42 protein-coding genes, 1 pseudogene and 1 riboswitch (1 of these 44 running past the window's edge) are annotated in these 57,671 nt (G+C 72.0%); of the genes and pseudogenes, 26 read left to right on the plus strand and 17 right to left on the minus strand.

The window, feature by feature from the left end:
- Both ABZX85_RS21425 and ABZX85_RS21430 read right to left on the minus strand, forming a co-directional pair.
- Window positions 1–1,076: phosphatidylglycerol lysyltransferase domain-containing protein (locus ABZX85_RS21425; protein ID WP_355870749.1), on the minus strand; the 1,076-nt coding region annotated here is incomplete at its 3' end.
- 192 nt (window positions 1,077–1,268) lie between these two features.
- Window positions 1,269–1,919 carry a response regulator transcription factor gene (locus ABZX85_RS21430; protein WP_355870752.1) on the minus strand — a complete coding sequence of 217 codons (651 nt, stop codon included), beginning with the start codon at window positions 1,917–1,919 and terminating at the stop codon, window positions 1,269–1,271.
- Between the two features lie 179 nt (window positions 1,920–2,098).
- Between ABZX85_RS21430 and ABZX85_RS21435 the strand changes: the two genes are divergently transcribed.
- The 3 genes from ABZX85_RS21435 to ABZX85_RS21445 all read left to right on the plus strand — a co-directional run bounded on the left by ABZX85_RS21435 (window position 2,099) and on the right by ABZX85_RS21445 (window position 5,032).
- Window positions 2,099–2,815, plus strand: coding sequence for a methyltransferase (locus ABZX85_RS21435; protein WP_355870754.1), 717 nt, complete (start codon window positions 2,099–2,101; stop codon window positions 2,813–2,815).
- Window positions 2,812–3,438, plus strand: a complete 627-nt coding sequence (locus tag ABZX85_RS21440) for a DedA family protein (RefSeq protein ID WP_355870757.1) — start codon at window positions 2,812–2,814, stop codon at window positions 3,436–3,438. The genes ABZX85_RS21435 and ABZX85_RS21440 overlap by 4 nt, the downstream gene beginning before the upstream one ends.
- A gap of 94 nt (window positions 3,439–3,532) precedes the next feature.
- Entirely contained in the window at window positions 3,533–5,032 is a 1,500-nt protein-coding gene (locus ABZX85_RS21445) for a carotenoid oxygenase family protein (RefSeq protein WP_355870759.1), read from the plus strand.
- A gap of 2 nt (window positions 5,033–5,034) precedes the next feature.
- On the opposite strand, the gene ABZX85_RS21450 is transcribed toward ABZX85_RS21445, so the two are convergent.
- From ABZX85_RS21450 to metE, 6 genes are all read right to left on the minus strand, one after another.
- Window positions 5,035–6,495 carry an amidohydrolase family protein gene (locus tag ABZX85_RS21450; protein ID WP_355870761.1) on the minus strand — a complete coding sequence of 487 codons (1,461 nt, stop codon included), beginning with the start codon at window positions 6,493–6,495 and terminating at the stop codon, window positions 5,035–5,037.
- 117 nt (window positions 6,496–6,612) lie between these two features.
- Entirely contained in the window at window positions 6,613–8,061 is a 1,449-nt protein-coding gene (locus ABZX85_RS21455; protein WP_355870763.1) for a LuxR C-terminal-related transcriptional regulator, read from the minus strand.
- 10 nt (window positions 8,062–8,071) lie between these two features.
- On the minus strand, window positions 8,072–9,286 hold the full coding sequence (locus ABZX85_RS21460; RefSeq protein ID WP_355870765.1) for a cytochrome P450: 1,215 nt from the start codon (window positions 9,284–9,286) through the stop codon (window positions 8,072–8,074).
- A 597-nt stretch (window positions 9,287–9,883) separates the two neighbouring features.
- Window positions 9,884–10,090, minus strand: coding sequence for a hypothetical protein (locus tag ABZX85_RS21465; RefSeq protein WP_355870768.1), 207 nt, complete (start codon window positions 10,088–10,090; stop codon window positions 9,884–9,886).
- Window positions 10,091–10,132: 42 nt separating this feature from the next.
- The gene (locus ABZX85_RS21470) at window positions 10,133–11,776 is read right to left on the minus strand and encodes an allantoin permease (protein WP_355870771.1); all 1,644 of its coding nucleotides are present in this window, start codon (window positions 11,774–11,776) and stop codon (window positions 10,133–10,135) included.
- Between the two features lie 175 nt (window positions 11,777–11,951).
- Entirely contained in the window at window positions 11,952–14,243 is a 2,292-nt protein-coding gene (gene metE / locus ABZX85_RS21475; RefSeq protein WP_355870774.1) for a 5-methyltetrahydropteroyltriglutamate--homocysteine S-methyltransferase, read from the minus strand.
- A gap of 142 nt (window positions 14,244–14,385) precedes the next feature.
- A riboswitch (cobalamin riboswitch) is annotated at window positions 14,386–14,607 on the minus strand.
- Between the two features lie 189 nt (window positions 14,608–14,796).
- Between metE and ABZX85_RS21480 the strand changes: the two genes are divergently transcribed.
- The 3 genes from ABZX85_RS21480 (at window position 14,797) to ABZX85_RS21490 (ending at window position 19,740) form a co-directional block, all read left to right on the plus strand.
- Window positions 14,797–16,299 (plus strand): MFS transporter, encoded by a 1,503-nt coding sequence (locus ABZX85_RS21480; protein ID WP_355870777.1) that lies wholly within the window; start codon window positions 14,797–14,799, stop codon window positions 16,297–16,299.
- A 358-nt stretch (window positions 16,300–16,657) separates the two neighbouring features.
- On the plus strand, window positions 16,658–18,379 hold the full coding sequence (locus ABZX85_RS21485) for an ABC transporter permease subunit (RefSeq protein WP_355870780.1): 1,722 nt from the start codon (window positions 16,658–16,660) through the stop codon (window positions 18,377–18,379).
- Between the two features lie 53 nt (window positions 18,380–18,432).
- The gene (locus ABZX85_RS21490) at window positions 18,433–19,740 is read left to right on the plus strand and encodes a nitrate/sulfonate/bicarbonate ABC transporter ATP-binding protein (RefSeq protein WP_355870783.1); all 1,308 of its coding nucleotides are present in this window, start codon (window positions 18,433–18,435) and stop codon (window positions 19,738–19,740) included.
- A gap of 13 nt (window positions 19,741–19,753) precedes the next feature.
- On the opposite strand, the gene ABZX85_RS21495 is transcribed toward ABZX85_RS21490, so the two are convergent.
- Both ABZX85_RS21495 and ABZX85_RS21500 read right to left on the minus strand, forming a co-directional pair.
- Window positions 19,754–20,200, minus strand: coding sequence for a metalloregulator ArsR/SmtB family transcription factor (locus ABZX85_RS21495; protein WP_355870786.1), 447 nt, complete (start codon window positions 20,198–20,200; stop codon window positions 19,754–19,756).
- A gap of 24 nt (window positions 20,201–20,224) precedes the next feature.
- Window positions 20,225–21,592, minus strand: coding sequence for an FAD-dependent monooxygenase (locus ABZX85_RS21500; RefSeq protein ID WP_355871428.1), 1,368 nt, complete (start codon window positions 21,590–21,592; stop codon window positions 20,225–20,227).
- Between the two features lie 256 nt (window positions 21,593–21,848).
- Between ABZX85_RS21500 and ABZX85_RS21505 the strand changes: the two genes are divergently transcribed.
- The 3 genes from ABZX85_RS21505 to ABZX85_RS21515 are packed head-to-tail and all read left to right on the plus strand — an operon-like array spanning window position 21,849 to window position 26,821.
- Complete coding sequence (locus ABZX85_RS21505; protein WP_355870789.1) at window positions 21,849–23,156, plus strand: MFS transporter; 1,308 nt, start codon at window positions 21,849–21,851, stop codon at window positions 23,154–23,156.
- Between the two features lie 14 nt (window positions 23,157–23,170).
- Entirely contained in the window at window positions 23,171–23,830 is a 660-nt protein-coding gene (locus ABZX85_RS21510) for a response regulator transcription factor (RefSeq protein WP_355870792.1), read from the plus strand.
- Between the two features lie 3 nt (window positions 23,831–23,833).
- Window positions 23,834–26,821, plus strand: a complete 2,988-nt coding sequence (locus ABZX85_RS21515) for a TAXI family TRAP transporter solute-binding subunit (RefSeq protein WP_355870794.1) — start codon at window positions 23,834–23,836, stop codon at window positions 26,819–26,821.
- Between the two features lie 70 nt (window positions 26,822–26,891).
- Here ABZX85_RS21515 and ABZX85_RS21520 read toward each other — a convergent pair whose 3' ends face one another.
- Genes ABZX85_RS21520 through ABZX85_RS21540 form a run of 5 tightly spaced genes read right to left on the minus strand, consistent with a single transcriptional unit; the run spans window position 26,892 to window position 31,946 of the window.
- On the minus strand, window positions 26,892–27,542 hold the full coding sequence (locus ABZX85_RS21520; protein ID WP_355870797.1) for an ATP-binding cassette domain-containing protein: 651 nt from the start codon (window positions 27,540–27,542) through the stop codon (window positions 26,892–26,894).
- Window positions 27,535–28,506, minus strand: coding sequence for an ABC transporter ATP-binding protein (locus ABZX85_RS21525; RefSeq protein ID WP_355870800.1), 972 nt, complete (start codon window positions 28,504–28,506; stop codon window positions 27,535–27,537). The genes ABZX85_RS21520 and ABZX85_RS21525 overlap by 8 nt, the downstream gene beginning before the upstream one ends.
- A complete protein-coding gene (locus tag ABZX85_RS21530) occupies window positions 28,503–29,378 on the minus strand; it encodes an ABC transporter permease (protein WP_355870803.1) in 876 nt (291 codons plus the stop codon). Before ABZX85_RS21530 ends, ABZX85_RS21525 begins: the two co-directional genes overlap by 4 nt.
- Entirely contained in the window at window positions 29,368–30,336 is a 969-nt protein-coding gene (locus tag ABZX85_RS21535; protein WP_355871430.1) for an ABC transporter permease, read from the minus strand. Before ABZX85_RS21535 ends, ABZX85_RS21530 begins: the two co-directional genes overlap by 11 nt.
- A gap of 35 nt (window positions 30,337–30,371) precedes the next feature.
- A complete protein-coding gene (locus ABZX85_RS21540) occupies window positions 30,372–31,946 on the minus strand; it encodes an ABC transporter substrate-binding protein (RefSeq protein ID WP_355870806.1) in 1,575 nt (524 codons plus the stop codon).
- Between the two features lie 155 nt (window positions 31,947–32,101).
- On the opposite strand from ABZX85_RS21540, the gene ABZX85_RS21545 reads away from it, so the two are divergent.
- The 9 genes from ABZX85_RS21545 to ABZX85_RS21585 all read left to right on the plus strand — a co-directional run bounded on the left by ABZX85_RS21545 (window position 32,102) and on the right by ABZX85_RS21585 (window position 43,655).
- Window positions 32,102–32,791, plus strand: coding sequence for a M24 family metallopeptidase (locus ABZX85_RS21545; protein WP_355870809.1), 690 nt, complete (start codon window positions 32,102–32,104; stop codon window positions 32,789–32,791).
- Between the two features lie 107 nt (window positions 32,792–32,898).
- Window positions 32,899–33,939: an enoyl-CoA hydratase/isomerase family protein gene (locus ABZX85_RS21550; RefSeq protein WP_355870812.1), complete on the plus strand. Its 1,041-nt coding sequence runs from the start codon at window positions 32,899–32,901 to the stop codon at window positions 33,937–33,939.
- A 29-nt stretch (window positions 33,940–33,968) separates the two neighbouring features.
- Window positions 33,969–35,171: a CaiB/BaiF CoA-transferase family protein gene (locus ABZX85_RS21555; protein WP_355870815.1), complete on the plus strand. Its 1,203-nt coding sequence runs from the start codon at window positions 33,969–33,971 to the stop codon at window positions 35,169–35,171.
- Window positions 35,172–35,387: 216 nt separating this feature from the next.
- Window positions 35,388–36,428: a LacI family DNA-binding transcriptional regulator gene (locus ABZX85_RS21560; protein WP_355871432.1), complete on the plus strand. Its 1,041-nt coding sequence runs from the start codon at window positions 35,388–35,390 to the stop codon at window positions 36,426–36,428.
- A gap of 163 nt (window positions 36,429–36,591) precedes the next feature.
- Entirely contained in the window at window positions 36,592–37,971 is a 1,380-nt protein-coding gene (locus ABZX85_RS21565) for an extracellular solute-binding protein (protein ID WP_355870818.1), read from the plus strand.
- A 1-nt stretch (window position 37,972) separates the two neighbouring features.
- The gene (locus ABZX85_RS21570; RefSeq protein WP_355870820.1) at window positions 37,973–38,848 is read left to right on the plus strand and encodes a sugar ABC transporter permease; all 876 of its coding nucleotides are present in this window, start codon (window positions 37,973–37,975) and stop codon (window positions 38,846–38,848) included.
- Window positions 38,849–38,856: 8 nt separating this feature from the next.
- Window positions 38,857–39,756, plus strand: coding sequence for a carbohydrate ABC transporter permease (locus tag ABZX85_RS21575; protein WP_355871434.1), 900 nt, complete (start codon window positions 38,857–38,859; stop codon window positions 39,754–39,756).
- Between the two features lie 24 nt (window positions 39,757–39,780).
- Window positions 39,781–41,901 (plus strand): beta-galactosidase, encoded by a 2,121-nt coding sequence (locus tag ABZX85_RS21580; protein WP_355870822.1) that lies wholly within the window; start codon window positions 39,781–39,783, stop codon window positions 41,899–41,901.
- Window positions 41,895–43,655, plus strand: a complete 1,761-nt coding sequence (locus tag ABZX85_RS21585; RefSeq protein WP_355870825.1) for an RICIN domain-containing protein — start codon at window positions 41,895–41,897, stop codon at window positions 43,653–43,655. Before ABZX85_RS21580 ends, ABZX85_RS21585 begins: the two co-directional genes overlap by 7 nt.
- A gap of 89 nt (window positions 43,656–43,744) precedes the next feature.
- On the opposite strand, the gene ABZX85_RS21590 is transcribed toward ABZX85_RS21585, so the two are convergent.
- Window positions 43,745–44,377: a helix-turn-helix domain-containing protein gene (locus ABZX85_RS21590; protein WP_355870827.1), complete on the minus strand. Its 633-nt coding sequence runs from the start codon at window positions 44,375–44,377 to the stop codon at window positions 43,745–43,747.
- Between the two features lie 219 nt (window positions 44,378–44,596).
- On the opposite strand from ABZX85_RS21590, the gene ABZX85_RS21595 reads away from it, so the two are divergent.
- The 8 genes and pseudogenes from ABZX85_RS21595 to ABZX85_RS21630 all read left to right on the plus strand — a co-directional run.
- Window positions 44,597–46,144 (plus strand): ABC transporter substrate-binding protein, encoded by a 1,548-nt coding sequence (locus ABZX85_RS21595; RefSeq protein WP_355870830.1) that lies wholly within the window; start codon window positions 44,597–44,599, stop codon window positions 46,142–46,144.
- Between the two features lie 8 nt (window positions 46,145–46,152).
- Entirely contained in the window at window positions 46,153–47,097 is a 945-nt protein-coding gene (locus tag ABZX85_RS21600) for an ABC transporter permease (protein ID WP_355870832.1), read from the plus strand.
- Window positions 47,094–49,064, plus strand: coding sequence for a dipeptide/oligopeptide/nickel ABC transporter permease/ATP-binding protein (locus ABZX85_RS21605; protein ID WP_355870834.1), 1,971 nt, complete (start codon window positions 47,094–47,096; stop codon window positions 49,062–49,064). Before ABZX85_RS21600 ends, ABZX85_RS21605 begins: the two co-directional genes overlap by 4 nt.
- Entirely contained in the window at window positions 49,061–49,897 is an 837-nt protein-coding gene (locus tag ABZX85_RS21610) for an ATP-binding cassette domain-containing protein (RefSeq protein ID WP_355870837.1), read from the plus strand. The genes ABZX85_RS21605 and ABZX85_RS21610 overlap by 4 nt, the downstream gene beginning before the upstream one ends.
- Window positions 49,898–49,958: 61 nt before the next feature.
- On the plus strand, window positions 49,959–51,755 hold the full coding sequence (gene uidA, locus ABZX85_RS21615) for a beta-glucuronidase (protein WP_355870839.1): 1,797 nt from the start codon (window positions 49,959–49,961) through the stop codon (window positions 51,753–51,755).
- The gene (locus ABZX85_RS21620) at window positions 51,752–52,543 is read left to right on the plus strand and encodes an SDR family oxidoreductase (RefSeq protein WP_355870841.1); all 792 of its coding nucleotides are present in this window, start codon (window positions 51,752–51,754) and stop codon (window positions 52,541–52,543) included. Before uidA ends, ABZX85_RS21620 begins: the two co-directional genes overlap by 4 nt.
- A gap of 5 nt (window positions 52,544–52,548) precedes the next feature.
- A complete protein-coding gene (locus tag ABZX85_RS21625; RefSeq protein ID WP_355870844.1) occupies window positions 52,549–56,175 on the plus strand; it encodes a family 78 glycoside hydrolase catalytic domain in 3,627 nt (1,208 codons plus the stop codon).
- A gap of 107 nt (window positions 56,176–56,282) precedes the next feature.
- A pseudogene (locus ABZX85_RS21630) lies at window positions 56,283–56,514 on the plus strand (NUDIX domain-containing protein); the annotation flags it as partial.
- 200 nt (window positions 56,515–56,714) lie between these two features.
- Here the strand turns inward: ABZX85_RS21630 and ABZX85_RS21635 are convergent.
- On the minus strand, window positions 56,715–57,671 hold the 3' portion of the coding sequence (locus ABZX85_RS21635; protein ID WP_355870846.1) for a DUF3533 domain-containing protein. Its footprint extends 306 nt past the window's final position; the window shows 957 of its 1,263 coding nt (coding positions 307–1,263); its start codon lies off the right edge, out of view; it ends in the stop codon at window positions 56,715–56,717.

Genomic DNA, 57,671 nt, shown 5'->3' on the forward strand with positions numbered 1-57,671 from the left:
CGGCCGGCGAGGGAGAAATCCGCGACGTCGACGACCGCCTCGTCGCCGAGTTCGAGGGCGTCGAGGCCGGTTTCGCGGGTCCAGACCTCGCCGCCGGTTTCGGAGCAGCCCATGACGGCGGGGGTCCAGGAGTGGGCTTTGGCTTCGTCCATGAAGCGTTCGATGGCGCCGGGCCAGGCTTCGACGTCGCCGATGGGGTCGCCGCTGGCGAGCATCACGCCGGACACGACCCGGTAGGTCACCGCCGCCTTGCCGCTGGGGGAGAACACGACGGCCTTGTCGCGGCGCAGGGCGAAGTGGCCCAGGGAGTCGCGGCGGCCGTGTTTGTCGAGGAGGGCGCGTAGCTGGAGTTCGTCGTTCTCGGTGAGCTGGGCGGCGGGGTGCTCGGGACGGAAGGCCAGATAGATCGTCGTGACGGCCGTCAGCAGGCCCAGCGCGCCCAGCGAGAACGCCACCGTCGACGACGCCGTACCCGTGTAGTCGACCGGACCCTCGACGCCGAACAGCCCGTACACGACATGCGCGAGCCGCGCCCAGGCGTCCGGGTCGCCGACCGTCTGCCGCTCGTGCGCGTTGACGACGACGAGGCCGAGGCCGAGGGAAGCGGCCCCCATGAGGAGGAAGTTGGCCAGCGCCCGCCAGCGGCTGCGCGGGTCCGGGAGGGCGGCGAACTCGTGCCGGTGCCGGATCAGCAGGGCCAGCAGCGCCAGCGAGACAGCCGTGCCGACCACCGAGTGCCGGAAGGTGAACTGGGCCGCCGCACCCACCGGGAGCAGCGCCACCGCCGCCCGCCAGGCCCGCCGCTTACGGCGCCGCAGCCCGTGCGCGAGCAGCAGCAGGAGCAGCCCGGCACTCAGCGAGAGCGCCGCCGCGAACGGCCCGAACGCGCCCGGCAGCGACTCCGCGAGCGCGTGCATCCGGCTGAACCGGAACCGGGTGAACACACCCGCGAGGACGTCGAGAAGCCCCACGAAGACGCAGGCCCGCGCGATCAGGGCGGGTACGGCGTCGGGCCTCGGGCCCCGTATCGCCCGGCGCAGCGGGGAGAGCGGTGGCTCGGTCCGGGTCTCGGTCATGCCGCTTCGGCACCCCACAGCCCGTGGTCACGGCGGCGCACGTCCGTCCAGTCGGTCATGACTTCGATGCTAGGGACGAAGTCCCCTCGGCGAATCGGCCGTTGTGCGAGAGCCGTGTCCTACGAAAGTAGGGGGTCGGAGCGGGCGGGGTCATCCTTCTGGCCGCCCTCCCGGTGCTTTCGGCGGACGGCGTCAGCCGCCCAGCCCCGCGTCCCGCGCGAGCAGGGCCGCCTGGACGCGGTTGGTGACCTCCAGGGCCGTCAGGATGCGGCTGACATGAGCCTTCACCGTGCTCTCCCGCATGGCGAGGCGGGCCGCGATGTCCGCGTTGGTGTCACCCCGGGCGAGCAGCAGGAGGACGTCGTGCTCCCGGGGGGTGAGCCGCTCCAGGCGGGACCGTGCCGTGACCGCCTGCGCGTGGCCGGTGGCGTGATAGCGGTCGATGAGCCGGCGGGCCGCCGCGGGGTGCAGCATCGCCGAACCGCCGGCGACGAGATGCACGGCCCGCAGGATCTCCGCCGGGTCGGTGTCCTTGAGCAGGAACCCGTCGGCGCCCGCCGAGAGCGCGTCGTACACGTACGCGTCGAGGTCGAACGTCGTCAGGATGATCACGCGCGGCGGGTCCGGCAGCGCCCGCAGCCGGACCGTCGCGGCGATGCCGTCCAGGCGTGGCATACGGACGTCGACGAGCGCGACGTCCACCCGGTGGGCGGCGGCCCGCTCGACCGCCTGGAGGCCGTCCGCCGCCTGGGCGACGACCTCGATGCCGGGGTCCGTGTCGAGGAGGTCGGTGAGACCGAGGCGGACCAGGGCGTCGTCGTCGACGATCATCGTGCGGATCATGGGGGGCGCCGTTCTGTGCGGTGGGGGTCCGGGTACCTCCTCGTCGCTGCGCTCATCGTACGGAGAGCGGGACGGACTGGCCCTCGACGATCTGGCATCGGCGACCCCGACTTTCGTAGGGGTCCGCCGTCGCACAACAGCCGATCCGGCGGGCCCCGGCGATTCCTAGCGTCGAGGTCATGAATCACCGGACCCCTGTTCCCGACCGTGCGAGCGGGCCCCGCCGAGGCGAGGGCCGGATGTTCCTGGCCGAGGCGGTGCGCGATCTGCGGACCACGGGCGCGGTCGCGCCCAGCGGCCGGGCCCTCGCCCGCGCCCTGACCGAACCCGTCCACGCCCAGGGGCCCCGGCCGCTCTCGGTCCTCGAAGTCGGCGCCGGCACCGGCCCCTTCACCCGCGCCCTCGCCGACCGCCTCCCGCGCGGCAGCCGCTTCGACGTCGTCGAGGCCAACCCCCGCTTCGCCACCCGCCTGCGCACCCTGACCGCCACCCACCCCCGGCTGACGGCCCACTCCGTACGGGCCGAGGTGCACGAGACGTACCTGGAGGACTTCAAGACCGACGAGCGGTACGACGTCGTCGTCTCCGGGCTGCCGCTGACGAACTTCGCCCCCGCCCAGGTCGACCTGATCATGTCCCGGCTGATCGAACTCCTGCACCCCGGCGGCACGTTGACGTACTTCGCCTACCTGGGGACCCGCCGGGCCCGCGCGCTCACCGCCTCCCGCGCGGAGGCCCGCCGGCACGCGGCGGTGGACGAGGTGATGGCCGGCTACCAGCGCCGGTACGCCGTCGGCCGCTGGACCGTCTGGGCCAACCTGCCCCCGGCGTACGCCTGGCACCTCCAGTCCCCGCCGGCCCCCGCGCCCGACGGCGGCACCGGGAACCCGCTGTGAACGCCCTCTCCGACCTCCTCGGACACCTCTCCCCGGCGCTTACCTGCACCGTCCTGGGCCTGGCGGTGCTCGCCGAGTCCGTCCTCCTCGTGGGCGCCTTCGTCCCGACGCTCACCCTGATGCTGACGGCCGGGGCGCTGGCCCGCACCGGGCACGTCAGCCTGCTCCTCGTGATCGGCGTGGCCGTCACCGCCGTCGTGCTGGGTGACTTCCTCGCCCAGCGCACCGGACGGTTCCTCGGCACCCGGCTGCGCGCCGGTCACCTCGGCCGCCGGGTCCCCGGGGCCGCCTGGCGGCGGGCCGAGTCGCTGATGACCCGGCACGGCGGCCGGGCCGTCTTCTTCGCCCGCTTCCTCCCGGTGGTCCGCACCCTCGCCCCCCACTTCGCCGGCGCCACGAGCCTGCCCTACCGGTGCCTCGCCCCCTACAGCGTCGTCGCCGCCGTGCTGTGGGCCGGGGCCGAGGCGGGCGTCGGATTCGCCGCCGCGCCCTCCCTCCAGCGGCTGCTGACCCTCGGCGGCCCCTTCGTCGCCGTGGTCGTCCTCACCGCCGTCGGCGGCAGCCTCCTGTGGCGGCGCCTGCGCCGGGGTGGTGTCAGCACCACCTCCGGACCGGGTGTCTGAGCCGACTGTGCTCCCGGCCGCCGGGGAGGAGTGTTGACCCCGTTCAGGCGACCGGCCGACAGGGGGCGGCGCCGACGAGCGGACGGGGAAGACGATGGCGGGACAGACTCGGCGGAGGGTCCTTCGGGGCGCGGCCGTGGTGGGGGCGGGGAGCGTGATCGGGGCTCTCACGGGCGCCGCGAGGGCGAAAGGCGAGGGAAGTGCGACCATGCGAACGACGGCTGATGCGACCCCCTTCCTCGAAGGCGCCTTCGCGCCGGTCACCGAGGAGCTGACCGCCTTCGACCTCCCCGTCACCGGCCGCGTCCCGTGCGATCTGGACGGCCGCTACCTGCGCAACGGCCCCAACGCGCTGGGCCTCGAAGACGTCCGCGCCCACCACTGGATGCTCGGCGACGGCATGGTCCACGGCGTCCGGCTGCGCGGCGGGCGCGCGGAGTGGTACCGCAACCGCTGGGTACGGTCCTCGCAGGTGACGGCCAAGCTGGGCGAGACCTACCCCGGCCGGGTACCGCCGGACGACTTCGCCTGCAACACCCACGTCATCCCGTACAAGGGCCGCATCCTCGCGATGCAGGAGAGCGGACCCCTGCCCTACGAACTCGACGGCGAGCTGAACACCGTCCGCCCCCACGACTTCCGCTCCACCCTCACCGGCGCGTTCACCGCGCACACCAAGTACGACGCGGCGGCCGACGAACTCCACGCGATCGCCTACTACCCGACCTGGGACCACGTCCGCCACCTCATGATCGACCGCACCGGACGGGTCGCCCGCACCACCCGCGTCCCCGTCGCCGACGCGCCGATGATGCACGACTTCGCGCTCACCCGGAAGTACGTCGTGATCGTGGACGTCCCCGTCACCTTCGACCCGGCCGCGGCCGAGGCCGGCGCGACCGTCCCGTACGTGTGGAACGAGCAACACCCCATGCGCATCGGCCTGTTGCCCCGCACGGGCGGCACCACCCGCTGGTTCGAGACCGCCCCCGTGTACTACTCGCACACCCTGAACGCCTACGACCAGGGCGACACCGTCGTCATCGACCACACCGCCTTCCCGGCCCCCTTCCACGTCGCCGGACGCGGCACCGGCGGCCCCTCCGCCACCGGCTCCCCGACGCTCGACCGCTGGACGGTCGACCTGCGCACGGGCCGCGTCCGCAGCACCCGCCTCGACGACCGGCCGCAGGAATTCCCCCGCGTCAACGAGTCGCTGGTGTCCCGCAGGCACCGGTACGCCTACACGGCGAGCACGGCGGAGATGTGGCGTGCCTACGAGACCGTCGACGGGGTCCCGCCGGACGAGAAGTTCACCAACCACCTGGTGAAACACGACCTGTCGCGCGGCAGCAGCCAACTGCACCGCTTCCCCGAGGGGGCGGCCGTCAGCGAGCCGGTGTTCGTGCCGCGCCCCGGCTCCCGCGACGAGGACGACGGCTACGTCCTCGCCTACGTCCACGACCCCGGCCGGGGCGCCACCGACCTGGTGATCCTCGCGGCCCAGGACTTCGGCGGACACCCCCTGGCCCGGATCGAGCTGCCGGGGCGGGTACCCCTGGGTTTCCACGGGAGCTGGGTGCCGGACGCCTGACGTCAGCGCGGCGGGTTCAGCGCCGCCTCCCACTCAGCGTCCGGAATCCGCGACCGCAGATACGCGAACGACTCCCGCACGAGCCGCCGCGCCCGGCCCAGGTCCACGCCGGTCAGCTCGCCCCGGTGCTTGAGGACCCGGCCGTTCACCAGCACCGTGTCGACATCGCCCCGGCCCGCCTGGAAGACGAGATGGCCGGCCGGGTTGTGGGTCGGCGTCATCGCGACGGTGTCGGTGCGCAGGAGGACCAGATCGGCGCGCTTGCCGACCGTGACGGAGCCGATCAGGGAGTCGAGCCCGAGGGCTCTCGCGCCGCCCAGCGTCGCGTACTCCAGGACGTCGGAGGCGCGCAGCGCGTTGTCCGCGACGGCGTGGCCCGCCTCGTGGGCGCGCAGATGGGCGAGTCCCCGGTCCGCGCCGAGCGTCGCCCGCATCGCGGAGAACATGTCGCCGCTCCACCACACCACCGTGTCCATGGAGAGGGAGACCGGGATGCCGAACTCGCGGGCCTTCGCGGTGGGCGGATAGCCCTGGCCCGCGCTGAGTTCGCTCTCCGCCGCGACGGACAGGTACGCGCCGCCCGCCGCGATCCGCCGGTACGAGTCGTCGCTCAGCGAACCCCCGTGGACGAGTGTCAGCGACGGGGTGAGGGCGCCGAACTCGTCGAGGAACCGGATCTGTTGATCGCCGGAGAACCCGAACACGCCCGCGTGGCTGGTCACCGGGAGGTTCCGGTCCCGGGCGAACCGCAGCGCCGCGCGGCCGTCCTCGGTGTCGCTCGCCTCCAACGCGAGCTGCATCGTGACGAGTTGGTCGGGCCGCCCGTCGAACCGGCCGCGCAGGATCTGGTCCACGCGGCCGTCCGTCACCCAGCTCTGGTCCGGCGCGAAGGCGTTGCCGTACGCGAACCGCGCCCGGCCCGGCACCGAGAACAGGGCGTCCACGGCCGCCTCCGCGTGCTCCGGGGTGCGCAGGCCGTGCGACCAGTCCGTCACCGTCGTCACCCCGTCGTTCACCGCCTCGGCCATCCCGAGGTGGTTCGCGGCGTACACGTCCTCCGGGCGGAACAGGGGACCCCACTTCTCCAGCATCCACCGCGCGTAGTTCCCGAGCGTCCAGTCCGCGCCGACGCCCCGCAGCGAGGTCTGCCACATGTGCCGGTGCGTGTCGACGAACCCGGGCACGAGCAGCCCCCCGTCCGCCTCGATCACCGTCGCGGGGGCGGTCAGCCGCCGCCCGACGGCCTTGATGCGCTCACCCTCGACCAGGACGTCCGTGTCGGTCAGGACACCCCGGTCCATCGTGACGACGGTGGCGTGCCGGATGAGGATCGGGCGCCCGGCGGGGAAGGCGACGCGGCCGGCCGCCTCGGCCCGGGGCGCGGCGAACGCCGTGGCGCCCAGCGCGGCGGCGCCCGCTCCCGTGAGCGCCTGACGGCGGGTGGTCCCGCTCCAACTGGCCATGGGGTGCTCCTCGTCCTCGATGTGCGGTGCTCCCGTTCTACGGGGGGCGCGCGGGGCCCGGCATCGGGAGAACCGTGCACGCCGTCCCGGGCCGCGTGGGTCGTTTCACCCATGCCGTCACCCCTTTCGCACCGCCAGCCCGTGCTCGAACGCGTACGCCGCCGCGGCCGTCCGCGAGCCCAGCCCCAACTTCCCGAAGATGTTGGACAGATGACGTGCCACGGTCTTCTCGCTCACCACCAGCGCCCCCGCCACCTCCCGGTTGGTCCGCCCCTCGGCGACCAGCGCGAGCACCTCCGCCTCCCGCGCCGTCAGCGCGCCCCGCGCGGAGTCCGGCGCCACCCCGAGCCTGCCCAACTCCTCCTCCAGGGCGCCCTGTTCGAGCGCGGCGGCGTCCGTGTCGCCGAGCGCCCGGTACGCCCGGACCAGCAACACCCGTATCCGCGCCGCGTCGTACGGCACGTCGAGCGTCGCCCACCGGCAGCAGGCGTCCCGCAGCATCGGCAGCGCCTCCCGCACCCGCCCCTCGGCGAGGGCGAGCCGGCCCCGGGCGTGCAGCGCGGCGGCCTCCGGCGCCGAGGTGCCGCAGCGGGCGGCGACCTCGTCCAGCTCGGCGGAGGCGGCGCGGGCGGCGGCCGGGTCCCCGGCGGCCAGGGCGATCTCCACGTGCGCCTCGCCCAGCCGGGCCAGGGTGAGACGGTCGCGGGTGGCGGGCGCCGTACGGATCGAGGCGAGCGCGGTGGCGGCCCGGCCCTGCGCGAGCCGCAGCAGCGCCAGACCCGGCTGGGGCTGACGGCCGTAGCGGTGCGCGTGGCGGTACGCGGACTCCGCGCCCGGGAGGTCGCCGCGCAGCCGCCGCACCTCGCCGACGACGTAGTGCGCCTCCCCGACGTTGCGCACGCGCAGGCCGGCCAGCTCCTCGCAGACCCGGGTGGCCTCCTTCTCGGCGTCGTCCCAGTCGCCGCGCAGCAGCAGGAGCTGGGCCCGGTGGACCCGGGACAGCTCCGCGAGCAGCGCCGGCGCGGGCAGGCTCTCGGACCAGCGGGTCAGCGCCCGCGTCCACTCCATCAGGCGGCGCACGTCGCCCGACTCGGCGCAGGCGGCGACGAGATGCGCGTGGACGGTGCCGGCCGCGTCCGGGTCGACCTCGCCGCAGACCGTGGCGAGCAGCGCCTCGTCCAGCAGCCGGGTGCCCGCCTCGATGTGGCCCTGCCGCAGCAGCGCCCGGCCCTCGCCGAGGACGCCCAGCGCGGTGAGGGTGGGGGAGGTGTGCCGTCGTCCCAGCTCCTGCACGCGGCGCGCGCTCGCGATCACGCCGTCCAGGTCGGGGCCGTCCAACTCGCCCTCCACGTCCAGGAGATAGACGATCCTGCCGTGCGTCTCGCTCTCCGGGCGGCCGTGCAGGAGGCGGCGGGCGCGGCCCAGCCAGCCCGAGCCGAGGGTGTCCTCGCTGCGCTGGAACAGGGCGGTCGCGACGTCCAGGGCCGCGCGCGCCGCGTCGTCCGGGCGGCCGGCCTCGGTGTGCAGCCGGTACGTCTCGATCCGGGCGAGCAGGTCCTCCTTCACGGCGCCTCCCTCACGCCGCCTCCCGTACGCGCAGCGGCAGTTCGTCCGGGCCGCGCATCAGCAGGCTTCTGCGGTAGGGGAGTTCGGAGAGGGGGACGGCGGGTTCGAGGTGGGTGTAGCGGTGCAGGAGGTCGCGGAAGGCGATGTGGGCCTCCTGGCGGGCCAGCGGGGCGCCGAGGCAGTAGTGGATGCCGGCGCCGAAGGAGAGGTGGCGGTTCGGGGTACGGGTGAGGTCGAGGCGGTCGGGGGCGGGGAAGCGGGCCGGGTCGCGGTTGGCGGAGGCGACGCCGGCGAGGACGAGTTCGCCGGCCGGGATCTCGACGCCGGCGATCGTGACCGGGGCGGTCGTGCGGCGGTACGTCGCGAGGTTCACGGGGCCGTCGTAGCGCAGGAACTCCTCGACGGCGGCCGGCAGCAGGGCCGGGTCCGCGCGGAGTCTCGTCAGTTCGGCCGGGTGGACGAGGAGGGTGCGCACGCCGTTCGCCAGGAGGTTGACGGTCGTCTCGTGGCCCGCGCTGAGCAGGAGGAACACCATCGCGACGAGTTCCTCGCCGGAGAGCCGGTCGTCGACGTCCCGGGCCTCGATCAGGGCGGAGAGGAGGTCGTCGCCGAGGTGGGCGCGTTTCGTGCCGATCAGGTCCGTGAGGTACGTGGTGATGTGGCCGGCCGCCGCGCTCGCCAGTTCCGGTGTGCCCGTCGCGTTGTAGTCCCGGGTCCAGAGCCCGAACGCCTTCTGGTCGCCCTCGGGGAGGCCCAGCAGGTCGCACATCACCGTGATGGAGAGGGGGAACGCGTAGTCGGCGACCAGGTCGATCTCCTCGCGGCCGGCCAGGCCGTCCAGGAGTGCGGCGGAGAGGGCCTCGACACGGGGGAGGAGAGCGGTGACCCGGCCCGGCGTGAACGCCTTCGACACCAGGTTCCGCAGGCGGGTGTGGGCGGGCGGGTCGCTGTTCAGCATGTGCCCGGCGGTCTTCCGGCCCACCGTACGCGGCGCCCGCCCCGCCTCGGTGTTCCGCCGGAACAGCTCCCCGACCGCCTCCGCGTCCTTCGAGAGCCGGGGGTCCGTCAGCACCTCCCGCACATCGTCGTACCGGCTGACCACCCACACCCGCAGCCCGTCCGGCGTGACCACCCTCCGCACAGGCGCCTCCCGGCGCATCTCCGCGTACGTCGCATACGGGTCGTCCCAGAACTCCGGCCCGAACTGCTCACCTAACATGATCATGCGATCACATTACGTAAGACCTCGTGACGGAGAAAGACACCACTCAGCGCCACCGCTGCCGAAATCCGCACCCGGTCCGTGCCGGGGCGTCGCCGGAGCCGGCCGCTCGGCTCGGGAAGGTGCTTCCGCCGGACCGGTGAGCGCGGCCTCGTCCCGCTGGGGTCCGGCGACGACCGGCTGACGTTCGCCGGTGGCGCCGTGTTCGAGCCAGGGTTTCGACCACCCCGGGTGGTTCAACGGGTTCGGTCATGGCCCGGAGCGCTCGCCCCCGCGAGGTCCGTACGCCGACGGAGGTGTGCGACTGGTCGAGTCGGGGGTGATGAACTGCCGGACCGGTGGGCAGGCTCCGGGGCGCGGCGTCGTCCGGCCGGAGTCCGGGGCGACCGGCTGACGTTCGTCGGTGATGCTGTGTTCCGGCCGGGAGGGGGCCGGCCATGGCCCTGGGGATCGGCCCGCGACAGGCTTCGTCCGTCGGCGGCACGCGGCGAGCAACTCGGCGCCACGCGGCTGCCGTTCCCGTCCGCCTGCCGCCTGCCGCCTGCCAGGTGGTGGCGGCGCATCCCGCTTCGTCCCGGCGGTCCGGGATCACCAGCCGGTTCAGGCGACCCCCCGCCGCGTCAGCTCCTCCTCCACCGCCCGCAGCCGTTCCCGCCAGTCCCGGGCGGCCTTGGGGTTGCGGCCCGGGCCTCGGGCGAGTGAGGAGCGTAAGCGGGAGGCGGCCAGTTCGCGGCGTTCGTGGAGTTGGGGCGGGGAGAGGGTCGGGAGGTCGGCGTACCAGTGGTCGTACAGCTTCCAGCGGCTCATGGCCGTCAGGATGGCGTCACTGGTATGCCGACCGCGAGGGGGTTATGCCGTGGCTGGCAGGACGTGGTCGCCGACCGTGTCCGTGCTGAGGCAGAGGGAGCAGACGACCGCGTCGTGGGTGGCGCAGGCGGTGAGGTCGGGGCGCTCGTAGGGCTGGCGGCAGACGTGGCAGTCGTAGGTGGTGGCGCTGGGGTTGCCGTCGGTGTCGAGGAGCGGCTCGGCGATGCCGTCGTCGGTGCGGCGGAGGTAGTACTTGCCCTTCGTGACGACCGCCATCAGCGGGGTGAGGACGAAGGCCAGGAGCGCCGCCGCGACGGGGGAGTACGGCTGGAGGGTGTCACCGAGGGCGTGGAAGTACATGGCGATGGAGAGCCCGGAGGCGGCGACGAACGCGACGACCCCCACGGGGTTGACCGCGTAGAGCATGCCCCGGCGGAACTCCGGCTGGAGCGGCGAGAGCTTGAGGAGGTACTTGTTGACGCCGATGTCCGTCGCGACCGTCACGACCCACGCGATCGCGCAGTTGGAGTAGAAGCCGAGGATCGAGTTGAGGAAGCTGAACATGTCGGCCTCCATCAGGATCAGCGCGAAGGAGAGGTTGACGAGGACGAACACCATGCGCCCGGGGTAGCGCTTGGTCACCCGCGTGAACGAGTTCGTCCAGGCCAGCGACCCGGAGTACGCGTTCGTCACGTTGATCTTGATCTGGCTGATCACGACGAGGACGACGGCCAGCGGAACCACCAGCCAGGACGGCATCATCGCGTCGAAGGCCCCCCGGAACTGCTGGATCGGCTCGGGCGCCGCGTCCGCCCCCACCTTGGCGATGATGTACACCGCGAGGAACACCCCGATGGCCTGCTTCAGCGCGCCGAGCACCACCCACCCGGGACCGGCCATGATCACGGCCGTCCACCAGCTCCGCTTGTTCGCCTCGGTCTTGGGCGGCATGAACCGCAGGTAGTCGATCTGCTCACCGATCTGCGCGATGAGGGAGAGGCAGACACCGGCGCCGAGCAGCACGGACGCCGTGTTGACGCCGCCCTCGCCGTCCGTCCCCGCGTAGTTCAGGAACGTGTCGACCGTGCCGGGGTCGGTGGCGACCAGGTAGACCAGCGGCCCCACCATCAGCAGCAGCCAGATCGGCGTCGTCCACACCTGGAGCTTGCTCAGCGCCTTCATGCCGTAGATCACGAGCGGTATGACCATCAGCGTGGAGACCAGATAGCCGAGCCACAGGGGGAGTCCGAGGCCCAGCTTCAGCCCCTGGGCCATGATCGACCCTTCGAGCGCGAAGAAGATGAACGTGAAGCTCGCGAAGATGACGCTGGTCAGCACCGAGCCGTAGTACCCGAACCCGGAACCCCGGGTGATCAGGTCCAGGTCGATGTTGTAGCGGGCGCCGTAGTACGCGAGCGGGAACCCGGTGACGAAGATGACGACGGCGGCGACGGCGATCGCCACGAGCGCGTTGCCGGTGCCGTGCGCGAGCCCGATGCCCGCGCCGATCGAGAAGTCCGCCATGTAGGCGATGCCGCCCAGCGCGGTCGTCGCCACGACCATCGGGGTCCAGCGGCGGTAGCTCCGGGGCGCGAAGCGGAGGGTGTAGTCCTCCAGCGTCTCCTTCGTCGCCTGATCGGTACTCGCCGGCTCTTCTCGTACGTCCAGTTGCGGCTCGACGCTCATACGACGTCTCCTTGCGGGTCGGGGACCGATGTCCCGCGTGACGGCGTCGGCAGAGCGGGAGCACGGAGGGACCGTAGGCAGCCGGTGTTACCCCTAAATACTTCCTGTATGAAGGAGATGTTTCGCTGAACGGGAGGGAGGGCCCCCGGTGCGCCCGGGGACCCTCGGCGGTCCGTCAGTACAGCTCGGCCCGCACCGTGCGCGCCGCCGTCACCAGGTTCTCCAGCGACTCCCGCGTCTCCGGCCAGCCCCGGGTCTTGAGCCCGCAGTCGGGGTTCACCCACAGCCGTTCGGCGGGGATCGCCGCCAGCCCGGTCCGCAGCAGTTCGGCCGCCTCCTCCGCGCTCGGGACGCGCGGCGAGTGGATGTCGTAGACACCCGGCCCGGCCTCACGCGGGTAGCCGTGCGCCGCGAGTTCCCGCGCCACCTGCATGTGGGAGCGGGCCGCCTCCAGGCTGATGACGTCCGCGTCGAGGTCGTCGATCGCCTGCACGACGTCCCCGAACTCGGCATAGCACATGTGGGTGTGGATCTGCGTCCGCGCCCGCACCCCCGAGGTCGCGAGGCGGAACGCCTCCGTCGCCCACGCGAGGTAACCGGCCCGGTCGGCGGCCCGCAGCGGCAGCGTCTCGCGCAGCGCGGGCTCGTCGACCTGGATCACCGAACTCCCGGCCGCCTCAAGGTCGTTCACCTCGTCCCGCAGGGCCAGCGCGACCTGCCGGGCGGTCTCGGCGAGCGGCTGGTCGTCCCGGACGAACGACCAGGCGAGCATCGTCACCGGCCCGGTCAGCATGCCCTTGACCGGCCGGTCGGTGAGCGACTGCGCGTACGACGTCCAGCGGACCGTCATCGGCTCCGGGCGGGAGATGTCCCCGGCCAGGATCGGCGGGCGCACGTACCGGGTGCCGTACGACTGGACCCAGCCGTGCTGCGTCGCCAGGTAGCCGGTGAGCTGCTCGGCGAAGTACTGGACCATGTCGTTGCGTTCGGCCTCGCCGTGCACCAGCACGTCCAGCCCCGCCTTCTCCTGGAAGGCGATCACCTCCCGGATCTCGGCCGCGACCCGGTCCTCGTACCGGGCGGCCCCGATCCGCCCCGCCCGCAGGTCCGCGCGGGCGGACCGCAGTTCGGCGGTCTGCGGGAACGACCCGATCGTGGTCGTCGGCAGCGTGGGCAGCCCGAGATGCGCGCGCTGCGCCGACGCCCGCTCGGCGTACGGCTGTTCACGGCGTGCGTCGGCGGCGGTGACCGCGGCGGCGCGGGCCCGCACCGCGGGGTCACGGGTGATCGGCGACCCCGCGCGGGAGGCCAGGTCGGCGTGGTTCGCGGCGAGTTCGGCGGCGATCGCGCCGGTGCCGCGGGTCAGTCCGCGTGCCAGCGTGACGACCTCGGCGGTCTTCTGCCGGGCGAAGGCGAGCCAGCGCAGGATCTGCGGGTCGACGTCGCGTTCGGCGGCCGTGTCGAGCGGGACGTGGAGCAGGGAGCAGGACGCGGAGACGTCGACCCGGTCGGCGAGCCCGAGGAGGGTGCCGAGGACGGTGAGGGACCCGGCGAGGTCGTTCACCCAGATGTTGCGCCCGTCGACGACGCCCGCGACCAGCCGCTTGCCGGGCAGCCCGCCGGCGGAGGCGAGGTCCTCCAGGGTGCCGGGCCGGGTGAAGTCGAGCGCGATCCCCTCGACGGGCGCCTTGGCGAGGACCGGGAGGGCCGCGCCCGGGCGGTCGAAGTAGGTCGCGACCAGCAGTTTCGGCCGGTCGGTGAGCGCGCCGAGGTCCCGGTAGGCGCGGGCGGCGGCGTTCAGCTCGGCCGGGGTGCGGTCCTGGACGAGGGCGGGCTCGTCGAGCTGGACCCATCCGCCGCCGGCCGCCCGCAGCTCGGCGAGGATCTCGGCGTACACCGGCAGGAGCCGGTCGAGGAGGGTGAGCGGCTCGAAACCGGCGGCCACTCCCGGGGCGGGCTTGGCCAGCAGGAGGTAGGTGACCGGGCCGAGGAGGACCGGGCGGGCGGTCAGGCCGAGGGCGAGGGCTTCCCGCAACTCGGCGAGCTGCTTGGCGGGTTCGGCGCGGAAGACGGTGTCCGGGCCCAACTCGGGGACCAGATAGTGGTAGTTGGTGTCGAACCACTTCGTCATCTCCAGCGGCGGGGCGTCCTGCGTGCCGCGCGCCATGGCGAAGTAGCGGTCCAGCGGGTCGTCGACTCCCGCGTGGCGCACGGGGATCGCGCCGAGCATGACGCTGGTGTCGAGGACGTGGTCGTAGAGCGAGAAGTCGCCGGTGGGGACCTCGTCGATACCGGCGTCGGCGAGGCGCCGCCAGGTGGCGGCGCGCAGGTCGGCGGCGGTGGAGTGGAGTTCGGCCGCGGTGACGCGGCCCTTCCAGTACCCCTCGACGGCCTTCTTCAGCTCCCGGCCCTGACCCTGCCGGGGGTAGCCGTACAGGGTTGCCGCGGCTGCGGACTTCGTGGTCACGGAGATCTCCTTCACGAGACGATTCCCTGAGGTCCCGGCGACGGGACGAGGGCGTGAAGGAGCCACCGGCCGGACGGCGACGCCGTACGGCCTGCTGTGCGCCGACCCACCCGCGAGGTCACCGGAACTCCGTACGCGAACAGCTCGCGCACGGGCAGTCGGCAGGTCTTCGGACTCACGGGCACACCTCGTACGAGGACGAGGCACCTACTGGCCGTCGCTTCCCAGGTCCTCACGGACCCAGTGCGTATGACGGCGGTCGTTCCCGCTCACCGCTGCGGGGCAGTCCCGGATTCCCACCGGGTTCCCTCTTGCGACGCGGCCCGTCTGGCTGACGGGGCGAACCGGCTGCGGTGATCAGCGTACGGGGCGAACGCGGCGTACGGGGAAGCGTTTTCACGACAAGGGCTCATCTGATAGTTGCCTATCGCCTGTGTGATCCTGGTCTCACTATCGAAACGGTTGAGTTTCGCTAGCGGGGTGTGTAGCGTCTGTCGAGTACGAAACCGTTTCGTTCGCGAGACGCCCGATCATCTCATCGGAGCACGCCCTCATGTCACAGACCACCGAGACGCCGGACACGACGTCACTCACGAAGCAGGCCGAGGAACCCGCGTCCCGTCATCGCTGGTGGGTCCTCGCGATGATCGGCATGGCCCAGCTGATGGTCACGCTGGACGCGACGATCGTGAACATCGCGATGCCGTCCGCCCAGGCCGACCTCGGCTTCTCCGACGGCGACCGGACCTGGATCGTCACCGCCTACTCCCTCGCCTTCGGCAGCCTCCTGCTCCTCGGCGGCCGGATCGCCGACCTCTTCGGCCGCAAGCTCGCCTTCCTGGTCGGCGTCGGCGGATTCGCCGCCGCCTCCGCGCTGGCCGGTGCCGCGACCAACTTCGAGGTCCTCGTCGTCGGCCGCACCCTCCAGGGCCTCTTCGGCGCCCTCCTCGCGCCCGCCGCGCTCTCCCTGCTGACCACCACGTTCACCGACGCGCGCGAGAGGGCCCGCGCCTTCGGCATCTACGGCGCCATCGCCGGCTCCGGCGCGGCCGTCGGCCTCCTCCTCGGCGGCGTCCTCACCGAGTACCTGAACTGGCGCTGGACCCTCTACGTCAACCTCGTCCTCGCCGTGATCCCGCTGGTCGGCGGCTGGATACTGCTCAAGCGCACCCAGCGCGAACCCGGTGCCAAGCTCGACATCCCCGGCACGATCCTGGTCACCGCCGGACTCTTCTCCGTCGTCTACGGCTTCTCCATGGCCGAGTCCCACGACTGGTCCTCCCCGCGCTCCTGGGGCTTCCTGACCGCCGGTGGCATCCTGCTCGCCGCGTTCACCTGGTGGCAGACCCGGGCGTCCCACCCGCTGCTCCCGCTGCGCGTCCTGCTCGACCGCGACCGCGGCGCCTCCTTCGCCGTCATGCTGATCTCCAGCGCGGGCATGTTCGGTGTCTTCCTCTTCCTGACCTACTACCTCCAGCTCAGCCTCGGGTTCAGCGCGGTCAAGACCGGGCTCGCGTTCCTGCCGATGGTCGGCGCGCTGATGGTCGCGGCCACCCTGGCGACCAGCTTCCTCGTCCCCCGGATCGGCCCGAAGACGATCGTCCCGCTCGGCATGGCCCTCGGCGCGCTCGGCCTGGTCTGGATGACGGGCCTGGACCTGAACAGCACGTACGTCACCCACGTCATGCCGCCGCTGATCGTCACCGGCCTCGGTATCGGCCTGGTCATGGCGCCCGCGATGTCCCTCGCCACCAGCGGGGTCGCCGCGCACGACGCCGGGGTCGCCTCGGCCTCCGTCAACACCATGCAGCAGATCGGCGGCTCCATCGGCACCGCCCTGCTCAACACCCTCGCGGCCAGCGCCGCCACGAACTACCTGCACGGCAGGAACGCGGGCGACAAGCTCGTCCAGGCGCACGCCGCGCTGGAGTCGTACTCCACCGCCTACTGGTGGTCGGCCGGCTTCTTCGCGGTCGGCGCCGTCATCGCGCTGCTGCTCTACCGCAGCGGCGTCCCGAAGGCCGACGAGAACGCGGCCCCCACAGTCCACATGTGAGCGGCATGTGGTGACCGCACCTTGAGCGGAGGGTGCGGACGACGGGCCCGGTGTCTGGGGAGACACCGGGCCCTTTCGCATGCCGGGTGAGAGGCGGGCAAGAGTCCCCGCCTTTATTTGCGTCTGGACGCAAGAAGGTGCAGACTCGTCGCGTCGGGCCCGTCATGGGCGCACTCGCATCGCGGAACGGAGGCGGCCATGGGCGCAGAACCTCCCAGTCCGAGCCGCCCCCAGGGCACTCGCTGACCCCCTTCTCTTCTCACTCCCCACACTCCCCGGGTGACTGAACCCCGCCGTCGGCGTGCCGCCGCAGGCCGGGGCGCCTCGCCGTGCGCAGAGTGTGGGCGGAGGCCCCGTGATGCTGATCCGTGCTGTCAAACGACCCCTGCTCGCCCGCTTCTCCTGGGTGGACGCGGCCGTCGCCGCCGCCGTCCTCGTCCTGCTCTACACCGTCCTGCGTGTCGGCCAGGGCACCACCGTCGCCTTCAACACGCACGCCGACATCCACGTCGACACCGACCCCGCCCGCCTCCCGTACGACGCGGCGCGCTCCCTGCTCAGGATGTTCGCCGCGCTGGCCGCGTCGGTCGCCTTCACGTTCGTCTACGCCTACGCGGCGGCCAAGAGCCGCAGGCTGGAACGCGTCCTCATCCCCGCGCTCGACATCCTCCAGTCGGTCCCCGTGCTCGGGTTCCTGACCGTTGCCGTAACCGGTTTCATCGCGTTGTTCCCCGGCTCGATGCTGGGCCTGGAGTTCGCGTCGATCTTCGCGATCTTCACCTCGCAGGCGTGGAACATGACGTTCGGCTTCTACTCCTCCCTGACCTCCCTCCCGCGCGAACTCGACGAGCTGTCACGGTCGTTCGGGTTCACCCGCTGGATGCGGTTCTGGAAGGTCGAACTGCCCTCCGGGATGATCGGCCTGGTCTGGAACGGCATGATGAGCTTCGGCGGCGGCTGGTTCTTCCTCGTCGCCTCCGAGGCGATCAGCGTGAACAACAAGCAGTACGCGCTCCCCGGCGTCGGCTCCTACGCGGGCGCCGCCATCGCCGCGGGCGACCTCGGCAAGGTCGGCTGGGCGATCCTCGCCATGGCCGTCATGGTCATCGGCGTCAACTTCCTCTTCTGGCGCCCCCTCACCGCCTGGGCGGAACGCTTCAAGAACGAGCAGTCCGAGGCGGGCGAGGTCCAGAAGTCCGTCGTCCTCGACCTCCTGCGCCGCTCCCACTGGCCCCGCCTCCTCGCCAAGGCCCTGCGCCCGGCCTGGCACGCGCTGAGCGACGCGGCCCGGATCTTCGGCCGCGACGACCGTCCGCTCGCCGTCGACCCGGCCCGCCGGCGCACCGGGGACGTCGTCTTCACCGCCGTCGCCGGCGGGCTGATCCTGTGGGGCCTCGCCGACCTCGGCCGCTATCTGTACGACCGCACCGGCCTCGGCGTGTTCGGCGAACCCCTCCTCCTCGGGCTCGCGACCTTCGTCCGGGTGATCGTCCTCGTCGCGCTCGCCACCGTCGTCTGGGTGCCGATCGGCGTGAAGATCGGGTTCTCGCCGAGGCTGACACGGATCGCCCAGCCGATAGTTCAGGTGCTGGCCTCCTTCCCGGCCAACTTCCTGTTCCCGCTCGCCGTCTGGTTCTTCCTCAAGACCGGGCTCTCCATCAACATCGGCGGCACGCTGCTGATGGCGCTCGGCGCGCAGTGGTACATCCTCTTCAACACCATCGCCGGCGCCATGGCCATCCCGACCGACCTGCGCGAGGCCATGGACGACCTCGGCGTCACCGGCCTCCAGCGCTGGAAACGGCTCATCCTGCCGGGCATCTTCCCCGCGTACGTCACCGGCGGCATCACCGCGTCCGGCGGCGCCTGGAACGCGTCCATCGTCTCCGAGGTCGTCACCTTCGGCGGGACGACCCTGACGGCGACCGGCCTCGGCGCGTACATCGCGCAGGCCACCGCGAAGGGCGACAACCCGCACCTGCTGGCCGGGGTCGCGGTGATGAGCGTGTACGTCGTGCTGCTGAACCGTGTGCTGTGGCGGCGCCTGTACCGGCTGGCGGAGAAGCGCTACTCGCTGTGAACGCCCGCTGCCCTCCGAACTTCCTTGATTCTCACGTGCTTTGGAGTACGACCATGACCAACGACCTCCTCCTCGAAACCGTCGGCCTCACCAAGTCCTACGCCGGCGCCGACGGCGAACTCCCCGTCCTGTCCGGCATCGACCTCCAGGTCCGCGCGGGGGAGGTCGTCGCCCTCCTCGGCAAGTCGGGCTCCGGCAAGTCGACGCTGCTGCGCTGCCTCGCCGGGCTCGTCCCCGCCAGCTCCGGCACCGTCACCTACAAGGGCGACCCGCTGACCGGCGCCAACCCCGGTACCGCGATGGTGTTCCAGACGTTCGCGCTGCTGCCCTGGCTCACCGTCCAGCAGAACGTCGAACTCGGCCTGGAGGCCAAGGGGATCGGCCCCGCCGACCGCGCCCAGGCCGCCCGGCACGCCATCGAGCTGATCGGCCTCGACGGCTTCGAGTCCGCGTACCCCAAGGAGTTGTCCGGCGGGATGCGCCAACGCGTGGGGTTCGCGCGGGCGTTGGTCGTAGAGCCGGACGTCCTGATGATGGACGAGCCGTTCTCCGCGCTGGACGTCCTCACCGCCGAGAACCTGCGCGGGGAGCTGATGGAGCTGTGGGAGTCGGGGCGCTTCCCGACCCGGGCGATCGTCCTCGTCACCCACAACATCGAGGAGGCCGTCCTGATGGCCGACCGGATCGTCGTCCTCGGCGCACGGCCGTACGGCACGATCCGCGAGGTCTTCGAGGTCGGCCTCGAACGGCCCCGGGACCGGGACTCGGCCGCGTTCGAGGACCTCATCGACCGGGTGTACCGGACGATGACCGGCCGCCAGAAGGAGGGGCGCGTACCCGGTCGGCACGAGACCCCCGAACTCGACAAGCGCACCCCCGCGAACACGCCGCTGCCGCCGGCCAGCGTCGACGGGCTCTCCGGGCTCGCGGAACTCGTCCTCAGCCGGGGCGGCGCCTGCGATCTCGCCGACCTCGCCGACGACCTCGGGCTGGAGATCGACGATCTGCTTCCCCAGGTCGACGCCCTCGAACTGCTCGGCTTCGGCACCGTCACCGGGGACGACCTGCTGCTCACGGAGACGGGGACGGCGTTCGCGGGGGCTGACGTCCAGGAGTCCAAGCGGATCTTCGCCGAGGCCGCCGTCCACGCCCCGCTCGTCAAGCTCATCACCACCAGCCTCCACCAGAACCCCCGGGGGATTCTGCGCGCCGGGTTCTTCCGGGATCTGCTGGCCCACCACTTCACGAGCGAGCAGGTGACCCGGCAACTGGAGACGGCTACCGACTGGGGGCGGTATGCGGAGCTGTACGCGTACGACGTGGAGCCGCAGGAGTACCGGGCGGAGGGGGTGGGGGAGTAGGAGCGTGGTGCTGTCAGTGTGCCGTCGCGGGGCGTGGCTTCTCGCCGGTGCGGGTCTTCCCCGCGGCTCGTGCCCGATCGACCGCGCCCGCTCGCGCCTTCTCGACCGCCGGACCGACGGCGGCGCCGGCCCCCTCCGCGTCCTCCTGCGACGCCGTCGCCTCGCCGGCCGTCAGCACCGCGCCCTCCAGCAGGGCCCGCACCCTCGGCCCCGAGGCCCGGTAGAAGATCCGCGTCCCCTCGCGCCGGGAGTCGACCAGGCCGGCGGCGCGCAGGCGGGCGAGGTGCTGGGAGGTCGCGGCGACATGCGCGCCGATGAGCTCCGCGAGCTTGCTGACCGGGAGTTCGCGTTCGGTGAGCGCCCACAGCAGCCGGTAGCGGGAGGGGTCGGCGACCGCCTTCAGCACCGTGACGACCTGCTCGGCCCGCTCCTCGTCCCAGGACCCTACTTGCGATTCCATGCAAGTAGGGTACCCGGCGAGCCGTCAGGGAGCCGTGCCGAGTTCCTCCCGGGACGACGGCGGCTCGGCCGGTGTCGGGGCCGGGGGACGCAGCAGCACCGACCGGAGCACGGGGGGAGCGAACAGGGCCGAGACCGGTGCGGAGAGGGTCAGGACGGAGCGGAAGGCGCGGCCCACGACCGGGTCACCCGGGGAGCGTTCCGTGACGCGGCGCAGGTACCAGCCGGCGACCCGGTCGGCGGGCCGGATCTCGACGGCTGACCCGGTCGCCCCCGGCATCTGCCGGTCCGCCCCGGCGGAGATGTCCCACGCCTGCCGGGACGCCGCGATCAGCACCGACTGGACGCGTCGCGTCGTCGGCGTACGGCGCCGGCCCGTTCCGGCGAGGGCGTCGCGCAGGGCGACCGCGCTCATCGCGGCGATGGCCATGCCCTGACCGTAGATCGGGTTGAACGTGCACAGCGCGTCACCGGTCGCGAGGAACCCGGCCGGCAGCCCCGGCAGGTCGTAGCGGCGCCGGACGTTCGAGGTCCGCCGGAAGCCGAACGCGGACGTCAGCGGCTCGGCCTCCGCCAGCCACCGGTCGAGCAGCGGATGCGCGAGCCGCTTGACGTACGCCTCGAACGCCTCGTCGTCCGTGGGCGGTTCGTCCCCGCGCAGCCCCGACACGATCACCAGATGACTGCCGTCCTCCAGTGGCAGCGCACCCCCGCCGTGCACCTGCTCCGGGTTCGGGTAGACGTAGTAGCCGAGGGTGTCGTCGTCGAGGTGGATTCCCCCCTTGCCCCGGTAGATCCGGGAGGCGTAGGCGAGCCCGGTGTCGATGGTCTCCTCGTGGACGGTGCCGGCGCCGATCTCCGTCAGCCACTGCGGGGCCTTCGTGCCGGCGCCCGACGCGTCGACCACCAAGTCGGCCTCCAGATCCCGGAGTTCGGCCCCCGCCCCGGCGGAACGGTCCCGCACCCGCACGCCCCGCACCCGTGCCCCGTCCCCGAGCAGCCCGACGACATCGGTCCCCTCCAGGACACTGATCGCCGGATCGGCCAGCACCCGCCGCCGCACCAGATCCTCCAACTGCCCCCGGGACCCGGTGTAGATGTGCGTCGTCGCCGGGAACCGGCGGAACCAGCGGCCGTTCTGCCACAGCGTCATGTCCGACGGCATCCCCACCCACGGCGCCCCCGCCGCCCTCAACTCCCCCAGGATTCCCGGCAGCAGCGACTCCAGCGCCGTCTGCCCGCCCTGCAACAGGACGTGCGGATGCCGCCCCTGCGGCACCCCGGCCCGCGCCCCGCCTCCCTCCGGGAACCGGTCGCGCTCCACGACCGTCACCCGGCCGGCATGCCCGGCCAGCGCGTGCGCGGCGAGCAGCCCCGCGAGGCTCCCGCCCACCACGACCGCGTGCCGCCGGCCCGTTCCCACCGCAGAGTCCACTGATCAGCTCCCAAATCGCCGCGTCGAGTCGTGAGAAGCCCCAAGTATCCCGTCCGCACGGCGCAGAGGTGCCGCGTTTGGCCGATTTACGGCCCATAGCTCCCGCACTTCGGCCGAAGTCCTAAGGGAGTGTTAGGACTTCGCGCACGATCTTGTCCCGGCCCTCCGCCGCCCGGACTCTGGCTGCTCCGAGCCGCTGACGAGGGAGTTTCCGATGGCCACACAGGACACCGCCGTCCACGACAAGGACGCGCGGCACGACGAGCGGAGGGTCGCGAAGAACATCGTGCGCGGCTCGGTCGGCAACCTGATCGAGTGGTACGACTGGTACGCGTACACCGCGTTCAGCGTCTACTTCGCCGCCGCGTTCTTCCCCTCCGGCGACCAGACCGCCCAACTCCTCAACACCGCCGCCGTGTTCGCCGTCGGCTTCCTGATGCGGCCGATCGGCGGCTGGGTCCTCGGCCGGTACGCGGACCGGCGCGGCCGGCGTTCGGCGCTCACGCTGTCCGTGACGCTGATGGCGGCCGGCTCGCTGATCGTCGCGCTGACCCCGTCGTACGACACGATCGGTGTCGTCGCGCCCGTCATGCTCGTCACCGCCCGGCTGCTGCAAGGGATCTCGGTCGGCGGGGAGTACTCGACGTCCGCGACGTACATGTCGGAGATGGCGACGCCCGGGAAGCGCGGGTACTACTCCAGTTTCCAGTATGTGACGCTGATCGCGGGGCAGTTGACGGCGCTGGGGCTCCAGATCGTCCTCCAGTCGGTGCTGTCCGACGGGCAGATGGAGTCGTGGGGCTGGCGGATCGCGTTCGTCGTGGGGGCCGCCGGGGCCGTCGTCGTGCTGTGGCTGCGGCGCGGCATGGACGAGTCGGAGAGCTTCGAACAGGCCCGGTCCGACGGGGACCGGGGTAGCCTGAGGACGCTGCTCTCCTACCCCCGGCAGTGCCTGGTCGTCGTCGGCCTGACCATGGGCGGCACGCTGTTCTTCTACACCTACACGACCTACCTCCAGAAGTTCATGGTCAACACCAGCGGCATCGCCAAACCCACCGCCGCGTGGATCAACTTCTGCGCCCTGCTGGTGTTCGTCTGCCTGCAACCGCTGATGGGCCGCCTCTCCGACCGGGTGGGCCGCCGCCCGCTGCTCATCGGCTTCGGGGTGCTCGGCGCACTCGTCGTCGTCCCCTCCCTGACCCTCCTCTCCCACACCGACAACCCGTACTACGCCTTCGCGTTGATGGTCGTCCCGCTGGCGATCAGTTCCCTGTACACGTCGATCAGCGCGGTCGTGAAGGCGGAACTCTTCCCAACGGCCATCCGCGCCCTGGGAGTCGGCCTCCCCTACGCGCTGACCGTCGCGCTCTTCGGCGGGACCGCCGAGTACATCGCCCTGTGGTTCAAGGACATCGGCCACGAGACCTGGTACTTCTACTACGTCACCGCCTGCGTCCTCGTCTCCCTGCTCGTCTACATTCGGATGCGCGAGACGTCCGACGGCTCGCCGCTGGACGACTAGGAAAGGCGCGACCCGTGCGGGTACTGCTGGCCGAGGACGACGACGGTGTCGCGGGCGCCCTCACCGAGGCCCTCTACGACGCCGGACACCTCCCCGACCGGGTCCGCCGGGGCGAGGAGGTCCTCACCCGGCACCGCGGCACCGACCTGCTCCTCCTCGACCTCGGCCTGCCCGACCTCGACGGACTCGACGTGCTGCGCAAACTCCGCGCGGTCAGCGCCCTGCCGGTGCTGATCCTCACCGCGCGCGGCGACGAACGCTCCGTCGTCCGGGGCCTTCGGCTCGGCGCCGACGACTACCTCGTCAAACCGGTCCGGCTCGCCGAACTCCTCGCCCGTATCGAGGCGGTGGCCCGGCGCGCCGCCGCCCTCGCCGCACCCGCGCAGCGCAGTGTGCGCGCCGGGGACGTCGAAGTCGACCTGGACGCCCGGCGCGTCCAGGTCGGCGGCGTCGAAGTCCGGCTCACCACCAAGGAGTTCGAGATCCTCGCCGCGCTCGCCTCCCGCGCCGGGGCCGCCGTCAGCCGCCAGCAGCTCCTCGACGAGGTGTGGGGGGACGCCTATCTCGCCGTCTCCCGCTCCCTCGACGTCCACATCACACAGCTCCGCGCGAAACTCGGCCGGCCCGAACTCCTCACCACCATCCGCGGGTTCGGATACCGCTTCGGGGGCTGAGGCGTGCGCGCCCGGGTCCTCACGGTCGTCCTCGCCTTCGCCCTGCTCGCCGTCGCCGGATTCGCCGGACCCCTCCTCACGCTGACGGCCGTCCAGCGCACCCAGCAGCTCGTCGCCGCCCGCGCGGGCGACCTCGACCGGTTCGCCACCCTCGCCGAACAGGCCGCCGAGAGCGGCGACATCGGGACGCTCACCGCCGAGGTCCGGCGGTACGCATCGCTGTACGGGGAGGCCGTCGTGGTCGTCGACGCCCGCCGCGCGCCCGTCGTCCAGACCGGCGGCATGCGCGCCGCCGACCCCGCCGTCGCCCGCCTCGTGGACGCCGCCCTGCGCAGCCAACTCCGCTATCCCGAGGGCACGTTGCGCCCTTGGTCGCGGGGGGACGTACTGCTCGCCCGGCCCGTCGGGACGGGTACGCGGGTCTCCGGGGCGGTCGTCCTGCGGGCCTCCGTCCGGTCCGCCGCCGACGACGTCGCCCTGCGCTGGGCCCTCGTCCTCGCCGGGGCCGGGGTGTTCGCGGCGGCCTGCGTGCTGCTCGCCCGCAGGGCGACCCAGTGGGTCGTCCGTCCCCTGCACCGGCTGGACCGGGCCGTCGGGGCGTTGGCCGCCGGGTTGCCGCCCGAGCGGGTCGTCCGGGCCGGGGGGCCGCCCGAACTGCGGCAAGTCGTCGAAGGGTTCAACCGGATGGCCGACACGGTGACGACCGCGCTGGAGCAGCAGCGGCGGCTCGTCGCCGACACCTCGCACCAACTCCGCAATCCCCTGGCCGCGTTGCGGCTGCGGATCGACTCGCTCCAGCCTCGGTTGCCGGAGTCGGCGGCTCGTACGTACATGGGGGTGACGGGTGAGCTGGAGCGGATGGAGCGGTTGTTGGACGACCTGATGACGCTCGCCGATGCCGAACACCGGGCTGGGGAGCTGGCGGTGACGGAGCGTCAGGGGGTGGGGTGTGAGGCGGGGGCGGTGGTCGGGGCGCAGGTGGAGGTGTGGCGGCCGGTTGCGGAGGGGGCGGGGGTTGTCGTGGTGAGTGTGGTGGGAGGGGCGGGGGAGGCGGGGGAGGCGGGGCGCGCCGGCTCCAGCGCTGGTTCCGGTTCCAGGGCCGGTTCCGGCTCCAGCTCCGACTCCGGTTCCAGCGCTGGTTCCGGCTCCGGCTTCGGGTCCGGCTTCGGGTCCTGTCCCTGCTCCGCCTCCGCCGATGAGCTGGCGCAGGTGGTGGACATCCTCGTCGACAACGCGATCAAGTACGGGGGAGGGCGGGTCGAGGTGTCGTGCGCGGTGGTGGGGGACGAGGTGGTGATCGAGGTGCGCGACGACGGGCGGGGGCTCTCGGCGGGCGAACTCGCCTGTGCGGGCACGCGGTTCTGGCGGGCGGAGCGGCATCGGGAGGTGCGGGGGAGCGGGCTCGGGCTGGCGATCGCCGAGCGGCTGGTGGCGGGGCGTGGGGGACGGATCGCGTTCGGGGCGGGGGAGGGGGGAGGGCTGGCCGTGCGGGTGATGCTGCCGGTGGCTTCGGTGGCTTCGGTGGCTTCGGTGGCTTCGGTGGTCCCGGCGACTCGGGTGACCCGGGCGATTCGGGTGACCCCGGCGGCTCCGGCGGGCCTGGCACTCCCGAGGCACCCCGGCGCTTCGGATGCTTCCGGTACTCACGGCGCTTCCGGTGCCTTCGGCTCACCCCGCTCATTCCACCCACTCGGTCAACCCGGCTCACTCGGTCAACCCGGCTCACTCGGTCAACCCGGCTCACTCGGTCAACCCGGCTCGCCCAACTCGCCCGGCCAACTCGACCCTCTCGGCCAACCCGGCTCGCCTGGCTCGTCCAATCCGCCCGGCCAACCCGGCCCACCCGGCACGCCTGGCTCGTCCAGCCCGCCCGCCCAACCCAACTCGCCTGGCCCGCTCGGCTCACCCAGCCCGCCCGGCCGACCCGGCCCACTCCCCCCACCCGGCTCACCCGGCGGTGCGCCCCGTGCTCCCGGCTCACCTCACGCGTCCGGTACGGGCGAGCAGCCCGCGATGAGGCCGCCACTACGCCGTACGCTCCTGCGTGCCGCTCTCGCGACGGCCGGTGCCGGGGTGCTCGGGGCCGGGGCGCTTGCCGGGGACGCGCGGCAGGCCGACCGGGGTCCCACCGGGCTGCTGCGTATCGCCACCGGTGAGAGCGACGGGTTCTACACGGCGTTCGGGAGGCTGCTCGCCGCCCAGGTCACCGCCGTGTACCCCCGTCTGACCTGCGAGGTCGTCGCCAGTGAGGGCAGTGTGGCGAACGTCCGCCTCCTCGCCGCGCACCGCGCGGACGTGGCGCTCGCCCTGGCCGGCATCGCCTGGTCCGCGTACGACGGACGCGGACCGTTCGCCCGGCCGGTGCCGTTGCGTGCGGTGGGCCGGGTGTACGAGAACTACGCCCAGTTGGCCGTGCGCGCGGACTCGCCCGCGCGCGGCGTCGCTGACCTCGCCGGGCTGACCGTCTCCGTGGGCGCCCCGGCGTCCGGCGGGGCCGTCCTCGGGGAACGGCTCCTGCGGGCGGCCGGCCTGACCCCCGGGACCGACGTCCACGTCCGGCACCTGCTGATGCCGGACGCGGCGCGGGCGATGCGTGCCGGGGAGGTGGACGCCCTGCTCGTCGCGGGCGGCGTCCCGGCGCCGGTCCTCGCGGGACTGGCCCGCACCCCCGGCATCCGCCTCCTTCCGCTGGCCGGACTCCTCCCCCAGGTCCGGGGGACCGGCGCCGAAGCGGTGACCGTGCCGGCCGGGGCGTACGAGGGCGCCGCCGAGGTCACCACGATCGGCGTCGCCAACCTCCTGCTCTGCCGCCCCGACCTGCCGTCACCGCTCGCCGCCGCCCTCACCCACGTCCTGGTGCGCCGGGCGGCCCGGCTGGTCCCGTCGTCCGCGCTGGGGACGCAGTTCCTCGACGTACGGAGCCTGATCTCGACGGGGGAGGTGCCGTTGCACGCGGGCGCGGTGGCGGCGTACCGGGAGCTGCACGGGTGAGGCTCCGGGGCCGGGGCACCCCACCCCGTCAGCCCCGCCCTGTCAGCCCCGCCCAGTCAGCCCCACCCCGTCAGCCCTCCCCCGTCACCTCGTCCCAATGCACCGTCCGATCGCACCACCGCCCCAACAGCACCCGGTCGTGCCCCACCGCCAGCAGCCCCGCCCCCGTAGCCGCCCGGTACTCCTCAACTGCCCCCACCAGCGAGGCCGTTGTGGACGCGTCCAGCATCGCCGTCATCTCGTCGCAGATCAGCCAGCGCGGGCGCAGGGACAACGCGCGGGCCAGGCAGGCGCGTTGGAGCTGGCCGTCGCTGACCTCGTGGGGGCGGCGGGTGAGGAGGTCGGGGGTGAGGCCGACGGACGCGGCGAGGTCGGCCACGGCGGGCTCGCGGCCGTTCGCCCGGAGGGGCTCGGCGATGAGGTCGACGAGGGGGAGCCGGGGGTCCGCCGAGAGGCGGGGCTGCTGGAAGACGACGCCGACCGCCGTGCGCTGCGCCTTCGGAGCGCGGTGGCGCCAGCGGTGTACGCGGGTGCCGTCGAGGGTGAGGGTTCCGGCGTCGGGGCGGTGGAGGAGGGCCGCGACCTTCGCCAGCGTGGACTTGCCGCAGCCGCTCGGGCCGAGGAGGCCGACGGACTCGCCGGGGGCGATCGTGAGGGACGCGTCGCGGACCGACGGGGACTTTCTGTCGTACCCGGCGGTGATGGCGCGCAGTTCAAGCACGGAGGTCCTCCAGGAGGTGCGGGTGGTGGCAGGCGGTGCCGTCGGTGGCCGGCGGGAGGGTGGCGCAGGAGGAGGTGGCTCGGGAGCAGCGGGGGGCGAACGCGCAGCCGTCGGGCAGGGCGCTCAGTTCCGGGGGCATGCCGGGGATGGGGCGGAACGCGCGATCGGGGAGGGCGTCCAGGAGGCCCCGGCTGTAGGGGTGGCGGGGGCCGGGCTCGCCGAAGAAGCTGGCCGCGTCGGTGAGTTCGACGATCCGGCCCGCGTACATCACGGCCACCCGGTCCGCGATACGGCGGGCCGCCGCCAGATCGTGCGTGATCATCAGCAGCGCCCGGCCCGCCCCGGCGTCCACGTGCCGGCGCAGCTCGTCGACCGTGTGGTCCACCAGGTCCCGGTCCAGCCCGGTCGTCGGCTCGTCGGCCAGCAGGAGCGGCGCGTCCCCGACCAACGCGAGTGCTGTCGCGGCGCGTTGGGCGAGCCCGCCGGAGAGTTCGTGCGGATAGCGGTCGAGGTGGTCGAGAGGGAACGCGGCACGTTCGGCGGCCCCCTCGACGGTGACGACCCCGCCGTCCGCCAACGCCCGTATCGTCTCCGCCAGTTGCGAGCGGACGGTCCGTACGGGCGTCAGATGCGCCGCCGGACTCTGCGGCACCAGCCCCACGAGCCGCCCCCGCACCCGCCGCGCGAGCGTCCCCTCGTCCGCCGCCACCAGATCGAGCCCCCGCACCCAAGCCTCCCCCGCAGCCTGCGCATTGCCCGGCAGCAGCCCCAGCAGCGCGGACGCCAGCACCGACTTCCCGCACCCGCTCTCCCCGATCAGCGCCAGACACTCCCCGGCCGCCACCTCGAACCCGACATCGGTGACGGCGGGCACCTGACGCCCCCCGGACAGCAGGAACCGGACGGACAGCCCGCGCACGGACAGGACGGGCCCCTCGTCACCCTCTTCACCGGCCGCATTCAAAGCATCAGCTCCGATCTCCTGCGCGGATTGATCCGTTCCCGCCAGGCCCCCGCCGCCCCGGCGATCGCCAGGGTCGGCACGATGATGAACAGTCCCGGGAAGAGGGTCGGCCACCACTGGCCGGCTAGCAGGGAACCCCGGGCGCTCTGGACGAGACCGCCGAGGCTGGCCAGATGGGACGGGAGGCCGAGGCCGAGGAAGGAGAGGGCGGACTCGTGCCACATGGCGTGCGGGACCATGAGGACGGCGGCCAGACCGGCCTGCGGGAGGACCCCCGGGAGCAGATGCCGGACGGTCACCCGCCACCGCGACGACCCGCCGGAGACCGCCGCGTCGACGAACGGCCGCGACCGCAGCGAGAGCACCTCCGCGCGGACGATGCGTGCCGTGGACAGCCAGTGCGTGACCCCGACCGACACGATCACCGGCCACACCCCCGGCCGGAACATGGCGACGACGAAGATGCCGAGCAGGAGATGCGGGACGGACGACACGGTGTCCACGACCCGCATGACGACCCGGTCCACCCACCCCCCGAGCGCCCCCGCGACGGCACCGACGGCCGTGCCGATGACGGTCGCGGTCAGCGCGGCGGCGAGCCCGACGAGGAGGGACACCCGCAGCCCGTAGACGCAGCGCAGCAGGAGGTCCCGGCCGAGGTCGTCGGTGCCGAAGGGGTGCGCGAGGCTCGGCGGGAGCAGCTTCGACGACAGGTCCACGGCCTGCTGGTCGAGTTGGACGAGCGGCGGGACGAGCAGCACCGCGAGCGCCGTCACCGCCAGCACGGTCGCCGAGACCCTGACCCGGACCGTCCGCGTGGAGCGGCGGTCCGAGCCGTACGACCGCCAGCGGGGCGGTGTCTCACATGTCACGGAAACCCACCCTCGGGTCGAAGAGGCCGTACAGCAGGTCGGCGAGGAGGTTCCCGGCGAGGACGGCGGCCGTGGCGAGCGTGGCCAGCGCCGCGAGGAGCGGGAAGTCGACGGAGGTGGCCGCCTCGACGGTCGCCGCCGCGATCCCCGGCCAGCTGAACACGGTCTCCACCAGCAGGGCCCCGGTGATGAGTTCGGGCACCCGGGAGCCGACGAGCGTCAGCACCGGCAGCAGACCCGAGCGCAGGGCGTGCCCGAGCAGCACCGTCCGCTCGCTCAGCCCCCGGGCCCGCGCGCCCCGTACCGGGTCCTCGACGAGCGCGTCCGCGACACCCTGGCGAACGTACAAGGTGAACCAGGGCAGTTGGGAGACGGCGAGCACCCCGGCGGGCAGGACGAGATGCCGGATCACCTGGTCCGCCGTCACGACCTCGCTCGCCGTGTCCGTGAGACCCCCGGCGGGCAGGACCCCCCACTGGAGGGCGAACAGCCAGACGGCGAGCAGCGCGATCCAGAAGACGGGCGCGGCCTCCAGGGCGTACGCGAGGGAGGTGACCGTCCGGTCGAGGAAGGACCCCGGGCGGCGGGCCGCCAGAACTCCCAGCACGGTCCCGGCGGTTACGGCGATCACGAACGCGGTCGCGCACAACAGGCTGGACCACAGCAGCCGTTCACCGATGACCTGCGCGACCGGCTGCCGCAGCACGCTCGACTGCCCGAGGTCCCCGCCGAGCGCGGACGTCAGCCACTCCCACCAGCGCGCCGCGAACGACCGGTCCACGCCCAGGTTCTCCCGCAGCCTCTCCAGCGTCTGCGCGTCCGCGCCGAGCGCGGCGGTCCCCGCGTACGCCCGCACCGGGTCGAAGGGGGAGGCGGCGGCGATCGCGAACACACCGAACGTGACGACGAGGAGGACGGGGACGGCGAACAGGAGCCGGCGGGCGGCGAGCCGGCCCATCTCCGCCCAGGGCGGGCGTCGCCGTGCCGGACCGCTCACTTCTTCGGCCGCCACGTCTCGATGTTCCACCACGGCCCGCTCGCGAACCCGTGCTCGTGCGGCTCGACCTGCGTGGTCAGCCCGTCCCAGCGGTCGGCGAGGACGTACACGTGGTCGATGTGGGTGAGGAACGTGTACCCGGGGTTCGCGACGAGCGCCCGCTGGACCGTGTCGTACGACGCCTTGCGGGCCGCCTGGTCCTGGCCGCGCCGGCCGGCGTCGAGGGCCTGGTCGACGACGGGGTTGGTGTAGCGGCCCATGTTGTTCCAGCCGTCCCCGGCGAGGGTGGAGTGCAGCATCGTGTAGAGGCCGAAGTCGGGGTCGCCGGTGGAGCCGAAGCCGGCGAGGACGGCGTCGTCCGCGATGCGCGGTTCGATGACCTCCCAGGTCGCGCTCTGCGCCTTGACCTCGATGCCGGCCTTCTTCGCGTCGGAGGCGTAGGCGAGGGCGTGGTCCTGGCGGACCTTGTCGCCGACGGGGTACAGGAGGGTGAACGAGGCCCGGCGGCCGTCCTTCGCGCGGATTCCGCCGTCCCCGGCACGCCAGCCCGCCCGGTCGAGGACACGGCCCGCCTCGGCGAGGTCCTGCTCGCGCTCGATGCCCTTCGTGAACCAGGGGTCGTCGGTGGGCAGCGGCCCGTACGCCGGGCGGCCCGCGCCGTCCAGGACCTTCGCGACGATCGCCTCGCGGTCCACGGACAGGTCGAGCGCCCGCCGGATCGCGACGTCCCCGGTGACCGGATTGCCCGTCGGCAGGCTCACCAGCCGGACGTCGTACGTCGTCGCGTCGTACCGCTTGCGGCTGCCGTCCTTCGCGAACGCCGCCGCGAGGTTCGGGGGCAGGGTCGCGCCGTCGAGGTCGCCGGAGCGCAGGCGGGTGGCGCGGACGTCGTCGTCCTGGACGATCGCCATCGTCACCTTCTCCACCTGCGGGGCGCCGCCCCAGTAGTCGGGGTTCGCCTTGAACGTGAGCTTCTCGCCCTTGCGCCAGTCGGTGAGGACGTAGGGGCCGGTGCCGACCGGATTCGTGTTGAAGGAGCCGGTGTTGGGGTCCTGGCCGCCCGCCGCGTGTTCCGGGACGATCGGCAGGACCGTGCGCGCGGGGAACGGGGCGTAGGGGTACTTGAGGGTGAAGACGACCCGGTCGCCGTCGGCCTTCACGCCCTTGATCGCGTCGAGTTGGCTGCGGGAGGCGTTGTTGGTCTTCGGGTCGAGGACCGTCTCGTAGGTGAACACCACGTCGGCGGCGGTGAGTTGCTCGCCGTCGCTGAACTTCACGCCGTCGCGCAGGGTGTACGTGTAGGTGAGGCCGTCGGCGCTGATCTCGGGGAGGGCCTTCGCGAGGGCCGGCTTGAGTTCGAGGCCAGCGTCGTGGGCGAGGAGGCCGTCGAAGATCTTGGAGTTGCCGTCCTTGCCGTAGCCGAGCAGGGGGCTGAGGGTGTCCGGTTCGGAGGGTACGCCGATGACGACCGAGTCGGCCTCGCCCGCCCCGCTCTCACTGGGGGCCGAGCAGGCGGCCACGGCGGTGAGCAGCGCCGCCGTCAGGGCGGTGGCTCGTGTGCGGGGGGTCATCGGGCTCCCTCTGTTGCTGGAGATGCGTTCTTGCATATGAGTTGCAGATAAGGGGTGCCTGAGTCAAGGGCGGGTCAAGCGGCCGGAGCGGGCCTGCTGGGCGGGGCCGCGGAACGCCGTTGCGGGAGACGATCTCCGGGAGTTACGTTCGGCCCATGTCGGACGACGAACCCACACGCGCCGCACGCCTGTTGAGCGCGCAGGCCAAGGCCGAGCAGCTGTTCACCGAGATCGGGCGGCGCGGGCTCGTCGCGCCGGGCCTGGGGGAGCGGGAGGTCAGCGACCGCGTCCGGGACCTCGCGAACGAACTGTTCGGCACCACCCGGCACTGGCACAAGCGGATCGTCCGCTCCGGCCCCAACACCCTCAAGCCGTACCGCGAGAACCCGCCGGACCGGCTGATCGGCGCCGACGACATCGTGTTCGCCGACTTCGGCCCGATCTTCGAGGAGTACGAGGCCGACTTCGGCCGGACCTTCGTCCTCGGCGACGACCCGGTCAAGCACCGGCTGCGCGACGACCTCCCCGAGATCTTCCGCGCGGCCCGCCGCCACTTCGAGGACACCCCCGACATCACCGGCGAACAGCTCCACGCCGAGGTCGCCCGCCTCGCCGAGAAGGCCGGCTGGCAACTGGGCGGCTGGCACGCCGGCCACCTCGTCGGCGAGTTCCCCCACGAGTGGATCGACGGCGCCGACACCGAGTCCTACATCACCCCCGCCAACACCACCCCCCTGCGCCGCACGGACCGCGCCGGCCGCCGCTGCCACTGGATTCTGGAGATCCACCTCATCGACGGCGAAAGGGAGTTCGGCGGCTTCCACGAGGAACTGCTCACGCTCTGACGCGGGCCGGGCCCGGAGCGGTCGCCGGGGCGCCCGGAGGGCGGGAGCGTGGTTTGCGACCATGGGGGCCGGAAGATCGTCCGCTCCGGGAAGGGAACCACCAGCTCATGCGTACCGACGACGTCCAGTGCCGGCGTGCCGGCCGGGTCGGCAGGGTCGTGCTCGACCGGCCGAAGGCGCTCAACGCCCTCAATCACGCGATGGTCCTGCGGATCGACGAGGCGCTCACCGAGTGGGAGGACGACCCGGCCGTGGAGGCCGTCGTCGTCACCGGTGCGGGGGAGCGGGGGCTGTGCGCGGGCGGGGACATCCGGGCCGTGCACGACGACGCGCGGGACGGCGACGGGCGGGCCTCGGCCGCGTTCTGGCGGGACGAGTACCGGCTGAACGCCCGCATCGCCCGGTACCCGAAGCCGTACGTCGCCGTCATGGACGGCATCGTGATGGGCGGCGGCGTCGGGATCTCCGCGCACGGCGACGTCCGGATCGTCACCGAACGCTCGCGGATCGCCATGCCCGAGACCGGCATCGGCTTCGTCCCGGACGTCGGCGGCACCCACCTCCTGGCGCACGCCCCCGGCGAACTCGGCACCCACCTCGCCCTGACAGGTGCTCAGATCGGCGCGGCGGACGCGGTGTTGTGCGGCCTCGCCGACCACTACGTCCCCTCCTCCGCCCTCCCCTCCCTCCTCGCCGACCTCGCGGACCTCCCCCTCCCCGAAGCCCTGGCCCGCCACGAACAGCGGCCCCCCGCCCCCGAGTCGCCCGCCGACCGGCCCTGGATCGACGCCTGCTACCCGGCCGACACGGTCGAGGAGATCGTCGACCGCCTCTCCGCGTACGACGACCCCCGCGCCAAGGACACCGCCGAGACGCTCCTCACCCGCTCGCCCACCTCCCTCAAGGTCACCCTCGCGGCCCTGCGCCGAGCCCGCCGGCTCACCCTCGAACAGGCCCTCGACCAGGAGTTCCGCATCTCCTGCCACGCCCTCACCACCCACGACCTCGTCGAGGGCGTCCGCGCCCAGATCATCGACAAGGACCGCGACCCCCACTGGTCCCCGGCGACCCTCGCGGAGGTCACCGGCACCGACGTGGCCCGCTTCTTCGCCCACCTCGGCACGGACGAACTGGGCCTCGGCACCTGATCCGACCCCACCTGCGGAAGGGACCCGCCATGCCCGACCTCCCCCTCTCCGACCTGCCCCTTGCCGGCATCACCGTCGTCAGCGTCGAACAGGCCGTGGCCGCCCCCTACGCCACCCGGCAGCTCGCCGACCTCGGCGCCCGGGTGATCAAGGTGGAGCGGCCGGGCGGCGGCGACTTCGCCCGGCGGTACGACACGACGGTGCACGGCGAGTCGAGCTACTTCGTGTGGCTGAACCGCTCCAAGGAATCCGTGACGCTGGACCTGAAGACGGCGGCGGGGAGGCGGGTGCTCGGCCAACTCCTGGGCCGCGCCGACGTGTTCGTGCAGAACCTCGCGCCCGGCGCGGCCGAGCGGATGGGGTTCGGCGTGGAGGCGCTCAAGGAGCGGTTCCCGTCCGTGATCCCCTGCTCGATCACCGGGTACGGGTCCACCGGCCCCTGGGCCGACCGCAAGGCGTACGACCTCCTCGTCCAGTGCCAGACCGGCCTCGTCTCCCTCACCGGCGGCCCCGAAGAGCCGGCCCGCGTCGGGATCTCCGTCGCCGACATCGCCGCCGGGATGTACGCCTACTCCGGCATCCTGACGGCCCTGTTCGCGCGGGCCGTCTCGGGAACGGTACGGCCGGTGGAGGTCTCGCTGTTCGAGGCGCTCGCGGAGTGGATGGGGCAGCCCGCCAACTACACCCGGTTCGGCGGGAGTCAGCCCCCGAGAGTGGGCACGCAGCACGCGACGATCGCGCCGTACGGGGCGTACCGCTGCGCCGACGGCAAGGACGTGCTGATCTCGATCCAGAACGAGCGCGAGTGGGCGTCGCTGTGCGGGCGGTTCCTGCGGCAGCCCGCCCTCACGGACGATCCCCGTTTCGCGACCGGCGCCGAACGGGTCGTCCACCGGGCGGAGTTGAACACGATCGTGGCCCGGCGCTTCGCCGAGCTGGACAGCGCCGAGGCGGCGGAGGAACTGGACGCGGCGGGCATCGCGAACGCCGGGGTGAACGACGTCGCCGACTTCGTCGCCCACCCGGTCCTGGCGGAACGCGACCGCTGGCGCGACGTGACCCTGCCCGGCGGAACGGCCGTCCCCGCCCTGATCCCGCCGGTCGACCTGGACGGGGTGACACCCCGGATGGAGCCGGTACCGGGGCCGGGGGAGCACACGGACGCGGTGCTCGGGGAGCTGGGGTACGGAGAGGACGAGGTCAGGGAGCTGCGGGGAAGCGGCATCGTCTAGACACCCCCGCCCCGCGTTCTCCCGAGACCCCGCCCCGCGATTGTCGTCCGAACTCTTGACGCCACCTCTCTGACTGCGTAGACATGACAGCGCAGACATGACTGCGTAGTCATGCGAGACGGCGTCTGGAATCATGGACCCGTCGTGAACTGTCGACCGGGAGGTGCCGTGACACGAGGAACCGGGCGCAGCGCCGGACCGGCCGCGCCGCGCAGCGTGGACGTCGCGCGCCTCGCCGGGGTGTCGCAGAAGACGGTCTCGCGGGTGTTCAACGACGAGCCGTACGTCTCCGCCGACGTCCGGCGGCGGGTGCTGGACGCCGCCGAGCAGCTCGGCTACCGCAGGAACAACGCGGCCCGCGCGCTCGCCTCGGGCCGGACCAGGTCGATCGGCGTCGTGACGCTCGGGACGGCGCTGTACGGGCCGGCCTCGCTGCTGATGGGTGTCGAGAAGGTCGTCCGGGACACCGGGTACGCGCTGCGGGTCGTCAACACGGTCGAGGGCGACCCGGCGGGCATCGCCGGCGCCGTCGGCTCCCTGCTCGACCAGGGTGTGGACGGCATCGTCGTGTCGGAGCCGATCGACGAACCGGCCGGAGTCCCCCTGAGCGTGGACGTCCCGGTCCTGGTCATCGGCGCCCCCTCCCCGGTCACCTCACCGACGGTGCTCTCCGCCGGGGACAGCGCCGACCTGCTGGCCCGCACCGCGACCGAACACCTCCTGGAGCTCGGCCATGTGACGGTCCATCACCTCGCGGGCCCCCGGCGCTGGTTCGCCGCCCGGGACCGGCTCGCGGGCTGGCGGGCCGCGTTGACCGAGCACGGCCGTCCGCTCCCGCCCGTCGTCGAGGGCGACTGGTCGGCGGCCTCGGGGTATCGGGCCGGCCGCGAACTCGCTCGACTCCCCGACCTGACGGCCGTGTTCGCGGCCAACGACGACATGGCGATCGGCCTCGTCCGGGCCCTGACGGAAGCCGGACTCCGGGTCCCGCAGGACGTCAGCGTCGTCGGCTTCGACGACATCCCCGTCGCCGCGTACGTGACACCTCCGCTGACCACGGTGCGCCAACCCTTCGACGCCGTGGCCCAGGAGGGGCTCAAGAGGCTCGTCCACGTCATCGAGAACCCCGGCGCCGATCCGCTGCCGCACAGCGAGCCGCCGGTCGACCTCGTCGTCCGGGACTCCACCGGTCCCGCGCCCGCGTCCCCCCGTACGCGCGCCGCCTCCGTGAACGGGGGTGGGGCCGCCCGCGACTGAGCCGCACCGCCCGCGCCCACACTTTCAGAGCCGCGTTCCCCCCTTCATGCCGCCTCGCGCCGAGGCGTGCCCGGGGTCGCCCCCGACCCCCCTCCTCCCCGGCGGACGCCCGCCCCCCTCCGGCGTCCCCGCACCCCCTCTTCGCTTCCGGCGGGAGTCCACCATGCCCAGAATCACGTCCACCTCCATGAGCCGCCGCCTCTTCCTCACGACGACCGGAGCCCTCTCCCTGGGCGCCGCCCTCACCGCCTGCGGCGGCGGTGACTCCGGGTCGTCGCCGTCCACCACCAAGCCGGTCGGCCAGGCCGACATCGACAAGGCCATGAAGACGCCGACCGAGCTGACGTTCTGGACCTGGGTCCCGAACATCGCCAAGGAGATCGCCCTCTTCGAGAAGAAGTACCCGGCGGTCAAGGTGAAGGTCGTCAACGCCGGCCAGGGCACCCCCCAGTACACCAAGCTGCGCACGGCGCTGAAGGCCGGCAGCGGCGCACCCGACCTGGTGCAGATGGAGTACCAGGCGATCCCCACGTTCACCATCACCAACAACCTGCTGGACCTGCGCCCCTACGGCGCCGACGCCCTCAAGTCCCAGTTCGTCGACTGGACCTGGGGCCAGGTCACCGGCACCGGCGGCGAGGTCTGGGCGATCCCGCAGGACACCGGGCCGATGGGCATGCTGTACCGCAAGGACATCTTCGACAAGCACGGCATCCAGGTCCCCACGACGTGGGACGAGTTCGCGGCAGCCGCCCGCAAGCTCCACCAGGCCGACCCGGACGTCTACCTCACCAACCTCGCCGCCAACCAGCCCGCCGCCTGGCACGGCCTGCTGTGGCAGGCGGGCGCCAAGCCCTACGTCAGCGCGAGCAAGAGCGACATCACCATCAGCGTCGACGACGCCGTCTCCAAGAAGCTCGGCGCCTACTGGGGCGGCCTCGCCAAGGAAGGCGTCATCGGCGTCGAACCCGACTTCACCGACGGCTGGTACGCCGCCCTCAACAAGGGCAAGTACGCGACCTGGCTGACCGCCGCCTGGGCGCCCGCCTTCCTCTCCGGCTCCGCGAAGGACACCGCCGGGAACTGGCGCGCGGCCCCGCTCCCGCAGTGGGACGCCGCCAAGCCGTCCTCCGGGAACTGGGGCGGCTCCACCACCGCCGTCATCCGGGGCACCAAGAACGCCGTCCAGGCCGCCGTGTTCGCGCAGTTCCTCAACAGCGACCCCGCCAGCGCGAAGATGTTCGCCACCGAGCAGTTCTTCTTCCCCGCGACCAAGGCCCTGCTCGCCGACCCGACGTTCACCGGCGACGCGCCCGCCTTCTACGGCGGACAGAAGGTCAACGAGGTGTTCGCCGGGATCAGTTCGACCGTCGACGCCGACTTCCAGTGGCCGCCGTTCCTCGACCAGGCCGCCACCGACTGGACCGAGACCGTCGGCAAGTCCCTCGCGGACCACTCCGACACCGTGTCCGCGCTGGGGAGCTGGCAGTCGCGGCTGACGTCGTACGCGAAGGGCCAGGGCTTCTCGGTCAAGGGGAGCTGAGATGGCCGCGCGTCGTACCAGGTCGGCGGGGCCCCTCTTCGTCGCCCCGTTCATGATCCTGTTCCTCCTCCTCTTCCTCACCCCCCTCGGCTACGCCGCCTACCTCAGCCTCTTCCAGGAACGCCTGATCGGCGGCACCGCCTTCGTCGGCCTCGACAACTACGTCCAGGCCCTCGGCGACTCCCAACTCCTGCACGGCGTGGGCAGGGTGGCCCTGTTCTTCGTCATCCAGGTGCCGGTCATGCTGGCCCTGGCCCTCCTGTTCGCCCTCGCCCTGGACAGCGGCCTGCTGCGACTGGCCCGCGTCATCCGGCTCGGCGTCTTCGTGCCGTACGCCGTCCCCAGCGTCGTCGCCGCACTGATGTGGGGCTACCTCTACGGCCCGGACTTCGGCCCGTTCGCCCAGTTCGCCCGTGAACTCAGCCTGCCCGTACCGGACTTCCTCAGCTCCACCTGGATGCTCGGCAGCCTCGCGAACATCGTCACCTGGGAGTTCACCGGCTACAACATGATCATCCTGTACGCGGCGCTGCGCACCATCCCGACGGAGCTGTACGAGGCCGCCGCGATGGACGGCGCCGGCGCCTGGCGGATCGCCCGCTCGGTCAAACTCCCCGCCCTGCGGCCCGCGTTGCTGCTCTGCCTGCTCTTCTCGGTGATCGGCAGCTTCCAGCTCTTCAACGAACCCAACCTGCTGATGAAGATCGCCCCCGACGTCATCACCAGCGACTACACCGCCAACCTCTACGCCTACTCCCTCGCGTTCACCGGCCAGCAGGTCAACTACGCGGCGACGGTGTCGTTCCTCCTCGGCCTCGTGATCGTCATCGCCTCCTACGCCGTCCTGCTGACCGCGAACCGCAGGAGGACCCCGTGACCACCACTTTGGACCGGCCGACCGCCGTACAACGCAAGGACGTTCGCAAGGCGAGGCGCCCGCGCCGCAGCACCCCCCTCACCATCGCCATGTTCGCGGCCCTCGCCTACTTCCTGCTGCCGCTGCTCTGGCTCCTCATCGCCTCCACCAAGTCCGCGCACGACCTCATCGACAGCTTCGGCCTCTGGTTCTCCGACGCGCCGCAGCTGTGGACGAACGTCAAGGACACGTTCACGCAGGACGACGGCGTCTTCCTCACCTGGCTCCTCAACACCGTGCTCTACGCGGGAGTCAGCGCGATCGGCGCCGCCCTCCTCGCCGCCGCCGGGGGCTACGGCTTCGCCAAGTTCCGCTTCCGGGGCGACCGGGCCGCCTTCAACCTCGTCCTCGGCGCGGTGATGGTCCCGACGACGGCGCTCGCGATCCCGACGTACCTGCTGTTCGCCAAGGCGGGCCTGGTCAACACCCCGTGGGCGGTCATCCTGCCCTCGCTGGTCAACCCGTTCGGCCTGTACCTGATGCGGATCTACGCCGCCGACGCGATCCCGGACAGCCTCCTGGAGGCGGCCCGCATCGACGGCGCGGGCGAGGTGCGGATCTTCTTCCGCATCGCGCTCAGGCTGCTGGGCCCCGGTCTCGTCACCGTCCTGCTGTTCACGCTGGTCGCGACCTGGAACAACTACTTCCTGCCGCTGATCATGCTGAACGACCCCGAGCTGTACCCGGTCACCGTCGGCCTCTCGTCCTGGGCCGCGCAGGCGCAGAACGGCGGCGCGGGCGCGAGCAGCGACATGCTCGCGCTGGTGGTGACCGGGTCCCTCCTCTCCATCCTCCCCCTCGTCGTGGCCTTCCTCCTGCTCCAGCGGTACTGGCAGAGCGGCCTCGCGGCGGGCGGCGTCAAGCAGTAAATCTCTTTCTCTGGAGGTCAGTTCATGGCGGCACTCCCCGCCCGCGTCCTGTTCGGCGCCGCTTACTACCACGAGTACCAGCCCTACCCCGTCTCCGAGGACCGCCTCAAGACCGACCTCGACCTGATGGCCGACGCGCACTTCACGGTCATCCGGGTCGGCGAGTCCGTCTGGTCGACCTGGGAGCCGGAGAACGACGTCTTCGACCTGGACTGGCTCCAGCCGGTCCTGGACGGCGCCCACGAACGCGGCATCGCCGTGATCCTCGGCACCCCCACCTACGCCGTCCCGCCGTGGCTGGCCCGCCAGTACCCGGAGATCACCGGCGAACGCCGCACGGGCGAGCGGATCGGCTGGGGCGCCCGGCAGGAGGTCGACTTCACCCACCCGGCGTTCCGCTTCCACGCCGAGCGCGTCATCCGCCGCATCACCGCCCGCTACGCGAACCACCCGGCCGTCATCGGCTTCCAGGTCGACAACGAGCCCGGCAACGAACTCCTGCACAACCGGGGCGTGTTCGAGCGGTTCACCGACCACCTGAGGCAGAAGTACGGCGACGTCGAGACCCTCAACCGCGAGTGGGGCCTCGTCTACTGGTCGCACCGCCTCTCCACCTGGGCCGACCTGTGGACCCCCGACGGCAACGTCCAGCCCCAGTACGACGTCGCCTGGCGGGAGTTCCAGGCCCGCCAGGTCACCGAGTTCATCGGCTGGCAGGCCGACATCGTCCGCGAGTACGCGCGCGGCGACCAGTTCGTCACCACCTGCATCTCCTACACCCGCCCCGCGGTCGAGGACGACGAGCTGACCGACCGCCTCGACATCGCCTCGGGGAACCCCTACTACGCGATGCAGGACGGCCTGCGCCTGCCCGACCCCGTCGACAGTCCCCAGAAATGGCAGACCACCGGCGTCTGGTCCCTCTACCAGACCGCCGACTGGATGTACTCCTCCCGCCAGTCCCCGTTCCTCGTCACCGAGACCAACGCCTCCTCGATCGGCTACCCCTGGGACAACCGCCCCGCCTACGACGGCCAATGGCGCCAGGCCGCCTGGGCGTTGGTCTCCCGGGGCGCCCGCATGATCGAGTACTGGCACTGGCACACCCTGCACTTCGGCGCCGAGACCTACTGGGGCGGCGTCCTCCCGCACACCGGCGCACCCGGCCGCACCTACGCCGAACTCGCCCGCCTCGGCGCCGAGTTCGACACGGCCGGGGAACTCGTCGCGGGCCTCGAACCGGACGCCGACCTCACGATCGTCTACTCGACGCCCAGCAAGTGGCTCATGCAGAAGTACCCGCCCCTCGCGACGGCCGACGGCGAACCCGACCCGGCCGCCTACCACGGCATCCTCGACCCCTTCTACCGGGGCGCGTTCGACACGGGCCGCCAGGTACGGATCGTGCACGCCCGCCAGTTGCACGACCCGTCCGGCGAACGCCCCGGCCTCACCCCGCAGGAGGCGGCGCGGCTCCATCCCGTCCTCGTCGTCCCCGCGCTCTATCTCGCCGCTGATTCCACCCTGGAGTGGTTCGCCGCCTACGCGCAGGCCGGCGGCCACCTCGTCCTCGGCCCCCGCACCGGCTACGCCGACGAGGAGGCCCGCGCCCGCGCCGACCGCGCGCCCGCCCGGCTGGCGGAGGCCGCGGGGGTGTCGTACGACGAGTTCAGCAACCTCTCCGCCGACCTGCCCGTCACGCCCGGCGGTCCGCTCGGCATCCCGGCGGGGGCGACCGCGACGCGCTGGGCGGACGGGCTGACCGTCGAGGACGCCGAGGTCCTCGCCGGGTACGTCCACCCGCACTTCGGGCGCTGGCCGGCCGTCACCACCCGGCGGCACGGCGAAGGGCGCGTCACCTGTGTCGGGACCGTCCCGGGGCGGGAGCTGGCGCGGGCGCTCGTCGAGTGGCTGGCGCCCGAGGCGGCGCACGGCTGGGGGGAGCTGCCCGGGTCGGTGACCGTGACGAGCGGGACGTCGGAGGACGGGCGGCGCGTGTACGTCGTGCACAACTGGGCCTGGGAGCCGGTGAGTCTGCGGGCGCCGGGTGGTCTGACCGACGTGCTGAGCGGCCAAGTGGTCGGCGAGGACGCCGAGTTCGGGGCCTGGGACGTCCGCGTGTTCGTGGAGGGGGAGTCGTGCTGAAGAGACTCGGCGCCCTGACGGCGTCCCTCCTGCTGATCCCCGCCGCCGGCGCCCACGCCTACAACCCCACCGGCGGCATCCTCTACCAACTCGGTTCCGAAGCCTGCCTCAAGGGCCGGGGCAACTGCGCGATCTACCCCAAGTCGGCCCAGCTGCCGAGCGGCCGGCTCGTCGCGGCGTTCGAGAAGTCCACGGTCGTCCCGGCGTCCGGCAGCGCCGACGGCCAGACGATCCCCGTGTACAAGAGCGACGACCACGGCACGACCTGGCAGCCCCTGTCGGAGGTGAAGGCCCCGGCGTACCTCGGCAACCACCCGAAGTACACCAGCAATTGGACCAACCCCTACCTGTACGTCCTCCCGCAGAACGTCGGGGCGCTCAAGCGCGGCACGCTGCTCATGGCGACCGTCGTGTCCGGTGACGACGCGTACTACAAGGAGCACAAGGCCGCCGACCCGAACTGGACGCCCTCCAACGACGGCGACCGCAGCGACCTGGCGATCGCCCTGTACGCGAGCAACGACGACGGCGTGAGCTGGCGGGTCGTCAACATCGTCGCCACCGGCGGCTGGCAGGGCGGCAGCGCGGGCGCGGTCGGGCAGAACGTGGCCGCCGCGAACACGCACCGGCAGGTGGACCCGCTGTGGGAGCCGTACCTGATGGTGTATCAGGGCAAGCTGGTGTGCTTCTACTCCGACGAGAACGACTACACCGGCTTCGACCCGGCGACCGGCGTCCCCGTCCTCGACCCGGCCAACGACACCGGGCCGGACGCGCACGGCCAGATCCTCGCGCACCGCACCTGGGACGGCCGTTCGGCGAACTGGGACCGGCCGGTCGTCGACATCGCGGGCCTGACCTCCGCGCAGGGCATCGGCGGCGGACGCCCCGGGATGACCAACGTCGTCCCGACGACCGACGGCAAGTGGCTGCTGACGTACGAGTACTGGGGCGGCGGAGCGAACACCCGCTACCGCCTCGCCGACAGCCCGCTCGGCTTCTTCAAGGGCTCGCCCGTCGGCGAGGGCGTCAACTCCCTGCCCGTGGACCCCGGTTCACACCCGCTCGCGACGGGCGGCAGCCCGGTGCTGATCCGGCTCCCGGACGGGCGGCTCGTCTACAACGCGGCCGGCAGCGGGAACGTGTGGGTCAACGAGAGCGGGCGCAGCGACGGGGTGTGGAAGGAGTACCGGACGACGCTGGGCGCCGGGTACAGCCGCAACCTCCAGTACGACGCGGTCACCGGGCGGGTCGTCATCCTCCGCAACCAGGGCACCTCGACGCTCGCGTACGCCGAGGTCGACCTGGGGCGTTCAGCAGGCGCTTACTACCGTTTGCTGAACCGGAGGACCGGCCAGGTGATCGGCACCGGCGGGAAGACGAACGACGCGGACCTCGGCAACGGCGACGTCCCCGACGTACGCCTCGAACCGTCGGCCGCCACGGACACGCAGTACTGGCACGTCGTGACCGAACCGCAGGGCGGGACGACCCTCCTGAACCGGTCCGGCGGGCGCGCGGCGGCGATCTGGACCGGGAACGCGACCGAGGGGCAGCGGATCGGGCAGTGGGTGGACGACAGCCCGCGCGGGAGCTGGGACCTGATCGACGCCGGAAACGGTTACTACCGGCTGCGGTCGGTGAAGAACCCGGAGCTGTATCTGACGGGCGCGTCGGCGGGAGCGCCGCTGACGTTGCAGAAAGCCGTTTCTGACGGGTCCCAGGAGTGGAGGCTCACAAGCCGCAGAGGCTGAGGGGGTGGCGCCGGCGGGTCGCCGGTGGTGAGCACGTCCCGCAGGGGGCGCCGGGAGGCCGAGCCGTCCGGCGCCCCCGAAGTCGTGTCTCACCCCTCCTCCCGGCCCTCTCCCCGCCCTTCTTCCGGCCCTCCTTCCAGGAGCAGCCGCACGAAGTCCCGGACCGGGCGGGTGATGTCGAGGCTCTGGTCGAGCAACCACTGCAACTGCAATCCGTGGAGCACCGCGTTGAGGAGCAGGGAGGCGCTCTCGGGGCTGATGCCGGGGCGCAGGGTGACATCGACCTGGCCTTCGTGGATGCCTTCGGCGAAGGTGGCGCGGGAGCGTTCGTAGCGCTCGGTGAAGTAGGTGTGCGCGGGGTGCTCGGGGCGGGAGGCCGCCGCCGCCAGCTCGATCCACAGCCGCATGAGTTCGGGCGCCCGCTGGTGGTGGCGCAGCAGCTCCGCGAAGTACGGCCCGAGCTGGTCGGCGGTCTCGATGCGGTCCGTGCCCTGCCGCCACTCCTCGGCGTCGCGCTCGGCGAGGACCGCCGCGAGGAGCTCGTCCTTGTTGCGGAAGTGGTGCAGGAGGCCGGTGTGGGTGATCCCGGCCCGCTCGGCGATGTCACGCAACGACGCCTTCGCGAAGCCGTGCGCCACGAAGCTCTCGCGCGCCGCCTGCACGATCTCCGCCCTGCGGGCCAGCGACTTCGCGTAGCTCCCCCGGGCCTTCGACTGCTCCACGGACCGCTCACTCCCCTCGACTGGGCCCTCGCCAGGGCCGGTTGAGGCTCGAAAGTATGCCGCCTGGTTGGGAATCGTCCAGCGACCCGCTCACTTTTAGGTCACAAATAAATAACGAACATCGACCACAGTCTTCACGGGCTTGTCACATCCACCTAACGTCCCACCGAAAACAGACCACGTGGTAAGTAGACGGTTCCCGGACGAAGGAATCCAGCCATGCGCAAACGACACCCGCACCGGATCTCCCGCAGACACGCCCTCACGGCACTGGGGGTCGGCGCGCTGATGTTCGCCTCGGCGGCGTGCGACAGCTCGCCGACTGCGGCGTCCTCGTCCTCCCCGACCCTCGCCCTGTCGATCTTCGGCACCCCCAACTCCTTCGACCCGACCCAGCTGCTCGAAGGCCAGCAGATGTACGTCTGGGACTCGGTGTACGACACCCTCCTCATCCAGGACGAGAAGGGTCGGCTCCAGCCCGGCGCCGCCCTGAGCTGGCAGTACTCCACCGACGCCCGCACCCTCACCCTCAAGCTCCGCACCGGCATGACGTTCAGCGACGGCTCACCGGTCGACGCCGCCGCCGTCCGCGCCACCCTCGACCGCATCCGCACCACCCCCGGACCCACCCAGGGCGCGCTGGCCTCCCTCGCCGCCGTCGAGGCGCCCGACGCGAGCACCGTCGTCGTCCGCCTCAAGCAGCCCGACGGCTCCCTGCTCACCGCGCTCTCCCAGGCCGCCGGCGTGATCGGGAACCCGAAGACGATGGCGACGAAGAGCGCCGCCCTCGAACCCGTCGGCTCCGGCCCCTACACCCTCGACAAGGGCCAGACGGTCAACGGCTCCGTATACGTCCTCAAGCGGCGCGACGACTACTGGAACAAGGCCGCCTACCCCTTCGCCACCGTCAAGGTCCGCGTCATCTCCGACCCCACCGCCGCCGCCAACGCCCTCAAGGCCGGCCAGACCAACGCGGGCACCGTCGACGTCTCCCAGCTCCCCAGCTTCACCGGCCCCGGCTACACGACCAAGCACGTCGACGCCACCGCCGGCGCCACCCTCGTCCTCGCCGACCGCAAGGGCCAGGTCCTCAAGCCCCTCGCCGACCTGAGGGTCCGCAAGGCGATCAACATGGCCTTCGACCGCGCCAAGATGGTCAAACAGCTCCTGCGTGACTCCGGCCGCCCCAGCACCCAGATCTTCAACCCCAAGGGCACGGCCTACGACAACTCCCTGAACCAGACCTACGGTTACGACCCCCAGGGCGCCAAACGCCTGCTCGCCGAGGCCGGTTACCCGAACGGCTTCTCCGTGACAATGCCGAGCCTCGTCTTCACCAAGACGTTCGAACCCACCTTCACCCAGGCCCTCGGCGACATCGGCGTCAAGGTCACCTGGCAGCCCGTACCGCCCCAGCAGGCCGTCTCCGCCATCGCCTCCAAGAAGTACCCGATGTTCCTCGTCGTGGACGGCCTCACCGCCACCCCCACCGAGGCCCGCAACTTCTACAGCCCCACCGGCTACCGCAACGTCTTCGGCTCCACCGACCCGAGACTCACCGCACTCCTCGACCAGGTCAACCGCGAACTCGACCCCGACAAGGCCGCCGCGATCTACCGCGAGATCAACAAGTTCGGCGTCGACAACGCCTGGTACAGCCCCGTCTTCCAGATCGGCAGCGACTGGGTCACCAAGAAGGGCATCACCTACGTCGGCGACGGCTCCAACACCCTCGCCGTGGTCCGCCAGTTCGGCACGGACCAGTAGGGACGCCCGTGATCCTCTACGTCGTACGCCGCCTCGCGACCGGACTCGTCCTCGCCGTCCTCGTCACCCTCCTCACCTTCCTCCTGCTGAGCACCTCCTTCGACGACGTCGCGAGCAGCATCGTCGGCGCCGGCGCCACCCCCGGCCAGATCCACCAGCAGAAGGCTCAACTCGGCCTGGACCGCGCCTTGGTCGTCCAGTACGCCGACTGGCTCTCGCACGCCGTGCGCGGCGACCTCGGCGTCTCCTACTTCACCAGCGAACCCGTCCGCTCCGCCGTCACCGCCCGCCTCGGCGTCACCCTCTCCCTCGTGATCACGGCCCTCCTCCTCACCACCCTGATCAGCGTCACCCTCGGCGTCCTCGCCGCCTCGCGCGGCGGCCTCACCGACCGGCTCGCCCAGGGCGTCTCCATGGTCGGCCACCTCGTGCCCAACCTCCTCGTCGCGATCGCCCTCACCTACGTCCTCGCCGTCAGACTCGGCTGGTTCCCCGCCACCGGCTACACCCCCCTCTCCGAGAACCCCGCCGGCTGGGCCTCCACCGTCGCCATCCCCGTCGCCGCGCTCATGATGAGCGGCGTCGCCAACCTCACGGCACAGATCAGGGGCGCGATGATCGGCGAACTCCGCAAGGACTACGTCCGCACCCTGCGCACCCGAGGCGTCCCCACCCGCTCCATCGTCCTGCGGCACGCCCTGCGCGGCGCCGCCGGACCCGCCCTCACCGTCCTGTCCCTGGAGTTCGTCCAGATGCTCGGCGGCGCCCTCGTCATCGAGCAGGTCTTCGCACTCCCCGGCTACGGCCAGTACGCCTTCAACGCGTCCCTCCAGGGCGACGTCCCGATCATCATGGGCATCAGCGCCTTCGGCGTCCTCCTCGTGATCGGCGTCAACCTCGCCGTGGACCTGGTCGGCGGCTGGCTCAACCCGAAGGCGAGAGTGCTGAATTGACCAGATCCCCGCTGCGCCGACTCGCGCGCGACCCACAGGCCGTCATCAGCGCCGGGCTGCTGCTGGCCATCGTCCTGCTCGGCCTGATCTCGCCGCTGATCCGCGAACACGGCCCGAACCACGCGTCGTTGGACGCCGTCAACGCCGCCCCCGGCACCAGCGGCTACCTCCTCGGCGGCGACAAGAGCGGGCGCGACATCCTCGCCCGGCTGCTCGCCTCCATCAACACCAGCATGGTCTCCGCACTCATCGGCACCAGCATCGCCCTCGCCGTCGGCGTCACCTTCGGGCTGATCGGCGGGTACTTCGGACGGCACGTGCGGGGCGTCACCGAGTGGGTGTTCAGCCTGGTCATGACGTTCCCCGGACTCCTGCTCCTCATCGTCCTGCTGCCCGTCACCAAGGGCGACTACCGGGCGACCATGCTCATCTTCGGGTTCCTCCTCTCACCGGGGATCTACCGGCTGGTACGCAACCTCGTCCTCGGGGTACGCAACGAGCTGTACGTCGACGCCGCGCGCGTCTCCGGACTGCCCGACCGGCGGATCATGCGCCGCCACGTCCTGTCCGTCGTACGGGGGCCGGTCGTCATCGCCACCGCGTTCCTCGCCGGGACCTCGATCTCCGTGCAGTCCGGGCTCGCGTTCCTCGGACTGGGGTCCAGCACGGTGCCGAGCTTCGGGGCGATGATCTCCGAGGGATTCGGCAACCTCTACGAGGAGCCGCTCCAATTCCTGTGGCCCAGCCTGACGTTGGGCGTCATCACCGCGTGCCTCGTCCTGCTCGGCAACTCGCTGCGGGACGCGCTGGAAGGCGGCCGTCCCCAGCCGGCCCGCGTCGCCAAGACCCCGCAACTCCGTTCGGAGGCAGGCGCGTTGACCCGCTCCGACGCCTCGGGGCTGCTCGTCGTCGACGATCTCGCGCTCGCCTATCCCACGCCCGACGGGGAGTTGAGGGAGGTCGTCTCCGGGGTGAGCCTCACGCTGGAGGCCGGGCGGACCCTCGGGCTCGTGGGGGAGTCCGGGTCCGGGAAGACACAGACCGCGTTCGCGGTCCTCGGCGTACTGCCCGCCGAGGCGGTCGTCGTCCGGGGGTCGGTACGGCTCGACGGACGGGAGCTGCTGGGCCTGGGCGAAGGGGAGCTGCGCAAGCTGCGGGGCCGATCCATCGCGTACGTCCCCCAGGAGCCGATGTCCAACCTCGACCCCAACTGGACCGTGGGCGCCCAACTGGTCGAAGGGGTCCGCTCGGCGACCCCCATGCCCCGCGACGAGGCCCGCGAACGGGTCCTCGCCCTCCTCGCCCGCGTCGGCATCCCCGACCCCGCCCGCACCTTCGCCTCCTACCCCCACCAGATCTCCGGCGGCATGGCCCAACGCGTCCTCATCGCCGGCGCCGTCGCCAGCCGGCCGGCCCTCCTCATCGCCGACGAACCCACCACCGCGCTCGACGTCACCGTCCAGGCCGACATCCTCGACCTCCTGCGCGACCTCCAGTCCGAACTGGACATGGCCGTCCTCCTCGTCACCCACAACTTCGGCGTCGTCGCCGACATCTGCGACCGCGTCGCCGTCATGCGCGAGGGGCGCATCGTGGAGACGGGCGAGGTGGAGGAGCTGTTCGCGGCACCTCAGCACCCTTATACGCGGATGCTGTTGGACTCGATCCTCGACGAGGAGGCGGTGCGGGAGGAGGGGGAGCCGGGGGAGAGCGGCGGCGACGACGGGGACGGCGAGTACGAGGCGGCCGGGCACGGGGGTCACGCGAACGCGGTCCCTGCGGGGGCCGACGAGCGGCGGGCCGGTGAGGGGTGTGCCGGTGAGGGGCGTGCCGATGGGGGGCGTGCCGACGACCCCGTCCGCGCCGAGCACCGTCCGAGCCGGGGCGTCCACCACACGCACGCCGACGCCCCCGACCCCCTCCCGCTCCACGGCCTCCACCCCGTCGACCCTCGGGAGACCCGATGACGACCGCCCTCCTCGACGTGTCCGACCTGCGCGTCACCTACCCCGGACGCGGATTCCGGGCCCGTCCCAAGGAGATCCTGCACGGGGTGTCGCTGACCGTGGGGGCCGGGGAGACCCTGGGGGTCGTCGGGGAGTCCGGGTCCGGGAAGACGACGATCGGGCGGGCCGTGCTGGGGCTGGTGCGGGCGGCCGGCGGGCGGATCGGGTTTCTCGGGCAGGACATCACACGGGCGACGCCCAGGGAGCGACGGGCGCTCGCCCGGGACCTCCAGGTCGTCTTCCAGGACCCCTACACCTCCCTCAACCCCTCCCTCACCGTCGGCGACATCCTCAGCGAACCCCTCGTCGTCCAGGGCGCCACCCCGAAGAGCGCCCGCACCCGGGTCCTCGCCCTCCTCGACCAGGTCGGCCTGCCCGCCGACGCGTACGACCGGCTGCCCCGCGAGTTCAGCGGCGGCCAGCGCCAACGCGTCGCCATCGCACGGGCGTTGGCGCCGGGCCCCAAGCTGATCGTCTGCGACGAACCGGTGTCCGCGCTGGACCTGTCGACCCAGGCCCGCGTCCTCGACCTGTTCGTCGACATCCAGCGCCGCACGAACGTCGCCTACCTCTTCGTCTCCCACGACCTCGCCGTCATCCGGCACGTCAGCCACCGGGTCGCCGTCGTCCACCACGGCGACATCGTCGAGACCGGCCCGGCCCGGCACGTCACCTCCACCCCCGAACACCCCTATACACAACGCCTGTTGCTGGCCGCCCCGGTCGCCGACCCGGTGAGGCAACGCGCCCGCCGCGAGGCCCGGCGGCGAGCGAAGGCCGCCGGCACCCCATGACGGCCACTTCCGAAGCCCGCCGTCGTCCCCCGACCCCCTTTCCCGACCCGAGAGGCCCCCGATGCTGAAACCCCGTCCCTCCGCCACCCGTGAACTGGTGAACCTCGACGGTCTCTGGAAGTTCGCCCTCGACGGCGAGGCCGGCGACAGCCCCTGGGCCGCCCCGCTGGACACCCAGCTCGAAGCCCCCGTCCCCGCCAGCTACAACGACCTCTTCACCGACCCCGCGATCCGCGACCACGTCGGCTGGGTCTGGTACCAGCGCACGGTCCGCGTCCCACGAGGCTGGTCCGGCGAGCGGGTGTTCGTCCGCGTCGACGCGGCCACCCACGAAGGCACCGTCTACGTCGACGACGTCCACGTCGCCGAACACACCGGCGGCTACACCCCGTTCGGCGCCGACATCACCGAACACGTCACCCCCGGCGGCGAGTTCCGCCTCACGATCGGCGTCAACAACGAACTCACCCACACCAGCATCCCGCCCGGCCGGATCACCGTCGACCAGGACGGCCGCCGCAAGCAGACCTACCTGCACGACTTCTACAACTACGCCGGTCTCGCCCGCTCGGTCTGGCTGCACAGCGTCCCCGCCACCCACATCACCGACGTCACGGTCGTCACCGGCCTCGACGGCACCACCGGCACGGTCGCCTACGACGTCACCACCAGCGCCCCCGCCGAGGTCAGGGTCAAGGTCCTGGACGCGGACGGCACCGAGGTCGCCACCGACGACGGCGCCACCGGCAACCTGCGCATCCCCGGCGTCACCCCCTGGCGGCCCGGCGCCGCCCACCTGTACGACCTGGTCGCCGAGATCCCCGGCACCGACGTCTACACCCAGTCGTTCGGGGTCCGCACGGTCGAGGTGCGCGGCAATCAGTTCCTCATCAACGGCGAGGAGTTCTACTTCACCGGGTTCGGCAAGCACGAGGACACCGCCGTGCGCGGCAAGGGTCACGACAACGCCTACCTGGTCCACGACTTCCAGCTCATGGAGTGGGTCGGCGCCAACTCCTTCCGCACCTCCCACTACCCGTACGCCGAGGAGGTCCTCGACTTCGCCGACCGGCACGGCATCGTCGTCATCGACGAGACCGCCGCCGTCGGCCTCAACCTCGCGGTGGAAGCGGGGCTGCTCGGTACCCCGCCGCGTCCGACGTTCTCCCCGGACACGGTGAACGACGACACCCGCGCCGCCCACGCCCAGGGCATCCGCGAGCTGATCGCCCGCGACAAGAACCATCCCAGCGTCGTCATGTGGTCGATCGCCAACGAACCGGCGTCCAACGAGGAGGGCGCCCGCGAATATTTCGAGCCCCTCGTCGAACTGACCCGCAAGCTCGACCCGACCCGCCCGGTCACCTACTCGGCCGTCATGTTCGCGACCTTCCAGAACGACCGCATCGCCGACCTGTTCGATGTGATCAGCGTCAACCGCTACTACGGCTGGTACATCGCCACCGGCGATCTCCCCACCGCCGAACGGTACTTGGAGGGCGATCTGCGCGGCTGGGCGGCCACGTTCGGCAAACCCCTCCTGATGAGCGAGTACGGCGCCGACACCCTCCCGGGCCTGCACTCGGTGTGGGACCAGCCGTGGACCGAGGAGTACCAGTCCGACCTCCTCGCCATGCACCACCGCACCTTCGACCGCATCCCCGAGGTCATCGGCGAGCACATCTGGAACTTCGCCGACTTCCAGACCTCCCACGGCATCCACCGCGTCGACGGCAACCGCAAGGGCGTCTTCACCCGCGACCGCAAACCCAAGGCCGCCGTGTACGAACTCCGCTCCCGCTGGCTGGAGCTGGAGCACAGGAAGCCCACCGCCGAGGAAGGGACGACGTCGCGATGACCGTCGAGACGAAGGGCGCCGTGGCCGTCGTCACCGGTGCCGGCAGCGGTATCGGCCGCGCCACCGCCCACTCCCTCGCCCGCCGGGGCGCCCTGATCGTCGTCACCGACCGCGACGCGGCCCGCGCTGACACCGTCGCCGGAGAGCTCGGCGGCCAGGCCGTCGCCGCCCGCTGCGACGTGACCAGCCTCGACGACCTCCAGGCCGTCAAGGACCTCGCGCTGGACACGTACGGCCGGATCGACGTCGTCATGAACAACGCGGGCGTCCTCGCCGTCGGCCCCGTCGAGAAGATCCCCCTCGACGCCTGGCAGAAGGTCATCGACGTCAACCTCCTCGGGATCGTCCGCAGCAACCTCGTCTTCCTCCCGCACCTCCTGGAACGCGGCAGCGGACACATCGTCAACACCGCCTCCAACGCGGGCCTGATGCCCTACGGATACGAGCAACTCCCGTACACCGCGACGAAACACGCGGTCGTCGGCCTCTCCGAGTCCCTCGCGCTGTACCTGCGCTCGCGCGGCATCGGCGTCTCCTGCCTGTGCCCCGGCATGGTCGTCACCAACATCGCCGAGCAAGTCGCGTTCTACGGCGAGGTGTCCGAGCCGCGCGGCCCCAACACCCCTGTCCTGCAAGCGGAAGAGGTCGGTGAGCTCGTCGCCGACGGGATCGCCGAGGACCGCTTCCTCATCCTGACCGTCCCCGCCGTGGCGGACGAACTGCGCGAGAAGGGCGCGGACATCGAAGCCTATCTGGCCCGGCTGACCAGCGAGATCGAAGGAACCTGAGCACCATGAGCACGTTGAGCCGCCGACACCTCCTCGGCATCATGACGGCGACCGCCGCCGGCACCGCCCTCTCGGCCCCCACCGCCGCCGCCCAGTCGGCGGGCACGCCGCCCGCGAGCGTCCCCGGGGCGCCCGCCCGCCGCCCGTACGCCCTCCAGGTCAACTCCCGCACCGCCCCCCTCGGCACCCAGACCGCCCCCGCGTTCAGCTGGATCGCGCCGGTCGACCGCCAGTCCGCCTACGAGATCCGTGTCGGTACCCGCCCCGGCGCCGGCGACGTCTGGAGCAGCGGACGTGTCAAGGGCACCGGCAACGTCGAAGTCCCCTACAAGGGAAGGGCGTTGAAGGCCGACCGCGCCTATCACTGGCAGGTCCGCTCCTGGGACGAGCGGGGCCGGCCCGGCGACTGGAGCAGGCCCGCCGCCTGGGAGACCGGGCTCTTCGACGGGAACTGGTCCGGCGCCCGCTGGATCGGCGGACGCACCGAACAGGACCACGACTGGCGGGACATGACGGCCACCGTCGTCTTCCGGGGCGGCGCCGACCCCGACAGCGGCCTCTCCCTCCTGCTGCGCGCCGAGCCCATCGGCAAGACCTGGGGCGAGGCCCTGGACTGGACACTGAAACGCTCCGGTGAATCGTTCCAACTCGTGATGGCGACGAGCCACTACGCGGGCAACACCTGGATCGACGACGGCACTTCGGAGCCGGACTGGGGCGTCGACCACTACGACCCGCAGAGCGAGACCAACCCCACCGTCTCCGGCACCCGCCGCGTCCCCGTCGGCACGGTCACCCTCCCCGCCGCCACCGGCCTCACCCCGGCCACCTGGGCGGCCCGCGACCACACCGTGGCCGTCGAGGCGCGCGGCCTGACCGTGACGACCACCGTCAACGGCGTCCGCGTCGACACCCGCACCCTCACCGGCGACCAGATCCGCCGCCACGGCAGCTTCGGCTTCGGCGGCGTCACCTCGGCGACCGTCCGCAAGGTCACCGTCAAGGGCACCGGCGCCCGCGACTTCACCGCCGACCTCACCACCGGCGCCAACCCCTTCGAGGCCGGCATCACCAGCCTCGACGGCCTCACCTTCCCGCCGAAGAACCCCTACATCCCCGGCCGCAACAGCATCCTGCCGATCGCCACCCCGGCCCCCGTCCTGCGCCGCGCCTTCACCCTCGGCCGCAGCCGCCGGATCGCCAAGGCCCGCCTCCACCTCAGCGCCGCCGGCAACGTCACCCTCACCGTCAACGGCTCCCCGCTCACCGTCGACGGCACCCGCACCCCCCGTCTCCTCACCGACCACAGCACCTACGACCGCACGGTCCTCTACGACACCTTCGACGTCACGGCCCTGCTCCGCCCGGGCCGCGAGAACGTCCTGGCCGCCGAACTCGGGCGCGGCTTCTACGGGCTGACGACCCCTCAGGAGTGGTACTGGCAGCTCGCCCCCTACTCCGGCCAGCCCCGCCTGCTCGCCAAACTCGCCGTCACCTACACCGACGGCACCTCCACCACCCTGGTCACGGACGGCAGTTGGCTCACCGCCGACGGCCCGACGACCTTCGACTCCGTGTACTCCGGCGAGAAGTACGACGCCCGGCGCGCCGAGAAGCTGGGGGAGTGGCGGACACCCGGCTACCACGCCACGGGTGACTGGAAGCCCGCAACTCACCTCATCCCGCCCGGCAGTTGCTCCGCCCCGCACCCCAAGTCCCACGGCAGACTCCCCGCGACGAAGACTCCGCCCGGCTTCAAGCCGGCCGCCCTGCGCGCCCACGAGTCCGAACCGGTCCTGGTCAGCGAGGTGCTGAAGCCCGTCGCCCTCACCCCGGGCGCCCCCGGGACCTGGATCGTCGACTACGGCCAGATCCTCACCGGCTTCGTTCGCGTCCGCCTCACCGGAGTCCGCCCCGACAAGGCGGGCCTCGCCCTGCGCGTCCGGGGCGGCAACCGGGTCACCGACGGGGTGGTGGAGGAGGAGAACTTCCAGCACGACGCCAACCTCCAGACCCACTACTACACCGTCGGCACCCGCCCCACCCAGACGTGGGAGCAGCAGTTCAGCCACTTCGGCTTCCGCTACCTGGAGGTCAGGAACCTCGAAGCGGTCCTGGGCCGCGCCCCCGACCTCGCCAAGGACGCCGACGTCCTCACCGTCGCCGTGGCCCGCACCGGGTTCGCCCGTACCGGCACCTTCACCACCGGCAACGCCCTCCTCAACCGTCTCCAGCGCAACCTGGAGTGGGCCGAGCAGAACAACCTCGTCCAGAAGCCCACCGACACCCCCTCGCGGGAGAAGAACGGCTGGACCGGCGACGCCATGGCCAGCTCCGAGTCCCAGTCCCTGACCTGGGACGTCAACGGCGTCTTCACCACCTTCCTGCGTCACTTCCCCGACAACCAGATCTCCACCGGCCAGCTCCCGATGATCGTCCCCGTCGCCAAGGGCGGCTACGGCTACGACCGCACCCCCGGCTGGAACGCCGCCTGGAAGGCCGTCCCCGCCTGGGACTCCGCCTACTTCGTCATGCCGTGGGAGCTGTACACGTACTACGGCAACAGCAGCCTCTTCGCCGAGCTGTACGACCACCAGGACCGGCTCCTGAAGTACTACGAGACCCTGTTCACCCCGGCGAACAACTACGTCTTCGAAGCCTCCCTGGGCGCCTACTCGGGTGCGGAGGCCCCCGGCAGCAACGCCGTGATCAGCCTCGCGTTCTACATCCACTTCTGCGACTACATGGACCAGGTCGGCGACCTCCTCGGCCGCACCGCCCGAGCCGCGTACTACCGGGGTCTGGCCCGCACCCTGCGCAAGGCGTTCATCGCCAACTACTGGGACCCGGCCGCGCGTTCCTTCACCAAGGGCAGCATCTCCAGCGAGAACACGATGGCCGTCGCCTTCGACCTCGTCCCCGGCTCCGACCTGCCCCGCGACGACCCCCGCCACCTCGCGGGCGCCGGACCGCAGGCGCAGAACAAGAAGGCCCTCGTCAAACTCCTCGCCGACCGCATCACCGCCGCCGGCGGGCACCTCCAGAACGACATGTACGGCTCGCGCTACGAGTTCAACATCCTCAGCGAGTACGGCTACACGGACACCGCCCTCAAGGCCGTCACCCAGACCGGCGCCCCCGGCTACGTCTACCAGATCGCCAAGGGCGCGACCTCCCTGTGGGAGCAGTGGACCGACCGCCTCTCGGTCAACCACCACTACCGCTCCAACGTCGCGACCTGGTTCTACCAGAGCCTGGCGGGCATCCGCCCGACCTCGACCGCCTACGAAACCCTCCGCATCCGCCCCTACATCCCCTCGGCCCCCGTCAACAGCCGCGTCCCCACCGGCGTCGACGACACCGACCTCTCCCCGACCCTCCTCGACCACGTCACCGCCTCCATCGACACCGTCCGAGGCAAGGTCACCTCCTCCTGGCACCGCCGCCCCGACGGCCGCATCGCCTTCACCGCCACGATCCCCCACAACACCGAGGCCGAACTCTGGGTCCCCACCCAGAACAAACCGGTCACCACCCCCAAGAACCTCCACCCCCTCCGCAAGGACACCTCCGGAGGCGCCGAGTACCAGGTGTTCCGGGTACGGGCGGGGGAGTACCGCTTCAACGCGTAAGCGCTCGGACAGAGGCCGTCTGACCTGTGGTCGATCGGGTCGGGCGGCCTTGCCGTGCGACTGGGCCGCTGAACTCGCTTGCCGCGCCCGCGATTCGCTGGCCTAGCATGCCCAGCAACCTGCCCTACGAAGGGAACACCGTGGCCCAGCAGACGGACGGCCAACCGCGTAGTCCTCCTCCAGCGCGGCGAGAACGCCAAGTTCGCCCAGGGCAGGTGGGACCTCCCCGTCGGCAAGAGCGAACCGGGCGAGCCGATCACGGAGACGGCCGTCCGCGAGTTGTACGAGGAGACCGGCATCACCGTGAAGCCCGAGTCCCTCAAGGTCGCCCACATCATGACTCGCGGGGCCGAGGTCTCCCTGGCCGGTTGGCGTTGAGCCTGCGGCCCACTTGCTGCACATCGGCTCTTCTTGCGTGACACCGGCGGGCGGTGCCTGACGTTCGTGTGGTGTGGGGTGCCGCCCGTAGGCGGGTGGGGGGTCGGTCGGTGCGGCGGTGACTCTCGTGCCGTAGGGAGTGGTGGGGTGTTGGGGGTGGGTCACTCGGGTTGGGGGGTGAAGCGTTTGTGGCCCTTGCGGTCGTAGTAGCGGGTCATGGTGAAGCCGAAGAGGAGGGCCAGGGCGAGGCCGAGGGCGATCATCAGCCAGGAGCGGGTGAGGCCGGCGTCGCCGCGGGCGTCGAAGTAGAGGATGGCGCGGACGCCGTCGCCGAGCTGGCGCATCGGTTCGAAGTGGGAGAGGAAGCGGTAGAAGCCGGGGACCGCCTGGAGGGGGACGGTCGTGCCGGAGGAGGGGAGGCCGAGGACGATGAACACGAACATCGCGACGAGCTGGCCGATGCCGCCGAACGCCGCGTTGATCGCCAGGACGCCGAGGCCCACCGCGAGGGTCGCGCAGTAGGAGAACGCCCACAGCAGGGGGAGGTGGGTGGCGTCGATGCCGAGGATCGCGACGCAGGCCAGCATCACGAGGGACGAGCTGAGGAGGGTGATGCCGGCTGTCATCAGCATCTTGAGGAGGAGGGTCTGGGTGCGGTTGACGTGGATCGTGGGGCGCCGGGTGTGCAGGGGGCCCATCTCGATGTCGGCGTAGCCGAGGGCGCCGTCGACGCCGGAGTGGATGACGTTGCCGCCCATGAAACCGGCCAGGACCAGCAGGAGCGCGTAGTAGAACGCGGTCAGGCCGATGCCGCTGTGGTCGCCGATGGGGTGGCCGACCTCGGTCGCGATGTGGACGGGGTCGGCGAGGAGGAGTCTCGTCGTCGCGTTCGCGTTCGCCCCTGCGGACGCCGTGAGCTGCTTGCCGATCGTCTGGGACGCCTGCTGCGCCGCCGTCGTCGAGATCCGGCTCGCCAGGCTGGAGCCGAGGCTGCCCTTGCCGGGGTTGGTGAGGACCGTCAGGGTCGGGCGGGCCGTGGCGCCGGTCGTGGCGAGGGCGCGGGTGCGGGCAGTGAAGTCGGCGGGGATCACCAGCGCGCCGTACACCTTGCCGCTGTC

This window comes from Streptomyces sp. NPDC004539, assembly GCF_040610055.1.
Lineage (GTDB): Bacteria > Actinomycetota > Actinomycetes > Streptomycetales > Streptomycetaceae > Streptomyces.

Coding starts and splice junctions, on each gene's coding strand:
- uidA (WP_355870839.1), top strand. CDS start 49,959: ATGCTGAAACCCCGTCCCTCCGCCACCCGTGAACTGGTGAACCTCGAC.
- ABZX85_RS21460 (WP_355870765.1), bottom strand. CDS start 9,286: ATGATCATGTTAGGTGAGCAGTTCGGGCCGGAGTTCTGGGACGACCCG.
- ABZX85_RS21470 (WP_355870771.1), bottom strand. CDS start 11,776: ATGAGCGTCGAGCCGCAACTGGACGTACGAGAAGAGCCGGCGAGTACC.
- ABZX85_RS21450 (WP_355870761.1), bottom strand. CDS start 6,495: ATGGCCAGTTGGAGCGGGACCACCCGCCGTCAGGCGCTCACGGGAGCG.
- ABZX85_RS21620 (WP_355870841.1), top strand. CDS start 51,752: ATGACCGTCGAGACGAAGGGCGCCGTGGCCGTCGTCACCGGTGCCGGC.
- ABZX85_RS21490 (WP_355870783.1), top strand. CDS start 18,433: ATGACCAACGACCTCCTCCTCGAAACCGTCGGCCTCACCAAGTCCTAC.
- ABZX85_RS21505 (WP_355870789.1), top strand. CDS start 21,849: ATGGCCACACAGGACACCGCCGTCCACGACAAGGACGCGCGGCACGAC.
- ABZX85_RS21535 (WP_355871430.1), bottom strand. CDS start 30,336: ATGGGCCGGCTCGCCGCCCGCCGGCTCCTGTTCGCCGTCCCCGTCCTC.
- ABZX85_RS21545 (WP_355870809.1), top strand. CDS start 32,102: ATGTCGGACGACGAACCCACACGCGCCGCACGCCTGTTGAGCGCGCAG.
- ABZX85_RS21595 (WP_355870830.1), top strand. CDS start 44,597: ATGCGCAAACGACACCCGCACCGGATCTCCCGCAGACACGCCCTCACG.
- ABZX85_RS21555 (WP_355870815.1), top strand. CDS start 33,969: ATGCCCGACCTCCCCCTCTCCGACCTGCCCCTTGCCGGCATCACCGTC.
- ABZX85_RS21610 (WP_355870837.1), top strand. CDS start 49,061: ATGACGACCGCCCTCCTCGACGTGTCCGACCTGCGCGTCACCTACCCC.
- ABZX85_RS21580 (WP_355870822.1), top strand. CDS start 39,781: ATGGCGGCACTCCCCGCCCGCGTCCTGTTCGGCGCCGCTTACTACCAC.
- ABZX85_RS21485 (WP_355870780.1), top strand. CDS start 16,658: ATGCTGATCCGTGCTGTCAAACGACCCCTGCTCGCCCGCTTCTCCTGG.
- ABZX85_RS21565 (WP_355870818.1), top strand. CDS start 36,592: ATGCCCAGAATCACGTCCACCTCCATGAGCCGCCGCCTCTTCCTCACG.
- ABZX85_RS21445 (WP_355870759.1), top strand. CDS start 3,533: ATGGCGGGACAGACTCGGCGGAGGGTCCTTCGGGGCGCGGCCGTGGTG.
- ABZX85_RS21625 (WP_355870844.1), top strand. CDS start 52,549: ATGAGCACGTTGAGCCGCCGACACCTCCTCGGCATCATGACGGCGACC.
- ABZX85_RS21430 (WP_355870752.1), bottom strand. CDS start 1,919: ATGATCCGCACGATGATCGTCGACGACGACGCCCTGGTCCGCCTCGGT.
- ABZX85_RS21480 (WP_355870777.1), top strand. CDS start 14,797: ATGTCACAGACCACCGAGACGCCGGACACGACGTCACTCACGAAGCAG.
- ABZX85_RS21465 (WP_355870768.1), bottom strand. CDS start 10,090: ATGAGCCGCTGGAAGCTGTACGACCACTGGTACGCCGACCTCCCGACC.
- ABZX85_RS21495 (WP_355870786.1), bottom strand. CDS start 20,200: ATGGAATCGCAAGTAGGGTCCTGGGACGAGGAGCGGGCCGAGCAGGTC.
- ABZX85_RS21570 (WP_355870820.1), top strand. CDS start 37,973: ATGGCCGCGCGTCGTACCAGGTCGGCGGGGCCCCTCTTCGTCGCCCCG.
- ABZX85_RS21435 (WP_355870754.1), top strand. CDS start 2,099: ATGAATCACCGGACCCCTGTTCCCGACCGTGCGAGCGGGCCCCGCCGA.
- ABZX85_RS21540 (WP_355870806.1), bottom strand. CDS start 31,946: ATGACCCCCCGCACACGAGCCACCGCCCTGACGGCGGCGCTGCTCACC.
- ABZX85_RS21550 (WP_355870812.1), top strand. CDS start 32,899: ATGCGTACCGACGACGTCCAGTGCCGGCGTGCCGGCCGGGTCGGCAGG.